Consider the following 44,023-nt stretch of genomic DNA (forward strand, 5'->3'; position numbering starts at 1 on the left):
CACCACAAGCCAGTAAATACATCCTTTTCACTGACTTTTGCGTAATGGATAGCTTTGAAAGGGAGGTGCCGAAGGCGGAGGGATTCTTCGCTAAAATGCCAGCAACGAACGAAAATGTGTGGCGAACGATGTCGACAACAGAAGCTCTAAAACTCATCGAACAAGCAGCAGCGGAAGAATGGACAGAGCTTGATTTATCGGGAATGGATCTGGAAGAGTTGCCACCAGAAATCAGAAAGCTAGACAAACTTGAAACCCTAATCCTTTACAACGAACAAGTGTCCTCAAACCGGAATGGGCAACCGGAGGTATTTATGAACTCCTGAGCGACGATCGCCTAAAAACCAAATCCAAGGGAATTTTCAGTTGCGATGACCTTACCCGTATCCTTGATGCAGCCCGCTACCCCAAAGAACGCCATCAGTACCTCATCGAGCTGATGAAAGAGTTTGAACTATCCTTTGCCCTCGACTGCAATCCACCTCGCTTTCTCATTCCCGGCATTCTCCCGAAAGACGAACCAGAAGACACTGACTTAGAAGGCGATACCCTCGAATTTCAGTACCATTACCGCGTTTTGCCTAACAGCATCATTTCGCGATTTATCGTTAAAACTCACGAGAAAATCCATAACGAAACCTATTGGCGTAGTGGTGTGATGCTGGCTTACAAAGAAAGTGACGAAACATGCAATGTTGCCCTTATAAAATCCGATCCAGAAGACAACAAAATCTTTATCGCCATTAGCGGCAAATGCGAAACCCGCCGCACATTTTTAGGTTTAATTCGCGATGTATTCAACAAACTCCATAGAAGCTTCGGCAATCTCGAAATCTCTGAATGGGTTCCAGTTCCTGACCATCCCAAACATCCGCCTCTCGATTACCAAGAACTTTTGGGGTTAGAAGCCATGGGCGAAACCCAAGTCACTATCGGCAAACTGCGCCTAAAACTTGAACTCCGCAAACTCCTTGATGGCTACGAACCCCTCCAACAACGACAGAGACAAACGGGTGACTATATTGAAAACCAAACAAATTATTACCAATATGGCAATGGCGATAACGTTGGACGCGACAAACGTCTATGAAGCTCCCCAATTTCCAAAATGCTTTTATTGATATTCAGAAACTGCGAGACTATAGCCTCAACCAAAATCATTCTCGTGGCAAGCACAAAGCCAGATTATTTGCCGCTATCCTAGATTTACAGAGTGCAGATGCAGACATCTTGGAAGAAATAATTAGAAACGCAATCAACCAAGAAGAAGCGATTCTCGGAATGCAAGACCAATATGGGCAGCGCTATACCGTCGATTTTGAGATTACCCGCAACCAAAACACAGCACCTGTCCGCACCACGTGGATTATTCGACCCGATGAGGACTTTCCTCGACTAACTAGTTGCTTCATTGTGAGGAAACGATAATGCTGACATTGACCGAACTTGAACTTTTAGATGTTGTAGCTTTGCGCGAATCTCTTCCAGAACAGAACCTGTTTGCGGGGCAAGTGGGCACAATTGTTGAAGATCTTGCACCAGATGTTTTTGAGGTGGAGTTTAGTGATGATGAAGGGCAAACCTACGCCATGCTCCCTTTAAAAGCAGAACAATTAATCAAACTCCATTACAACTCTCTTGAACCTGAAACTATGACTACAAATATCAATCAATTTGGCTCTGGTGATAACGTCGCAGGCGACAAAATCGTTCAAAGTGGCGGCAATTTTGGTATTGGCGTGATGAAAGGCGGCACAGTCGAACAAGGAGCTATTGTTGCAGGTCAATATCATGAATCTGGTGTTGATATGCAAGAAGTTCTGAAACTGATTGCTTCACTAAAGGAGACCGTACAGTTCTTTCCACAGGCACAACAGGAAGCTGTCACCATCGAAATCGAGGATCTTGAAACCGAAATCGCAAAGCCAGAAGAGCAACGCAAACTTGCAAGAGTCAAAAAGTATCTTGCAGCTTTAGCTACTGCCGGAACTGTGGCGATCGCCTCCCTTACTGCTGCCAATGAAGGGTTCGAGCAGATTGAGACTTTTGTCGATAACGCTAATACCCTTGCCAATAAATTTGATGTTGAGCTTGCCATTCCACCAGCCCAACAGCCCTAAGAAAATATCAGGGCGGCGATCGCCAAACCCTGCCCTAAAATAAGAACGACCCACTACATCTAGACTCGGTGAGCTTTTATGTCCTTTGTTGGTCTGCATATTCATAGCGATTATTCTCTGCTCGATGGCGCGTCCCAAATTAAGCCCCTAGTACAACGTGCCCAAGAGCTGAATATGCCGGCGATCGCCTTGACAGATCATGGCGTGATGTATGGCGCAATTGAGCTGCTGAAGACTTGCCGTGGCAAAGGCATTAAGCCCATTATCGGTAACGAGATGTATGTGATCAACGCAGACATCCAAGACAAATTGCAGAGCAACGGTAAATTAAAACGCCACAAAAAATATCATCAAGTTGTTCTCGCAAAAAATACCCAAGGCTACAAAAATCTCGTTAAACTCACCACCATTTCCCACCTTGAGGGCTACCAAGGGAGAGGCATTTTCGCCCGTCCCTGCATTAATAAAGAACTCATCGAAAAGCACCATGAAGGTCTAATCATGACCAGTGCTTGCCTTGGTGGCGAAGTTCCCCAGTGTATCCTTAAGGGCGATTACCAACGCGCCTACGATGTGGCGAAATGGTATCAAGATCTGCTGGGAGATGATTATTATCTCGAAATCCAAGACCATGGCTCCCAAGAAGACCGCATCGTCAATGTGGCGATCGTCAAAATTGCCCGTAAACTCGGCATTAAAATCATTGCGACCAATGACTCCCACTACATTTCTTGCTACGACGTTGAAGCCCACGATGCCCTACTCTGTATCCAAACCTCTAAGCTAATCACAGAGGATAAACGTCTCCGGTATAGCGGCACAGAATACATGAAGTCCGCCGATGAGATGCGCATGCTTTTTCAAGATCACCTCGACCCCGAAGTCATCGAAGAGGCGATCGCCAACACCCTAGAAGTCGCCGAAAAAGTCCAGCCTTACAAAATTCTTGGGGAACCCCGCATTCCCGATTACCCGATTCCCAGTGGTCACACCGCCGATAGCTACCTCGAAGAGGTGACTTGGGAAGGACTCAAGGAGCGCATGAAATGTAAGACCCGTGGCGAAGTTGACCCCACCTACAAGGAGCGCCTTGAATACGAACTAAAAATGATGCAACGGATGGGATTCTCTACCTATTTCCTCGTGGTGTGGGATTACATTAAATACGCTCGCGACCATGACATTCCCGTGGGTCCCGGACGAGGTTCTGCTGCGGGTTCCCTTGTCGCCTACGCCCTCGGTATTACCAATATTGACCCCATTCACCACACCCTACTATTCGAACGTTTCCTCAATCCTGAACGAAAATCAATGCCTGATGTGGACACCGATTTTTGCATTGAGCGGCGACAGGAAATGATCGAATACGTCACCAAAAAATATGGCAAAGAACGGGTGGCGCAGATTATTACCTTTAATAAAATGACCTCAAAAGCCGTCCTCAAGGATGTAGCGCGGGTGCTAGATATTCCCTACGCCGAGTCCGATGAAATGGCGAAAATGATTCCCGTCGCCCGAGGGAAACCGACAAAACTAAAAGTGATGATTTCCGACGATACACCGGAACCAGAATTTAAGCGGCGCTACGATACAGATCCGGCTGTGCGACGGTGGCTAGACATGGCGATCCGCATCGAGGGAACCAACAAAACCTTTGGGGTTCACGCTGCTGGCGTAGTCATTTCCTCCGACCCCCTCGACGAAGCTGTTCCCCTACAGCGCAACAATGAAGGGGCGGTGATCACGCAATACTACATGGAAGATGTGGAGGCGATGGGTCTCCTGAAAATGGACTTTTTAGGACTGCGGAATCTCACCACCATTAAAAAAACGGCTGACCTTGTTAAAGAGCACCGCAATGTTGAATTAGACCTCGATCAGCTGCCCCTTGATGAACGGCGCGCTCTAGAAATTTTGGCGAAGGGTACAGCAAAAAAATTACCTCCAGATATTAAAAATACCCACGGTTTGTTTGAAGAGGGTCAGCTGGCCGGGATTTTCCAGCTGGAATCCGACGGCATGAAAAAGATTGTGCAGGATTTGAAACCGTCAGGTATTGAGGATATTTCATCAATTTTGGCGCTCTATCGTCCGGGGCCATTGGACGCGGGATTAATCCCTATTTTCATTGACCGTAAACATGGCCGCGAAGAAATCCGTTATCAACACGAACTGTTGCAGCCGATTTTGAATGAAACTTACGGTGTGCTGGTTTACCAAGAGCAAATCATGAAAATGGCGCAGGATTTGGCGGGTTATTCCCTTGGTGAGGCGGATCTATTGCGGCGGGCGATGGGTAAAAAGAAAATTGCTGAGATGAAAAAGCACGAGGTTAAATTCATTGACGGCGCGGCAAAAAATGGTGTGCCTCAGGAAGTCTCGAAAGATCTCTTTGACCAGATGGTGAAATTTGCGGAGTACTGTCTTGCTGGCGATACGCCCCTAGTGACGGTGGAGTACGGGGTTTTGCCAATTCAAGAAATTGTTGAGCGCGAACTAATGTGCCATGTTTATAGCGTTGACCAAAATGGCTTGGTTTACACCCAACCAATTGAACAGTGGCATCAGCGGGGCGATCGCCTGATGTTTGAATACGAACTAGAAAATGGCAGCATTATCCGCGCAACACCAGACCATAAATTCTTAACCGCAGACGGGCAAATGGTGGCAATTGACGAAATTTTCCAGCGAAGTTTGGAATTAGCCGATTACTCAAATTTGGCTGTCCCTAAACTGATATCCGCGGCCTAAATCATTAAGCATGCTCGGAAGTGCGACGCGGTGAATGGGAGAGCGAGAGATAGGGAGATGTTTCTATGCAAACAATCCTGGCTTTCAAAAAATGCAAATTGTCGTTGCTTCCCCGTGTCTCTCCCTCTCCGTGTCTCCTTTTCTCTAAAGAATTTNTGGCTACATTCTTATCCATAACTGACGTTAAATTATTAAACCAACGCCAGTTCTCCAACAACATCGAGACGCTTATAGGGACTGAGGGATAAAAATTGCTCAGAAAGTGTATCGGAAACCGCTGGCGAAATCCAACCGAGACGAGTAAGGAGGTATAACGCCACGGCGTACTTTGCCCGCTTCGCGCCGTCTTGAACCTTAATGGCTAAGCCTAAACCTTCGCCCACGCGACCGATACATTGAATACCCTCTGCACCGGATTTACTAACGATTTCCCCCTCAGACAGGCGCATTAGCTCCGTATCAAAGCCCCCTTTGCCAGCGACCATTGTGGGGTGATAGGTCATCGCTCTCACGACCCGTTCTACATCAAGGCGATCGCCGGATGCGAGGTGAGCATAAAGCGTTGCCATCTGGCGCAGCTGCATCAGATAAGTGGGCACACCACAGTCATCCTTCGCCGCAATAAACTCTTGGGGCGGCATTTTCAAAAGTTCCGCCACCTTATTCAAAATCAACTCTTGCACCGGATGATTTTTTTCCATGTAGCTACTCAAGCTCCAATTGCAATGCTTACAAGTGAGCAACATCCCGGCGTGCTTACCAGAACAGTTGTGTTCTAGGGCGCTATCTTTGCCGTGGGGAATCGGACACTGTAAAACCTGAGATTCGAGATCCGCTTGCCATAAAATGCGAAAAACTTGGCGAGCATGCTCCTTTGTACCCTTGTGAGAACTGCAAATCACGGCCAAGTCCTTATCGGTTAGCTTGTAATGCTCGATACTCCCTGTGCCAACCACTGCAAGGGCTTGGAATGGTTTAAGGGCAGAGCGGATAAAGGCAGAGCTTTCGCCATCACCTGCGACTGAGAGCACGCGACCCTTCGTATCACACACCACCGCTTCGGCAAGGTGTGTCGATTCCTTGAGACCCTCCCGTAGCAGACTGATTTCAAGTTTCGGAGATTTTATGCGATTGCCTCTGGACATAATGTTTTGGGATGTGAGGTGAACTGAAAAACGATAGGGAGAAGTGAAATTAGAGTAAAAATAACGCCGTTAAACAAGCCGCTGCGATCGCCAGAACAATTAGACTCGTTTGCAAAATCCGCTGGAGAATGGGCGCAATCTCGTAGGACACAATCAAGCGATCCCGTTGTAGAACCGAAGCTGGTTTCCGCCAAATTTGGCCGTCGTACCAGCCAGACTCTTCATAGAAAAGATTTTCCGTGTGGAGGCGATCGCGAATATAACGCCAACCCAAGTATAAACGTACTAATACCAAGCCAAGTAAAAACATACCACCGAGGCTGGCACTAAGAACGAGCTTCGTTGGATAACGATCTAGGGGAAAACTTGCCCAAGCAATAGGAGTCACAATTAAAGTCGCCCACAGCCAAATCCAAGCAACCTTACGAATATAGATCAACATTTCGCTTGTGCCCCAGCTAAAAAACCAAGACTCCTTCAGTTGGCTATATTCATTTAGAGGCTGTTGCTCATCGGGAACAGGGCAAAAAGTTGTTTGAAAATCGTTCATGGATGGCGGCGCTGAAAAGAAAAACCTTTTTGTGACAGTGTAACTTTTTTTATACTTGTGGGGGATTACAGAGCATTAAGTCAAAAAAAATCTGAGGCGATCGCCACCATGGCAGTTTTTTGGCATTTCATTTAACCCCATCAACACCGGCTTTATCGTTAGTGGTAAAGCGATTTTTAGGCAACATAGCCAGAAATTCAGAGTCACACCCAAACTTTTTCTTAAGAAAAGCAAGAAATTTTACGATTTTCTTAAGTAGGCTACCCTCAAATTATCTAGATTTGTTAAACTGCTACAAATGCAATTGCATAGGCGTAAATGGAGAATTACCGAACTAATCAGTCGATAATTCCCTATACCTTTACACCCTGCGGATGAGGAGAATCAGTCCATGAACATGGAGACATTAGAATTCATCATCTACCCCGACGGTCGAGTCAAAGAGAAAGTCACGGGTATCGTCGGCGCTTCGTGTCAAGAGGTTACTGCTGCAATTGAAAAAGAGTTGGGCATCGTAATGTCCACCGAAAAAACATCTGACTATTATGCCCAGTCGGTTGAACAGTCCGCTGAAACAACCAATTCTGTGCAAAGTAGTTGGTAATTTTTTTTATTTCAACAATAAAAAATAATCTTTAACTCAAATCAACCCGTAAAAAGCCTATGTCTCACTTCAGCAACATCAAAACCAAAATCCGTAATCTGTCTTCCCTAAAAGCAGCTCTTAAGGGCATGGACATTGACTGGAAAGAAGGCCCAACACCCGTCCGCGGTTACCAGGGACAAACCCAAACCGCTGAAGTGGTCATCGAGCAAGACAATGCCTATGACATCGGCTTTAGCTGGAATGGCAGCGAGTACGAGCTCGTCGCTGATTTACAGTACTGGCAACAGCCCCTTACGGTAGATGGTTTTCTCAATCGCCTCACCCAAGGCTATGCTCTGCACACCATTCTCGATGAAACCAATAAGCAAGGCTTTCAAGTGAGCGAGCAACAGAAAAACGAAGATGGCTCTATTCGTCTTGTGGTTCAGCGTTGGAGCTAGGTTATGACCTTTGATCCTGCCCCCCAGCGTTCTGGTCAAGAGCCAGAGTTGGGGGGATTTCTGAGAAATAATGATGAGCGGTCTGGTTTTGAGCCAGAGCTTGGTGGTTTTTTACGCCAAAAAGGTGTTTATGTTGATGAAACAACCTGCATTGGCTGTAAGCATTGTGCCCATACGGCTCCTAATACTTTCTATATAGAGGAAGAGCATGGTCGGGCTAGGGTTTTTCGTCAAGATGGTGATGCTGAGGATATCATCCAAGAAGCTGCGGACACTTGTCCGGTAGATTGTATCCATTGGCTGGATTACACCGTCGTGCAAGAGAAAGAGACGGCAAGGAAGTATCAGGTTGTGCGTCCCCTAGGATTGCCTCAGGAAGGGGCAAGTCAGGGTAGTTTGCATAATCAGTCATCGACGAAATTTCCTTAGGATCTGAAGGCGAATGCAGCTAATGGTGTGATATTGGTTGCAAAGTTGTTGGGGGTTAATGAGGGGCGATCGCCGCCTGATTTTTTAGATTAATTGTCTAGGGGGCTGATGGCAGTTCCTTCTCTTTGTCTTGACAATAGTTATTTAGGGATTCACCCGTGGTTTTCTCAAGTTGTCCGGCTGTTTGGGCGCGTGCTTGGGCGGCCATGGCTTTTTCTAGATCTTTTTTTTGCCAAGCTTCAACCATGGTGTAGGTGGCTTGGGCTTGTTCGTTATAGATATCGCTCACTTGGGTCTGGTAATTTTGAAGTATGGAATCATCGATATTGACGTTGGCGATCGCCTCGGAGCCTTTACTAAGGATGTCAGCTGCTTGGAGCCAGATATCTAGATTTGGTTCTTCGCCCTCGGCCATTTGTTCTGATTGAGTAATGGTTTGGGCTTCGATGACAACGTTATTGATAGTTTCGAGTAGCTCCTGGCATTCATAGACGACAGGGTCAATCCTTTGGCAAGCCATAAGGGCGAATAGGCTAAAGGTAGAGCAGCAGGAAAGGGAAAGGTGGCGTAGGGTCACAGAAATAATTCGGCAAAGGAGTCTTGGGTAGTGTACAAAATTGACAGCGCTCTTTGTGTTTGGACATAAGCTCATGGCAATTGTACGTATTTTAGAACCGGAAGTGATGGATGATCCTGCCGAGGCGATCGCCTACGATGCGATGGATTTTTCCGATGTTAACCAAGATTTTGCCAACCTCGTTGTGCAGACCTATGGTGGCGAAACGGCAAAGGTTTTAGATTTAGGGACAGGCACTGCAAGAATTCCGATTTTTGTGGCTCAGCAGCGCCCCCAGTGGCAAATTATTGCAACTGATTTAGCGCCATCAATGTTAGCGGTCGGCCAAAAAAATATTGAAGCGGCTAATGTCACCGGGCAAATTCAGCTACAGCTTGCAGACTCGAAGCAGTTACCGTTCGGCGATCGCACCTTTGACGTGATTATGTCCAATAGCTTAATTCATCATTTGCCAGATCCGCTGCCCTGTTTTCAGGAAATGCGACGATTATTAAAACCCCAAGGCGTTATTATTTTGCGGGATTTATTTCGTCCCACCAGTGTCGCCAAAATTGATGACATTATCGCCGGCGTTGACGACGCAGATTTTGATCCACACCAACTAAAGTTATTTCGAGACTCGTTATTTGCCGCCTTTACCGTTGAAGAAATTCAGGCGATCGCCGACCAAACAGGGTTAGCCACAGCCAAAGTCGAACAAACCTCTGAGCGCCATTGGACATTAGTGTTTGTAGATTAATTGGGTGAAGTTTAAATGCGCGAGAGTAATTCCGCCTTTTTTGTTTGAAACTCTTCCTCTGTGAGAACGCCCTGTTCCTTGAGCTGGCCTAGTTTTTCAAGGGTTTGGTAAATATCTGCCGCCTTGTCACCCTCTTCCTTTTCGAGGTCTGAAACATAGCCTTTTCCTTTTTCGAAAGCACTATCATAGGCTGATTTTACTTTTTCTTCGACAAAATCAGAGAGGGAACCGCCCGTCTCAAAATGATTAATCACCACTTGCCCCACCGCGTAGGTGGAAGCACCAGAGGTGATGGACATGGACGCACCGCCGATCACCGACCCAATTCCCGGAATCGCCTTAATAAAACTAGCGCCTAAACGAGCTAAGGTCGTCCCCGTTAGCGCTGAGACAAAGGTTTTGCCCATACTGCGCGAGTAGTTAACACCATAGAGTTGGGCGAGCTGCTGGATCATTTCTAATTGAATGGCTGTTACAGCCGCAAAATCTACTAGGGGAATGGGAATCAGACCACCGCCCATCGCCCAGATAACGTGGGATTTAATGATGGCCGTTGCCTCGGTTTTGTTACTCATGGCTAGATCTCTACTCGTGCTTAAGGGTCTTTAGTTCCATGGTAGTCAGCAAAAAATTGCTTTTAGAAAAGTCTTAATTTTTGGTTGTATTTATATCTGTTTGAATATCTGTTCGAATATCTGTTTGCCCAATAAAGGCGATCGCCCTACCCTCCTAACAGAGTGTTCAAGCCGAATGGCTTATTGAAGAAAATCAAATAAAGGCGATCGCCCTAGGGTGATGGTTCGGTTGTCTACATTGCAGAATGCTTTTAAATATGCCTAGGATAAAAAGGCGTAACATTAAAATCTTTACCTGTATTTAGTGATGACTAAGGCACAAACAAAGCAATCACAATCCCAGCAATCTGAAGAACAAGAAAAAATCCTCTGCCCCCATTGCAAGCGCACGGCAACAAATGGCATTAAATGCAAGGGCATCTGTGTTGCAGATGATGATTACTAATAGAAATTATTGATGCTAGTTGTGCCTAACTAGTGCACTTTTTGTTTGGATATTTTCGATTTACTTAGACAAAAAAGAGGGCAATATTAAGCATAATCAAGACCCCTAATAAGGTCAGGTTAATTTGAATTTCCCTGCGACTTTCCGTGATTTTATTCCCTAATATTTTTTTCGTTTTATCTTTGAGATAGCGTTGAAGAAAAAAAGGTAGCCGATCAAAGTACTTTTTGTACTTTAAAATCGAAACCACCACATTGAAAACATTAAATAAAGTAATGCCAAGCATTGCCCAGCGGTACAGGCTATAAAAATTTAGATTGCCATCAAAAGATAATAGAATCTGTGGAAAAAAATTGGTGATTTCAATAGAGGTTGGCATTTCCATCAATGTTGACTTTCTGTGGTACTAAAGCAGATCTCAATCAATGATCAATTAACAAATCGCGTGAACCCGCACCTATTTAGGTTCGGTTCTACAGGTTCTTTTTTTTGCGGAATGCACTTATTATCAACCTAGCTTGGTCGAGAAAACAGTTTTATGAATGCAAATTTTGAACTAGATCAGTTAGAAATCAGTAAGACGATTAGTTCTGTGCTGCGGCATGCAAATGAAGATTGTGATGACCAGCCAATTTCGGTAAATCAGCGTCGTCGCCAGTGGCGTGGGGCGATCGCCGCCCTAGAGAGATTATTACAAGATCAAGATCCCCAAAAACATTCAGCTGGCATGGTGCTCTCAAGTCCTAGCCCAATGTTCTGCGATCGCCAAATTTCGGAGCATTATCAGCAGGTTGTCTTTGCCCCCAAAAGTCTCCAAGAAGTTGCCATTAGTACGCTACAGCTAACGGGCATTGTGGAAGATTGTCCAAGTACTGCGACCCATAGCTTTTTAGAATTTCCCATTTTTGCTAACGATCCGCTGCATCAAGAACGGTTTTGTCTCGTGCTCACGCCGCAGTTTAGTTTTGCCATGGTCTCCGCCGATGAGGGGGGCTTCCAATTTTCCTTTGACCCGGCAGTATTTAATGAATTGTGGCAAATGTTGCGCTGGCGTATGGCGCTTACACAACCCTTTCAATTTCAAACCATTCAGCAATTGTGGCGACAGTTTGCACCCGTTGCGCCGGATTATCGCTTGGTGTCACGTTTTAGTCAGTTGATGCTGCGATCGCTCCCGGATATGAATCTCGTTACGGCCACACCGAAAACCAAACCCGTTAAAGAAAAAGTATCGGTCTCCCGGGATATTCAACCTGAGTTGGAATTGTTGCAAGCCCTGACCCACGAGATTCGGACACCCCTGACAACGATTCGCACCATGACCAAGCTATTACTAAAAAAGAAAAAGCATTTAACAGGAGATATCGTCAAGCGCATTGAAACCATTGAGCAAGAATGCAACGAGCAGATTCGTCGTATGGAGTTAATTTTCCGAGCCGCCGAACTGGAAACGCCTTCCCACTGTCGCGAAGTTCAGCTCATTCCGACTTCCCTCGAGCAAATTTTTTACAATGGTATTCCTCTGTGGCAGAAGCAAGCCCAGCGTCGCAATGTTGATTTGCAAGTGATTTTGCCCCAAACGCTTCCCCATGTGGTGAGTGACCCTGCGATGCTCGACCAAGTGCTTTCTGGCCTGATTGAAACCTTTACTCGACGCTTGCCTTCTGGTTCTGAGGTGCAGATTCATGTGTCGACTGCTGGTAATCAGTTAAAGCTAGAGGTTCAATCCCAAGGGATTGGGCAAAAATGTCTCGAAAAGGCGATCGGACAGTTATTGATTTTCCAGCCTGAAACGGGTAGCCTGAGCCTAAATTTTAATGTTACAAAAAATCTTTTCCATGCCCTAGGTGGTAAGCTGCGCATTCGCCAGCGCCCTTCTGGGGATGATGTTTTTACGATCTTTTTACCCCTCGGCAATAATATTTCTTTAACGGTTTAAGTCTGGCAAGCTCTAGAAAATATTGAGTTGTTTGGGTTCGCTGGCTGCTGCAATAATGCGATCGCAGCCGGAGTCTGGGTGCGCCCAACGGTAATGGCATTCTTTGGGATTTCCCCAACATAGGGCAAGGTAAACTTCGTCGCGTCCGATATCAATTTCTGCCCATTCGGCCAGCTGGGCTGCAAGGTGAATTTTATCGATGGTTAGGGGATAGGTTTCGTGATTTTTTAGCTCCCAAAACTTTAGTCCAGAGGTGATTTGCCACCAAAATTGTAGAACTTCTGCTTTGGCGTTCTGCAAAATGATTTTGTCGGATTCAATGGCAATGAGCTGTTGGTGAATTTCTGGCAGCCGGAGGTGATGTTCTCCGACAATGAGTTCGCGCCAGATAATGCCTGACACCCCTTGTTCTAGTTGGTATTTATGGATTTGTTGGGTGAAATCTTTGCAGGCAAAGACTTTGCCCGCTTGCTCTAGATCTAGAGCCATGCTGACAATGGGGACTCCTACACGATCTTCCGAAGATAATAATAGGCGATCGCCCCGCCATGCGGCTTTAAGTTCTTGGTCGAGAATCCGAATGAGATCTTGGGTACTGTAGGTCATGACTTCCGAGCTAGTCAATGTATTTCTAACGATACCCTGCCCAAGGACTGACTTCCACTACACCATTTGGTCTGAAAACAACATTTACTTGGGTTAAAGGCTCTTGGGGAATAATACTTTGACCCGGAATAATGCCTGCTGCATCGGGCTGTATCAATTCTGGTAAGGGCGTTTCATTGACTGCAGTCTCCGCCGCACCATTTCCTGAAACATAGAAGGCGATCGCCCCGTCGTCAGTCACCCCAATGCTATAGCGAAGCGCCGTATCAGTGGCAACGGTTCTACCATCTAAAGCACTGGTAATATCACGACGCACACTAGCTATCAAATCGCGCAGTGCATCACCGCGAACGGCACTTGTATCAAAGGCAATTTCGCGGTCATAACCGTTCCAAGGGCTGACTTCTAAAACCTTGTCGTTAAAGACAACTTTAAATTGACCCACTTCTTCTGAGTTGGCGATCGCCTCATCCACCGAAGAATAAGCCAACTGCGGTAATGGCGTTGAATTAACCAAATCCTCCGGTGTATTCTCAATCGGTTGATAACCAACAATCGCGCCATCCGTTGCCATCGATAGACGATAGGCCGCCATTTGATTGTCTGGACGATCAGTCCAAGCCTCATTCAGCGTCTGGTAAAGATAAGTTTGCATCATCGCTAAACTTAAACCATCATCAATTTCCGGTACCGCCGTCAGTAGCTGGTCTAATTCCTCATCAGAAACCACAGCCTCTTCCGGTACTGTTGCGTTCGGGTCATTTTCCGCCAAGCCCGGTGGCGTTGCACCATCCGTTGAATTTTCCGCTGTTTGTTCAATATTTTCTGTACCACCATCATTGGCTGCCTCCTCCACAGGGCGAGTTGCTTCGGGTATCGGCGCAAAAAAGAGCGCAAAAGCAGTAAGGGCAAAACCACTAACACCAATTAGAGGGGGCGTGACGCGCTCCGCTAAAGATTGTTCAGGAATGCTATAACGACGACTGAGGGGCTGTAACGATAGACCAAAATTCGGCAAGGTGAGACCGTCCGCTAAAAATTGGTCGATCGCCTCAGTGAGATCAAACAATTCCGCCGTAGTGAGGTGAACTTCATTATGAGCTTGATCCGTCGCGCCGACATCGCCCTGTTGCCAGACAACACGGTGAATATTACTCGGTGCAATGGTTTCGATCATTACTTGACCATCCCCAGTCGTCCCCTCTGGATCAATGGGGTGCTGCATCCCACTTAATAAACCCTGGGCATATTCACTCACTGCCCGCACAAGATGGTCAAAAAAGACTTTGCCGCCATTAAGCACCTGCCGAGAAGTGACAAAGCGACATTCCACATTAGACAAGACAGCAAGGGTTTGTAGAGTGTCTCCCGTACCATCATCAAAACCTTCGAGGATCAAAGTGCAATTGGGGAGACTATATTGTCTGAGAATATTCATCGTTTACTTAACTAACTTCTCCATCAAATAAACTCACCCATAGTCGCTGGGTGCCAACGGTTCCAGTACAAAAAAGTAATTTCTGGAGTAAATCAAGGGCCAGTTCGTTGAGGTCTTGCTTGGACTGGTTGTAAAGCATCACCCGCACACGACGGGAGTTCATGCGACTTTTGAAATGGGCGCGAAATCGCTCTAAATATTCAGATAAACGGAAATGGCTATCAAAGGGCAGCTGTCGGCTCCGAACTTGCTGTTCTGCCAAAAGCAGCTGGCGTAACAATGCTGTAAGCTGCTTCGCGCGATCGCCGACAATAAGCACTAAAGCCTTTGCTTGGGTGGGGGTCAAATCCCGGTGGGTGTGCGATCGCCGCCAAGGATTACTACACCGCAACCGCCAGAGAGCGACTCGATTGGTGATGATACTATCCAGCTCAAGACGTTTTGCCGAAGCAAGCATCAATTCTGAGCCACCTAGTTCGAGGGCTTCGAGAGCAAGCAGCAATAAATCAATTTGCTGTTGGGCACGTCGCGGAAAAGCCTTACCTTCCGGCAAAATATCCGGTAAATTGCGCAGCAGATACGGTTGCTCCGATGTCGATAATTGAGATGGACTAGGGTTGGGCATTACGCTCACAGGATCATTCATGCTTACGGGCAAAAGTGCACGGTTACGATATTGTTCGTCACTTCAGAAGACTAATCCGAAGAAAATCAGACGGTGACACCGTTCAAATCATAGATGACGACGTACTGATCGACGCAAATATTAGCGGATCTGTTCGATCAGTGTAGCGCATGGTGCAAAGAAAATTTTATGGCTCAGATGAAGATAAAAAGCGGGTCTAGCCATCGGTCACTTCGCCAGTCACAAGCACAAAAGGCTGCACAATTAAAGTTGAGAATTTACGTCCTGCGACTCGACTCCAAGCCGTTAATTCTTCTGTCATGGGTTTACGCACCAAAGTGCCCTCCATCCACTGGCTGACCAGCGCGGTGTTATCCGTGGCGATCGCCTCACCAACCATCAACAAATCAAGGGAAGGATGAACGACAATAATCGCATCACGAGCCGCATGGGGAGCAAGATCCTGCCATTCACTTTCCCCAAAACCCGTCTTTAATTGTTCGCGCAGATCTGACATAAAACTATTGAGAGCAACTGTAAAGATGTACTGGATTTTCGAACTTTTGACAATAAAACCTGCTGATAACCGGAGTTCCCTCAACATGCCAAAACTTTTTTGCGTTATTTCTTGACAATCCAATTTTGTCTGGATATATTAGTTAAGGCTTAAATAAATACGTTTAACGCTTTGGGGTATCGCCAAGCGGTAAGGCAGCGGTTTTTGGTACCGCCATTCCTAGGTTCGAATCCTAGTACCCCAGTTTTCAGACAAGACGAATTTACTCCTTCAGTTTTACAGCCGTCCCCGTTGCTGTGATCAGAAGTAGTACCCCCTTTTCGTCGACATTAACAGTCCCTGTATCCACACTGATACCAATGACAGCATTAGCGCCTTGCTTATGGGCACGCTGCTCCAATTCTTTGAGAGCATCTTGGTGTCCCTTTTGGAAAACCTTTTCATAGCTGCCTGTTCTGCCGCCGATCATGTCACGAATCCCCGCGAAAAAATCCCGTAGTGCGTTGGTTCCATAGACCACCTCTGCGGTGACAATACCTTGGTAGGATTCGATGGTTTTACCTTGGATATCCGTTGTGGTTGTCAAAATCAAAATATTTTCCTCTGTTTTTATTTAGTATAAGCGGCTGATTTGTGAAGCAAAGAAAGCTGAAATCCCACGTTTTGGATAACGTTAATCGAGACAGTCCAACGCGCCAGACCAAAAATATTCTTCTTATTTTTCTAGAAAAATGATTGGGTGTCTTGCCCCACATACTGGGTCTGGGTATTCACAGGTGATGGCAAATCTTTAGTAGAGCAAAAAATCAATATTTTGACCCTAGCAAATCCATGCTTTCACCCTTACGGATCGATAAAATAGTACAACTTCCAGATAAGGTTAAGTCTTGTGTCGCTTGCTCTTCGGCACTTTGGCTGAGGTCAGACTGTTATTAAAAAATTACGATCAAGATATGTAATTTCAGCGCTCATTTATGGTTAACACGATGTTTAGGGATTGCTGCTTTGTTTCTTTAAACATTGGCAAGCAAGTTGTCTGAAGTGTGGCCGTAATTTTTTGACACAGGGTGTTGTAGGGATACCAACGAAGAAAAGGCTTGGAATCAAAAGGAAAATGTAACACGATGAGAGCGATAGCAAACTCACCACTGGCGAATACCTATCCTGTCCCAGACAACGAATCGCAACGTCTAGAAGCTTTGCGTGACTATGGTATTTTAGACTCTTTGCCGGAACAAAGTTTTGATGATTTGACGGCGATCGCCGCCCAGATTTGTGGCACTCCCATTGCATTAATCAGCCTCATAGATGATGAGCGTCAATGGTTTAAATCTCACCTTGGTCTCAACAGTACAGAAACCCCGCGAGAACAAGCCTTTTGTGCCCATGCCATCATGCAGTCAGAACCAGTAATGGTCGTTCCAAATGCTTTAGAAGATAAGCGTTTTGCCGAAAATCCTTTAGTAACCGACGATCCCAACATTCGTTTCTACGCAGGAGCGCCATTGGTAAACTCCGATGGTTATGCCCTCGGCACCTTGTGTGTCATTGATCAGCAGCCGCGCGAGTTGGATGTCTCCCAGAAGAACGCTCTAGCGGCCTTAGGTCGTCAAGTCATCGCTCAGCTAGAGCTGTCTAAGCAAACCCGACTTTTAAATCAAGAATTAGCAATATCAGATCAAAAACAAAATGAGCTGGCCAGTACTTTAAGACAGTTAAAACAAACCCAAACAAGCTTGATCAATGCCGAAAAGATGTCTACTCTTGGGCATTTAGTCAGAGGCATTGCCCATGAAATCAATAATCCGATCAACTTTATTTACGGAAATATTCAAAGTCTAAAAACCTATACAAAAGAGTTACTAGAACTAATTGACTTGTATCAAAAAGAAGTCAAAGAACCATCATTAGAATTAACTACATTCAGCAAAGAAATTGACTTGGATTACCTGATCAATGATCTACCGCATTTATTTCGGTCGATGCAGAGTGGCGCTGAGCGTATTGAAAATATTGTAAAATCTCTTCGATTACTAGCTCATTTAGGCGAAAAAGGCCGGAAAAGTATTAATGTCAACACTAATTTAGAAGCTATTCTTGACTTATTGCAAGCTCAAATAGATGAACAAAAATTAGAGATTGAACTTGTGAAGGATTATGATGAAAAACTGCCCAATATCACTTGTGATGCTGGTGCTGTGAACCATGCTGTGATGCTGATACTTCATAATGCTATCGATGCTTTAAAGGAAGGGGTGGGAATCGAGCATTCAGAAGATGCGAAACCAAGAATTTCTGTATCTAGCCGGATAATTAATCCGGGTAAAATTTGTATTTCTATTGCAGACAATGCAATGGGAATTGAGCTTTCAAAACAGGAGAAGATTTTTGAACCGTTTTTTAGCACAAAGCCGATTGGGCAAGGTACAGGGCTTGGTCTAGCAATTTGTCGACAAACAATTGACCAGCATAATGGTGAATTATGTTGTTACTCTAGGGTGAATTTTGGAACCACTTTTGACATCGTTTTACCTGTCAACAAAAGGTGATTTTAATTTAGTGGTTAATGTTAGATTTTTTTTGCTGTGATGTCTGTAAAAAATAGATATTTAATTGTTGAAAAAGTCTTGGGTTAAGGTCTCAATATTATGGGTTTTCTGTTTGGAGTGGTAGGACTCGGAATGTTTTACTTTGCAGAATAGGGTAGGTTTTGCCAACGGCTTCGTCAAAGGCTTTTTCTGCTGCTTGAATGGTGGCTTGGGTAATGGTTTGTTTATGTTGTATGCCTTGCCAGTGGTTGATCATGATTAGTTGGTTTGGCTGTCGGCTATCTTGCCAAATTTCTTTGCCTCGGTATTCTGGCGATCGCCGATTGATGGGATCCCAAATTTCGGTTTCTTTGGCGATAAATAATGCCTGTTCTTCTTGGGGAACTTCAAATTGTAACCACTCAATGATGTCCGTATCCTGTGATGCGGCAACGGGAGCTGCCCAATATAGGGCGACACCACCGAGGAAAATTAAGTAGCTAAGGCAACAGGCTACAAAGCTGCGTATTTTTTGTTGGGTTTTATGGGTTTTATGGGTTTTTAAATTATTCATCACCAATAATGCGTAGACGAACACTGGTTTCCCCTGATTCATCAAGGTCAACTTCAATGACTTCACCACTAAGAATTTCTAGGGAACCGAGGAGTGATCGCAGATAGGGATTACTTGCGCCAGTATCGACATAGAGGCGATCGGCGAGTTTACCCATGCGCTTCCACGTAGTAAAGAGTTTAACAACAGCCTGCTCCATTTGGGTCGCTTGTTTGACAAGGTCTGCGGCAGTGCCGAGACAATCTAAACGTAACGCTTCTTCTAGGGCCATTTCGAGGTCGATATTGGCTTTGCGCAAGGTTTGAACCTGGGAAGCGGAGTCCATATATTTCGCGAGACTTTTTGCCTCTGTGGTGACGCTTTTAACAGTGTCGGAGTCTGGTTTTTCGCGGATTTCTTCCTGAATTGCTGTGACGTGACTTTCCGGCAGTTTCTCCATTTCCTTGACGAGGGGCGAAAGAAAACGACTGGGTAATGCACCACTCGCAGCTTGTTCTTTGACTTCATCGGGCAGCAAATCGGAGTTCATGGTTGTCCATTCATCGGAGAGTTGCTTCACTTCTCGGCGGGTAATGCGATCGCCCTTTTGAGCTGCTTCGGAGATCAATTGCTGAATTTCGGGGGAGGATTTTGCGGTTTCAACGAAGGCATTTTTACTGAAATTATTAATGCTCGTTGCGTCTAGCTGGCCATCGGCGAGTAATGTGTCGGCACTATTGGCCAGTTCGATCAAATTGTAGGCTTGGCTTTTGGTGATTTCCCGCTGTTTTAGCCAGTTTAGAAATCCTGCACCGCGACCTTCGCCGCCTTTCTTTTCGCGATCGCGCACCGCCCGCATAATTCTGCCGCGCCAAATATCGGTCTGGAGATCAAAGCGATCGCAGACTTGCCATGCCCGCTCAATCTGACTTTCAAACTCTGCCTCATGGAGCTTATCGTCCTCTGGATCTGGTAGCTCAAATCCAAACTCGTTGCTGGTCATTGCTGCTGCCGAAAGGTCTTCTGGTGCGATCTCAGTGAAGCTAGTCATAAATATCCGATATTTTTCCCGTAAGCCTCAATAATCTTAGAAGCGTAGACCCAATTCCGACAAGAAATTTGTTGAGATTAGCCTAATTGTCACTGGTAGGTTTAGATCCCCGACTTCTTGAAAATTTCTGCGACAGGCTAGGGTTACTGCGTCAGAAATCAGGGATCTTGGCGATTATCTCCCGGAAAGTTTACGGATGGCTTGATCGGTTGATCTATAGAAATAGGCATATGGGATTGTATTTTTTATAGGCGATCGCCATGTTGTCGCTAAAAGACCTTACGGCGAATTTCACCAATAATATTTAGGCCGCCCCTAGTATCGCTACAGGATTTGGCGAAACTGATCTGGTAACGGCGATCGCCGTGGAAAATAGCCTTAATATGTTTTCCTTTATCAGAAACAAGAAAACCAATTTTGGTAAGTTGCTTTTTATCTTGGGAACTAAAACTTTTAATACCTTTAAAGATATTTTCCAGCTCACTTAGAAGATCACTTTTATGATCAACTTTTTGATTATGCTTGAGGAGATCCACCAGCAGGTCATACCGTCTACTGCCTTCTATCGTTTTATGAACCTGTTCCTCTAGGATTTCTAAAACTAAATCATGCTTTTCATGGTCATAATAATCGATTTCTGAAGATTTTAAAATTAGATCCGTTGTGCGTACAACCTGATGAAATTGCCCTTGGGCCGTAATATCTTCCGTTAGAGTTTTTAGCTGAAATTGCAATAGTTTACTTTGCTCTGCGATCTGATTCTTCTCTTGTTTTAAATGTTCAATAACCCGTTGTGTATCTGCTTGTTCGCTACGCAGAATATTATTTTGAGCCTGTAATTTTTTGCGCTCACTGTCGAGATCGAAGTCAAGCATAAACTGCTGTAACTCTTTCTCGCTCTTCTCTAGTTTTTCTTGTAACTCTTGATTGTCCGAGGCAAGTTGCTGATTCGCTGCCCGTAAACCTTGTATTTCAGCCCGTAGCTCATCTATGTGCCCTGTCTCGCTAATCGGTGAACCTTTAGAAATATCCTGAGTCTGTGTTCTAGTTTGAGCTTCGGTCTCTTGTAAATCAGGATGTGCAATAGCCATAGGTTTAGGTGCTATGGCAGACCGTCGAAATGTCTGTCGTATAACCGGTCCGATTAAGAGGCCAACAGCCATACCGAGCAAAACAGGAATGAGTGATTTCAACATAATTAGTCAGCACACAAGAGACCAAGCTGCAACATAGTAGATAGGTCTATGCTACAAAAAAAATCACAAAGTTGGTTTGCTACACACTATCTCGACGAAAAAAGTTTATGGGGAGAGCAAGATAATATGATTTTTTGATCGTCGGATAAAAAGGGTTTGCTTAATATTTTTGGTTAGGTTATTTTGCTCAATTTTATTGACTATCGCCTAGTATTTTTGCAAGGTTAGATTCGAGTGAACATCGTTATTTTTAGAGAGAATATTCACCTAAGAATTTTTGAAATATCGTGTTTTGATCTACTTTGTCAAAATATGGGTAATGTCCAAGTAAGTGATTTTTTTCTAGCTATGCCATACCTTTATTGAAAATATCGATATAGGGGCGATCGCCTTACCTCATAGTGGTAATTTTGGTGCGACTTTTAAGTTCATAGTCACTCTACGATTTATCTGAACTTTAAGGGAAGTATTTATGCAACAAAATAAAGACAGATACCACTCACTAGCCAAATATAAGCGGTGATCGCAAGATAGAACAAAATCCTTTCGACAACACTGCGTTCTCCATGATGATGACCACTCATGTGATCCGCTGAGGTTTTGAGCCAGAAAAAGACACTAGTGATGGCAAGAAAAATAATATTGAGAAAAAATGTGTAATCAATTTGAAAGCGCTCGCCTGTAGCCCCTCGCGTCATTACCTGCTCTGGCAAAATATCTAGTGAAGCAAAACTATAATGAAGCACTAAAGATGTTGCAATCAGGGAGCCAAAGAGCAATGCCAAGATATACAAAGCCATTTTCCAGCCATAATATTTCGCATTGACTCTAATAACAGGAAAGACGACTAAATCACTAAAAATAAACGCCATCACACCGCCAAAACTTACGCCATTGTTATATAAAATTGCAGCCAAAGGAATATTTCCCATGGAACCAATGAATGTAAAAAAAGCAGCAATCGGCCCAACAATAACATTGGCAAGTACGGCAAAAAAACTTGGATTAGATTGACCTGAACCGATGAACAAGGTTTCAAAAAATACTGTTGGAACAAACACTGCAATGATACCGGCTACAGTAAACCCAATCGTGACATCTTTCCAAACCATTCCCCATTCCATAAAGTATTTTTGTGCCACCATTTGCCAAGTCTGTAATTGCATCATCTTCTGATACAATAACTGTTTTTTTTTATCAGCGCTATGATGACTGATTTGTTCGTTCTGAAGGCGATTGCGAGTATTCCGAATTAACCTTTTGAGGGGTTTTATGCGGTAAAGAACCCACACAAAGAAAATCAATAAAACACCACCAAGATATTCTCCAATGACAAATTCCCAACCTAAGAAAATAAAAATAATTACCCCTAGCTCAACAACTAGATTCGTTGATGCTAAAAGGAATGCCATTGTAGGAATAAAACCTGCGCCTTTTTGAAATAAAGACTTTGTCGTTGCTAATGCAGCAAAGCTACAGGAACTAGAGATAAAACCGAAAAATGTTCCTAAGACTACGCTACTTCGACCCGCGTTTCCCATTGCACCTTGGAGTTGATCTTCGGTAACAAATACTTGAATTAAGCCACTAATAATATAGCCTAGGATAAATGCCCAAAGGGCTTTCCAAAAAAAGCCTAGGGATGTTAGGGCGGCATCACTACATAAACTCCAAAAATTGGCATCTAGCATTAATAATTAGTTCTTTAGTTCTGAGAATGATCATAACGGAGATCTTGTCTTACTTAGATTGGGCATCAGTAAGATATTTATCTATATCAGAAGTAAGACTTTTTTGGGATTTCCATATCGATTGTGTTTAATAGATGTGAACTTTCCTAATTAAACTAAGTGCCAATTAAAGAGATAGCGATACATCTCGGTATTTTTCGCTTTCATTGCTATTGCTGCATTGATTATGGTAGTGACTTGGGAGATAGTGATTGCCGCTGGATGATGCCGTAATATGTAGCTTAAAAATTTACTCATCACGACCAAATCTAACTGCATGGCGATCGCCTTTTCACCGGGGAAAACACAAACTTTTGTAAGTTGAAAATTACAATAATCGCAGATTAAAAGGATAGCGATACATTTCGCCATTTTTTGCTTTCATCGCTGCATTAATCACTACAATGACTTGGAAGATGGCGATCGCCAGCATCAGACCAACAGCCAAGATAAAGCCAAAGCCCGTAACAAAGCTAAGTAGAACGGCGAAGAAATTACCTTCTGTTGCACCGACGATTAAAAGAAAAAAGATAAAAATACCAATCAGCACCATAAAAGCGATGCCCGCAACAACACCATAAATCGCCATTGAAATTTGAAAATTAGTAGACTCTTTGCCATGCTCATCAATGAGCTTAGACTCGTCTTTTTTGAGATACCAAATGACCGCTGGGGCGATGATATTGAGAAATGGAATAGCACCAATCCCAATTAGCGACAATGGAATCCATGCCAAGCTCGCCGCATGACAGGCGATCGCCCAATTTTTTTCCTGTTTTACGTCCATCATGGGTATTTTGCCAACTCAACTTTCCAAGTCTAGGATAAATAAAAAATCTCTCCATCCCCAATTCGGACAGAGAGACGCAATATTATTTAGTGAATTGAACGAATTTTATGGGCTACTGCACAAGAGAGGGCGATCGCCCAAACTGAACCCCCTAATATTCCTAATATTCAATATATTTGTGAGACGACTGAAAAACTCAAGTCCCCCCCACAAAAGAAGATTTAGGAGAGCTTATACCCCAGACAAAATTGAACAAGCTATCGTTACTAAGCCGCAAACTTAATCTTGAGATAATCCTCTTCGATCTTCGCACCAGAAGGATTAAGCGCCGCTAGCGCCTGGGGCAAAACAAGATTGCGACGGTGATTACCAATGCGAATATTGAGTTCATCACCAGTCTTATTTAGCTGAATCTGCTCCTTCGGAATCCCCGGCAAATAAAGCTCAAGACTATAGCTCTGATCATGTTGGATCATCCGCATCGTATCTTCCTTGTAATAAACTTGGGTCGGATCTTCATCCGCATAGAGAGTATGCTTCAACCGCTCCAGCGCCTCTAGGCCGCATAGCTCCTCTTGATATAACGGCACTTCCTTCACAGGTAAAGGCAAGAAATTATCATGGATTTCCTGCTTATACGTTTGTTGATTTTCCTTCCACTGCTTAAAAAACGGGTCTTCAACAGTGTCTGGAATAATCCGGTTTGCCACAACCATATCCGTCGCAACGTTATACAAACTTAAATAGGCATGGGCGCGTAAAGACTCCTTAATCACCATCCGCTCAGGATTCGTCACCAGACGCACAGAGGTGACAGTGTTGTCCGTTAGCACCTTTTCAAGAGCTTCAATCTGCTCATAAAATTCGTAGGGCGCATCCATCACTTCTTTATCAGGCAAAGAAAAACCCACCAAAGGCTTCCAAATAGGTTCCACAAGGGGACGTAATGCCACAGACATACCCTGAAGCGGCTTATAAAAACGGCGCATATACCAGCCCCCAACTTCCGGCAAACTGAGGAGGCGTAGCGCTGTGCCAGTGGGGGCAGAGTCAATAATGAGAACGTCGTAAGTGCCTTCGTCATAGTGACGCTTCATGCGGACGAGGCCAAAAATTTCGTCCATACCGGGTAGGATCGCGAGTTCTTCTGCCTGCACACCATCTAAACCCCTAGCCTGTAGGACTTCAGTAATGTAGCGCTTTACCGCGCCCCAGTTTCCTTCGAGTTCGCGGAGAGCATCAAGTTCTGCTCCCCAAAGATTTTCTTTGACTTTGATGGGATCATGACCGAGCTCTATATCAAAGCTATCGGCAAGGGAGTGAGCTGGATCGGTACTCAGAACAAGGGTTTTGTAGCCAAGCTCGGCACAGCGTAAACCAGTGGCTGCTGCGACAGAGGTTTTACCAACACCTCCTTTTCCAGTCATTAAGATTACGCGCATAGTGCGTTTTTCCATTAGATGAGAGTTTTTTACATTTCTTCATTAATTATCTCTTACATGCTTGACTTTGCGCTATGGGTATAGGGATAAAGAGGCTTGATTTTACTTTGATTCACCCTTGTTCTCGGTAAAGTCAGTAAAATTAACGACAGAATTCGTAACTAAGATTTCGCTGAAGTGAGATGGTTGGTGGCGAAAAGAAGGGTATTCCTGAATAGAGGGATCAGCATGAATTTTGTCAGTGTAAGGATCAGCCAAACTTAAATGAAGCGATCGCCCCTATTGCGTAAGCTTAGGTTTTTCCTGCGTCGTCTTGTTGCCGAGCAAATTGTTCTGGTTTTGACGCTGTTATTTTGTGTTGGCGCAACGCTAACCGTTGTGAGTGTATGGCAATTATCGGAGCAGTTGATCCAATCCCAAGCGCAGCAAAATGCGGCAACCTCCGTGCAAAATCTGCAAATGGCGCGCACTCTCTACAGCGACAGCGTTGTGGGTCGTATTCGAGAACAAGCAGGCATTACGGCCACCCATGACTATCGAAATATTGCTGGAGGCATTCCGTTACCAGCGACTTATTTTATTGAGCTAGGGGAGCAAATTAGTTCAAATCAAGCGGGTGTTGGGGTGCGGTTATACAGTAACTATCCTTTTCCTTGGCGAAAGGAAACGGGTGGTGCGAGGGATCAGTTTGAGCGGGAGGCGATCGCCTTCCTAGAGCAACACCCTGAGCAAACCTTTGCCAATGTTGAAACCTTTGCTAACCGTTTATCTCTACGTTATGCCGCAGCAGATGTGATGAAGCCGAGCTGCATTGCTTGCCATAATAGCCATCCAGATTCTCCGCGCAGAAATTGGCAAGTAGGCGATGTGCGAGGCGTTGTCGAAGTGATTCAGCCCCTTGATAGCTTGGTGCAAAAGACCCAGTGGAATTTAGTGGGTTTGTTGGGTTTATTGTTAACGCTATTTATTTTGGGTTTATCGGGATTGGTGATTGCCATTCGTCGCCTCAACAATATTTCTCAAAATTTAGAGCTAGAAGTGATTGAGCGTACCGCTGATCTTGTTAATGCCAACCAAGAACTGCTTTTTGAACAGGAAAAATCCAATAGTTTATTACTCAATATTTTGCCGCCAAAAATTGCGCGACAGCTAAAGGACGGTAGTAAACCCGTTGCTGATGGTTTTGGTAATGTCACTATTTTATTCGCCGATATTGTGGGGTTTACTAAGTTATCGGAAAGCTATCCACCGCGCGAATTAGTTGATTTATTAAATGAAATTTTTTCTGCTTTTGATAATCTCTGTGAAAGTCTGCGTCTAGAGAAAATTAAAACCATTGGTGATGCCTATATGGTTGCGGCTGGCCTACCAGAACCCCGCGAAGACCATGCCGCGGCGATCGCCGAAATGGCATTAGCAATGCAACGAGAATTAATGAAAATTAATGTCGCCAAAAACATCAATATTACGTTGCGTATCGGGATTAATAGCGGCCCCGTTGTCGCAGGTGTGATTGGTAAGAAAAAGTTCATCTATGACCTTTGGGGCGATGCCGTCAATACAGCAAGTCGCATGGAATCCCACGGGCTACCCGGACAAATTCAAGTCACAGAATCAACCTACGAACTCCTAAAAAATCAATATCACTTTGAACCAAGAGGTGCGATTGAAATTAAAGGAAAAGGAAAAATGCAGACCTATTTTCTTCAATAATCTTTTGATCTGTTAATCAACAGCGGCAGCGAGGACATTTTGTGGAAGAAGATATTGCCCTTGAGGAAAGTCGTCGAAAGACTTTGTTCGATAGTGGCGGAAATTTATCATCTTACACCGATGAGAGTTGGCCTCCCAAGCATGGCGCGGCGATCGCCCCCGTGGTTGAGCCAGACCAAACACTCTAAGATCCGTATTTTTCCAACCTCCATAGCCCAGGCTAGCAAGATTAGTACAAAGGCCTTGGAATTCAAAAATCGGAGATTTTCAAAAGGTTTGACTTACTTCGCTAAAATTTCACACATCCCTAACTTTGCCCTTCTAAACCCATGGGCTTTGACTCTATTTTTCACGGCGATCGCCGCAGCCTTGCCAATCCCAACCAAATTATTCTTGACTTATTCCTAAATAAGAATTATTCTAGCCTTTGGAAAGTAGCAAACTTTCGACTGTTATCAAACCATTAACGAGGTCAACATGGCTAAGGTACCCGACGTAGTTTTTAAAACCCGCGTACGCGACGAATCAGTAGGCGGACCAAACCCTTACCGCTGGGAAGACAAAACTACTGCTGACATTTTTGGCGGCAAAAAAGTTGTTATTTTCTCCCTTCCCGGTGCTTTTACACCCACCTGCTCCTCCAACCACCTTCCCCGTTACGAAGAGCTCTATAGCGAATTTGCAGCCCAAGGCGTTGACGAAATTATTTGTATCTCCGTAAACGATGCCTTCGTGATGTTCAAGTGGGGCAAAGAAATCGGCGCTGACAAAGTCTTCCTGCTCCCCGACGGTAACGGTGAGTTCACTCGTAAAATGGGTATGCTTGTCGACAAATCTAACCTCGGCTTCGGTATGCGCTCTTGGCGTTATTCCATGCTCGTCAACGACGGCGAAATCGAGAAAATGTTTGTTGAGCCAGACTTCGCTGACAACTGCCCCACAGATCCTTTCGAGGTTTCTGATGCAGATACAATGCTTGCCTATATTAAAGGCGAGTCCGCTCCCGGCGTTTCTGACCCCGTCAAAGAATTTGTTGGCTAGTTTTCCACACTAACAGCCATTGATGAAATGTTACTAGACTAGAAGCAGGGGCTGCACAAAGGCTTCCTGCTTTTTTGTCCATATCGATTGAGTTTGGTTTAGGCTTATTGGTGTTGATGCAGCACTCGATTATTTAGTTATTTTTGTTTATTTCGTGGGGGAATATAGACGATGAAGCTCTCCAGTAAAAATCTCGAATCACGTCTAGATACGATTTATGACGCAATTGTCGTCGGTGGCGGTATGGGAGGTTTATCGGCGGCTATTTATCTCGCGCGATACGGTTTGAAGTGTCTCATCGTTGAAAAGGGGCGTGGGCGATCGCTGTGGATGCAAGAAGTCCGAAATTACGTTGGGTTAGATCCAGAAACCCCCGGTCGCGATGTGCTAAATCAAAGTACCAAACAAGCGATTGAATGGGGGGCAGACCACCTCAGAGCCTACGTGGAAGACGTTACCGATGAAGGTGAAACCTTTGCCGTTAAAGTAAAAGTTGGTCGCAAAGATAGTACCTACTACACCTTTCGCAGTAAATATGTAGTAGCAGCATCGGGCATTATGGACAATCTGCCTAAAACTGACGACATGCAAAATGTCTATGACTACGCAGGCTATACGCTCCATGTCTGCATGATCTGCGATGGCTATGACATGTGGGATCAAAAGGCGGTTGTCATCGCTGGCACAGAGGGTCAAATCAATGCAGCCTTTGTTTTAAATTGGTTTACGCCTTATCTTTCTGTTTTGACCCATGGTCTTGTGGATGTGAGTGACGAAATGAAGGCAAAGCTTGCTGACTATGGCTACCCACTATATGAGCAAAAGATCGTTAAATTCCACGGTGAAAATCACAAAATGAGTGGTGTGGAGCTTGAAGACGGCACTATTGTCGAAGCAACGACTGGCCTCATTAATATGGGATCTATTTATCACAACCACTATCTCAAAGGCATTGAAGGCTTAGAGTGGAATGGCGAAAATCTTGTCACTAATGATATGTGTCAAACCAGCCATGAACGTATCTTTGCTTTGGGGGATCTCAAGCAGGGTTTAAATCAGGTGTCTGTGGCCGTTTCTGATGGGACTTTAGCTGCTACCCAGATTTGGCGCAATATCCGTCGTGCGGCAGCGCCTCGTAAGTGGGAAGAAAATATTTCTGCTTAGATTAGATTCGAAGGGTTTAGTTAGAGGTTTGGGGCGATGCTCTCTCTGACTATTTTTGGTGATATTAAGTAAACCTTTCCCCGGCTGGGAGAGGTTTTTTTGTGATGACAAAATTTTGTGGTGACGCAGGGGATTTTGGAGAGGACGATCGCCGCGGAGCTGAGGGGAAGACCTAAAATTTGGCATTAAAAAGCCCCAAAAACCTAAATAATAGAGACATTGGGACTTGAGCAACAATTTCTTTCTCATTGGTAAATTTATCGGATTTCCCTAAGATTCACCACGGTGATAATACGTATAAATGAATTACAAAATGATCATAGACTGATGTTTATCCAAATGATTGGAGTTTTTAGGTCTTAAATGAGGGTGTTTAAAAAGCTGTCATCTAGCTCGTAGCCTAACATCTGGGCGATCGCCTTAACGCGAGACTGGGGCTGAATCCCCAATTGGGGTAGAGAGTTGCTTAGGGCAAAAACTTTACTCATTACAAAAATTTCGAGGGCTTCGGGATTAAATTGGATACCTTCGGTGCGATGAAACTGGTGGGGAACTAACATCGCGGTATAACGGGCGAGTTCTCCGGCTTTCCAGTCGAGCAAAAATAAAAACCAGGGAAATAGGGCATCGAGGCGCACAAACCACAGACGTATTTCTGGAATTTCTGAGAGTTCGCGGGGGTCATTTTCGTCTAGGGGAAAGTCGATAAGTAGGCGATACTTTTGTTCAGAATCGGCCAGTTGCTCCTCGACTAAAATTGATTGCACTAGGGTTTGAATGGGCTCAAGGTTGAGGGCGAGGATATCTTTTTGGGGGATTCTAATGTCTGCCATGTCCGCTTTGGTCAACAGTGTTCATATTGTACGCTTGGAGATGGGTGCTTAGCTCACCGAGGCTCTGAAATTTTAGGGGGCGATCGCCGCAGTTCAGGATCCACAAGTCAGGATTGCTACGCACTTCGAGCACTAAATCCGTTGCTTCTGTCGTGATTTCGTAGCCTAATCTGGTCAAGGCTCTAGCTGTCCAAGTGGTGACTAATCCTTCACCCTGGAGCTGAATGGGCGATCGCCGCTGATAATTCAATTGAAACTGCCCACTGACTCGGTCAAATTCAAACCGATCACTGCCAAAAGTGGCACCAAGAGCACCCTGTAAAACCAACTCTTCCGGTGTGCCCATCACCAGATCCCTCGAGGCCGTAACCAGCCACAGCTGATCGGCACTACGCAGAGCTAAATCTAGATCATGGGTCGACATCAAAACAGATCTATTTTCTGTATGGGCAAGGGAACGCAATAGTTGCATCACTTCCACTCGTCGTGGCAAATCTAAATAGGCCGTGGGCTCATCCAAAATCATTAATTCTGTCTGTTGGGCTAGGGCGCGGGCAATCATCGCCTTTTGCCGTTCCCCATCACTGATCTGGGTAATCGATTTTTGTCGAAGTTCCGTTAAACCCACGGCGGCGATCGCCCGTCGCACAATATCACGATCCCCTGCCCCTAAACGCCCCTGCCAGTCCGTGTAGGGATGCCGTCCTAAACTCACCAACTCCTCAACCGACAACCAATCCAACTCAAGGCGATCCGTCAGTACCATACTTAGGTGCTTTGCCCGCTGCTCCGGTGGCAGTTGATGGAGATTTTGTTCCCGAAAAAAAACCCTGCCAGCTAAAGGCTTTTGTAATCCCGCGAGGGTTTTGAGCAAGGTTGACTTGCCCGCACCATTCGCACCGATCAAACAGACAAAGGCCTTTGATCGTAGACATAGAGATAAAGACCCAAACAGTAAACGCTGACCGTAACCAACCGTTAAATTTTTAGTAATGAGCAGTGGCACTCCCACTACAAGCTATCCTGTGCCTTAACCCTTGAACAAACCCAATCGTGGGGCAAGGCCGAAGGCCAACCCATCAGTCGCGCTTCTGGACAAATGGTGGTGATCGTTAACTGACAATCAATGAGCTCAAAGCCCTGTTGCTGACATTGTTCAATGCTGTGCTTATTAATCGAAACATCTTCAAATTCTAAAGTCTTATTACATTGCACACAGACGAGGTGATGGTGATGTTCTTGGGACTGATTAAGTTCGTAGTGTTTGTGACCTTCAGCCAACTCTAGCTCCCGCAAAATGCCCATACGAGTCATGAGTTTGACGCTACGGTACACCGTCGACAGGCTGATTTTTTCGCCTTGCTCCAAAAGCTTCATATGCAAATCCTCTGCACTGAGGTGATGGCCTTGGGTCAAGTGCAAAAATGTATTAAGGATTTTTTCCCGTTGGGGGGTGAGCCGCCATCCTTTAGCATTTAGCTCAGCTTTTAGCGCACTAACATCGTAGGAAGGTACAAGCATAGATTTTCAACAAGTTCTGCTTATTGACAATGATACTCGCAGATATTTATTTTGGCAATAAACTGCCCTTATTGAGAATCATTCCTTTCAGCTTGGCTGCATAATAATTTTTTTTATTGGATAATTTTTGGGGATCAGTTTGTCGAATAAAACGATTGAGATGATTGGATGATGTCAAGGCGATCGCCCCCATTGCAACACGTTAAATTTCGGCTTCATCAGAGATGGTGTGAGCTAGGATGCGAGAAATCTTGTTTTTGGGGATTAGCCCAGACCCTTTGTGCATCACCTCAGAACCGGCGAAAACTTATTTTGGGTGTCTATTTGAATATAACTATGTTAGGTAACTGTACGCTGCCCCGGCCGAAAAAATAGAGCGCCTACGCGATCAAAAAAAACGTTAGTCTTAAAATATTCCTCCTAAATCCACGCGCATGAAAAATTAGAAAAAGCACCTATAGAGAAGCTATTTGGTGTTATTTAGTGACAATGCTGGGTTGGTGGCGATCGCCGCTATACAATCAGTGATATAACCGATAAAACCGACGCATATAGAATCAGGAAAGCCCATGGCAACCCAACGTCCCGTCCTCCGTCGTGGAAGTGGCATTGAAAACAGAGAAGAACGTGATGACGTAAAGTATCTCCAGTCTTTTCTGAAAGAAGCAGGCTTTTTACCCTCCACAGCGAAAGTTGACGGCCTGTTTGGGATGATCACCGAGTCAGCCGTAAAAGCATTTCAGCTTTCAAATAAACTCACCAACGACGGCATCGTCGGTGCGGTAAGTTGGGAGGCGATCGAAACCTATCGTCGCCTATTCCTCGACCAGAAACCCACTTTGCGGTCTGGTGACGGCTTTGGTTCCGTTGCCCTGCGCGATGATGTCAAGGTTCTACAAACACTCCTTGTTAAGGGCAAATTTTTGCCCCCTGAGACGGCGATCGATGGCTTTTTCGGGTTACAAACAGAACGCGCCGTTGAAGCATTTCAAAAGGAAAAAAAATTACTGGTCGATGGCATTGTCGGCTCAAAAACTTGGAACGCCCTAGAAGACTACGTTCAGCAATCCTCCCAAAATCCTCAGTCAGCTCCGACCAAAGATCCGAGCTTTGTGATTAAACCACCAGCCCCAGCCCCGACCCCTATCCCAACACCCAGTCCAACGCCAACACCAACGCCAGCGCCCATTCCTAGCCCCCCACTCCCACCAACTCCTGCCCCTGTTGCTAGCAGCAACCAAAATCCTGTTTTACGCCTTGGTGATGGCATGAATTCTCCAGAGAAGCGACCAGCGGTAAAGCGATTACAAATCCTTTTGCAAAAGGCTCGCTATTATTCCCGTAACGCAGAGGTTGATGGCAAATTTGACGGCAGCGTGGATGCTTCAGTGAAAGCCTTTCAGCGAGATACAGCGCTATTCGTGGATGGCATTGTCGGGCCAAACACATGGCGGGAACTAGAAGAACTAGTTTTGGATATGGGTGAAACCTTACCCCCTGCCACAATTACGACACCAACGCCAACGCCAACACCAATTCCCACCCCAGCTCCTAACAGTAATTATCCTGTGCTGAAATATGGTGATGGAGTAAACAGTTCTGACAAAAAAGAAGATGTGCGCCGTTTGCAAATTCTTTTACAAGAGGCACGGTTTCTATCGGTAAAAGCGACGGTGGATGGGGAGTTTGATCAAAGTGTGAGAACTTCAGTGCTGGCCCTACAGAACTTTATGGACCAAGAAGCCGACGGGATTGTTGGTGCTGAAACTTGGCAAATTTTGGAGCAGTTGGCTGCGGAGGAGAAGCGTAAGCAGCCTGTGTTACAGTACCGCGATGGTATTGATTCCCAAGAGTATCTTGGGGAGGTCAAACAGCTCCAAAGGTTATTGATCCAAGCGAGATATCTGCCTGCCAATAGTGTGGTTGATGGATTATTTGGGAAAGGCACTGAAGCGGCAGTGAAGGCTGTGCAGCGGGAGTATGGTTTGTTAGCGACTGGTGTGGTTGATGAATCAACTTGGAAAGCGATTCGTAAGGCGATCGCCGCCACAGACAATGCCCCTGTGGTCAGCCCCACGCCGACCCCTTCACCCACGCCGACCCCTGCGCCATCTCCTGCCCCAGTCACACAGATTAACCCCAATATTCCCAAGCCATTGTTGAGACGGGGAGCAGGCATCGAAACTCCCCAACTCCGCGAAACGGTGAGCTATCTGCAAACCTTGCTCCAGCGTGGTTTATTTATTCCAGAAAAAGCCGTGATCGATGGGCAATTTGGGCGGCAAACTGAAAATGGGGTGAAATTTTTCCAAGTGCGCCAAAAACTGGTGGCCGACGGGATTGTTGGGCCTTCAACTTGGCGTTCCCTTGAGACGTTTATTACCCAAGTAGAAGCTGCGGCAACCCAATGGTCAGTTACGGTGCCTCCGAATACACCCGTCAGTATTCCGAGTAATCCCAGTAGCCGCAGTTATCCCAGCCTCCAAAAGGGCGATGGTATCTCTGCCCCCAACCTCCGACAGGACGTTAAATTATTGCAGTTGCTCTTAAAACGAGATGGTCTCTTATCATCGACCGCATCCGTTGATGGTCTGTTTGGCTCCGGTACAGAACAAGCGGTTCGGTCATTGCAGGAACGGCGAAATTTAATTGTTGACGGTTTAGTGGGGCAACAAACTTGGATGAGCTTATTCCAGCAGTGGGTCAGTGTTTACCAACCGCCGCGTCCTTTGCTTTTTTATAGCGATCGCCTCGTTGCTTCCTTGCCCGATGGTGGGATGCGCCGCTATGCCGCTTCGTCTATTCCCCTCATTCTGGAAGAGTGCCAGCGGGATGGTGTTGTGGATTTAGGGCAAATCGCCTATATTTTGGCCACCGCACGCCATGAATCACGTCTGGGGCAATGGATGTTGGAATTTGCCAGTGGTGCAGCCTATGAAGGACGTTCGGATCTCGGCAATACCCAACCCGGTGACGGCGTTCGTTATAAAGGCCGTGGCTTTGTGCAAATTACTGGACGACTAAATTACACCCGTTGGAGTGATCGTGCTGGCCTTGATCTTCTTGGCAATCCTGAGCTTACCCAAGAGTATAATATCGCTGCTATAATCTTGGTTCTAGGTATGCGGGACGGTTCCTTTACGGGACATAAGCTCGACGATTATATTTCCGGCGATCGCCGAGATTTCGTCAATGCCCGCCGTATTGTGAACGGCATGGATAAAGCCCAGCTGATTGCCGGATATGCCAGAGATTTCCTAAAGGTGATGTATTGAGACAGTTATTAAATCTTCTTTTACCCCCCAAAAAAGAACAAACAGGCTTACCCCGTCGCCGCAAAAAAAGCAAAGTTAAGATTAAAACGGCCGAGGAAATCGCCATTATGCGCCAATCCTCACGGATTGTGGCAACCGTTCTCAAGGAAGTCGGCGAAATAATGAAGCCCGGCATGACAACGATGGATGTTGATCACTATGCCGAGCAGCGCATTCGGGAAATGGGTGCAATCCCTAGCTTTAAAGGGTACTACGGCTTCCCTGCCTCGGTGTGTATCTCAGTCAATGACGAAGTAGTTCACGGCATTCCCCGCAAAGATAAACGCATTCACCAAGGGGACATCGTAAAAGTTGACACAGGCGCATTTTTCGAAGGCTACCACGGCGATTCTTGCATTACTGTTGGTGTGGGCAAAAAAATAAAACCTGCCGCCAAGCGACTGATGAAAGCCGCAGAAGAAGCACTTTACCAAGGCATTGAACAGGTTAAGCCGGGCAACTCTTTATTAGATATTGCTGGGGCTGTAGAAGACCATGTAATGAGCTATGGTTACTACGTTGTGGAAGATTTTACTGGCCACGGTGTCGGGCAAGATCTCCATGAGGAACCCTCTGTGTTTAACTTTAGGACTCGCCAGCTTCCCAATGTAATTTTGCAACCGGGTATGGTTTTGGCGATCGAGCCTATTGTGAATGCCACGACAAAGGAAACGATTACCCTTGATGATCAGTGGACTGTCATTACCCCAGACAAGTCTTTATCTGCACAATATGAGCATACGGTGCTTGTGACTGATGATGGTTATGATATTTTGACTGACCGTACCCTAGTTTAGGGTTCTCATTACTCAAGAAAATTTGTTTATCCTGTGAATAGGTAGTTTTCAGGATAAAGCATATGGCGATCGCCCCTCCGAATATACAGATTATTGATGCAGGACAAGCAACAACAGCAGAAGCCCTCGCATTATTCGACAGCCTTGCACCTGTAAGCCTCGATTTTATGTGGGGACGTTGGCGCGGCGAGGGGATTGATACAGGTCACCTGATGGACGGCATGTTGGAAATGTCCAATTGGTACGGCAAAGAATTTATCGATACAGAGACAGTTCATCCCCTACTATTTGCCAACAGACGCGGTGAAATTTTTAAAGTTGCTCCCCTTGCCTCTGCGATGGATATGGTATTAAAACTGCCAATGCCCAACAATCCTTCTTTCAAACCATTACTCATTGCCCTCACTTCTCTATTCAACACAGATAAAAGTCAAGCACGCTTACGCATGATGGAAAATCGCGGCAAAGTGACCGCAACGATGATTTACGATTACTTGCCCATCAACGACTCCTTTAGAAAGCTAGATGAAAATCGAGTTTTTGGCATTATGGATTTCAAAAAAATTCAGCAGCCCTTTTTCTTCGTTTTAACGCGTGATCAAGTCAAACCCTAACTGGCTGTCTAAAACTACTTGAGAGGAGGAAGATTCTGATAGGGCTGATATTTCGCTTGGTTACGACCTTCAGCTTTGGCTAAATATAAAGCGCGATCAGCACTAGCAATGAGCTCAACAGGACTAAGTTGGGGGTGGGCTTGAACGCTGGAAACGCCACAGCTCACCGTCACAAAAGAAGATGTCAAAGATTTTTCATGTGCGACTTTAAGGTCTACAACTTTATCGCAAATACGCTCGGCAACGTGGCTTGCTCCAGCTTCATCGGTATTCGGCAGGACGATAATAAATTCTTCACCACCATAACGTGCCACAAGGTCACTATCCCGTAAGCTTTGCTGGATACTGGCAACGACTTGTTGTAGGCAGCGATCGCCCACTTGGTGACCATAAAAATCGTTATACAGTTTAAAATGGTCAATATCACACATTATCAAAGAGAGAGGTTTGCCATCGCGCTCGCACTTCCACCATGTTTGGTATAAATATTCTTCAAAATAACGGCGATTTGCCACTTGGGTGAGAGCATCTAAAGTTGCCATTTTTTGCAACTCATGGCTGTAGTAACTTCCCATAATTAAAGATGCCGTCACAAAGCCGCAGACAGCGGGGATTGCGGGCATCCACCATCCCAGTAGAAAAGCACCATAGGAACAACTCACAATAATTGCCGTGCCCACACCCAGATAACCCACTAAAAGCAAATTGTGGATCGCCATGCGTCGCGGTAAGCCGCGCACATTTAGCATTAACCAACGACCACTAGCCCCGGCGATCGCCCAAACAAATACCAACAACCATTCTCCCTGTTGCGGCATCATCTTAAACAAAGCCCGACCGTTCACCGCCCCTTGAACCAACTGACTCACAATATGAGCATGAATAAACACACCCGGTGTTGAAGACGTTTGTTGATGCGAGACATTTAGCTGATTGCCCTGCGCACGATTATAAGGTGTCAATAATTGAGCACCATTACTATCACTCGTAATCCCAATAATAACGATTCGATTCTTGAGAGGCAGCTTATCGACACTTTCCACCAATTCCGCTGGAATATCCCCAGCCATCAGATCCCGCATCGAAACCGTATAAAAATGTTGAGGACCACCACCACGATAATTCAGCATCACTTGATAGCCACCATTGTCGACTCGAACATAGCCGCCATCATTACTTTCAAGTAACCGAAATTGCGTTTTGCCTAAACGAGCATATTCTTTATTGATGGGATTGCCGAGTAATGGCAGCGTAAATTTTGGTTGCTCAAGTTCAATGGAAATACCTTCTTGTTCCAGATAGTTCAGAGCCACTTGAAGTGCAAAACTACCTTCCACCTCTTGACCTTCCCCAGATCGCACCGACAATAACGCCCGTCGTGCCACACCATCAGCATCCACAATAATGTCAGAAAAGCCAACCTGGTCTTTTTTTTCGAGAACTTCTGGTGCCGCAACTTTCGTCCCAATGGTTTTGTTCGTACCAATTAAATTAGGAATAGTTCGAAAAGCTTCATTAAGTGCGGTTTCCCCTTCGCCGACGGGAAGATTGCGAAATAAATTAAGACCAATAACTTTCGGTTCTTGCTGGTCAATGATTTGCAGTAGTTCAGCTAAAGCTAAATCTGAGAGAGGCCATGTTCCTGACGCTGTTGCCTCGGCCTCATCGATAGTCACCACGACAATCTCAGGATCTTTAACCTCGTAGGAACGCCAAATAAAATACCGATCCCACAGTGACCATTCTGCACCTTGAAAAATCCCAGTTAAGGTTGCTAAGACTGTAAAAATAGACGTACCAATGGCAACCTTCGCAACTTTAAGGATTCCTAGCTTGGAATGAAATGTATGCACTTGATTCGAGGCCATAAAACCAACAAATAACTATAGTTAGGCACAACGAGGTGATTGATGAAGACAAAAGAAGTGCCTAATAATATTATTGAATGCCTCCGAAGGTTAACTAACGAAGTAAAAATATTTTAGCTCTGTTTTTTTTGTTGGTACTGCCTCATGAAAGGCCTAGATGTGCTGAAAAACTGCGCGAGTGTTTTCTGGCTTGGGTGTACCATTTCCCGGGGGGGGATCGAGCACTAATTTTTTAGCGGATATTAGGTCTGTAGCTAAAGGTTGCTGTAACGATGGGGAGGATAGTTGGCTAACTGTTGCAGTTTTGGCAGAGGCTACTGTTCCCGTAGCGCAGACCCCAACAAAAGCGACAAATAAGAGAGTTGTTTTAGTAGCGGTAGATTGAAATCCCTTCATGCTTAAGTCACCCTAGATAGCACACATTACAAATCATTTACATCTATTTTAGGGATTCTAAAAGTACTTGAAAACAGCTGTTTTACTGAATTCTGGGTTTTTCTAGACCTAAGGATTCTCAGTGAAAATACCGAGTTTGTGTGATTGTTTTGTGTTGCGATCTATCTTTTCAATGTTGTTTGTTCTGTTGAAAAGGTGGGGGTTGCCAGAAGAATCGTTCAATGGGCACTATGTAAACGCTTGGTAAAGTTTTACTCGTTGAGGGGGTTTAACTAAGGTTCTGCATATTAATTTGTAATCCAGAACGTGTTGTACCGCTCATGGTGCTGTCGGGCTCTCCTTTTTCACCGGGGTTTAAAGGAACGCTGGCGATCGCCGCCGTTGGTGAAGACAGTGTAGAAGTGGAAAATGTTGTCAGACGTACAGCAAAAGATGTGTTGCCTAAACAAACAGCTGTGAGTAAGAGAAAGAATGTTTGACGGATAAACATAGTGATGTCCTTAATAGGGCAATACCAAAAATGACTGCCGAGATGTACTAAATCCGACCGCAATAAAATTTGCAGATCGTGTTTTTTAGACGTACTTCGCCCGTCTTGATATTTGTATCTTCTCAAGCCTCAAATGGCTTTCGGGAGAAAATCCAAACTTTTATTGATAATGGGTGAATTGTTGGGAGAGTTAGACGTAAGCCGGGTTCTGTTCTTGGGCAATGCCAAGGGCAGTTATCTATCTGGGATGGCTGTTACCAGTCACCTCTAGCGGTTCTCCATCACTGGGTAGGGAAAAGACCAACCTTGTCCCACCGACCTTGCTCCCCACCGGGGTTTACCAAGCCAGTACCTCTCGATACTGCTGGTGCGCTCTTACCGTCACCTTTGCACCCTTACCTTTTCAGGTTTCAGTTATCAGTTATCAGTTATCAGTTATCAATGTTTGTCCCACTGGATTTCCACTGTTCACTGTCCCCTGTTCACTGTTCACTGTTCACTGTTACGGCGGTATGTTTCTGTGGCACTATCCTCACGCTCACGCGCACTGGGGGTTACCCAGCAAGTTTGGTCTTTTGGGAGCCCGGACTTTCCTCGGAGATAGATCCAAATTGCTTTGGTCTATTCTGCAACTGCCGCGCTAACTCTCCTATCTTTTAGTTTAGGGAATTATCTGGAAAATGTTGAGGGTATTCTTGGAATTGGTTGGCGATCGCCGCCCGAACTTTTTCGGCATGGTTGCGTCAGTAGTGCTACTCTCTTCTGCGCTGGCGACTTTGTCCTGAAGCTACTTCTCTAACGTAGGATGTTGAGTTCACTATTTTTCTTTTTAGTAAAAGGTCACGACTGTGATGATCCGCGCAAAGTTGCTTTTTTTCTTTCTTCTCGCGATGGGTTTGACTATTATTCTAAACTCTCCTTTATTTTTTCAAGATGTTCCAGCTGCCAATGCGATGACAAGTCCTGAAACTCATCAGGTGAGGCCGGAGATGCAGCCGGCGGCGGAAAATGCTGCGCTCATGGCTCAGTTTGGGTTGGGTGATATTTTTAAGATTGAGGAGACTATTGATAATCGCATTGACCGATTTGAGTCGAGTATCCGCAGTCGTGTGCCCAATATTTTGCAGCCTTTGCTCCCTGATGATTTGTTGTCTTTGGAAAATCAGCGAATTTTTGAGTTTTCTAATTATTTTGATAAAGAGTTACCGGAGTTTGAGCGGCAGCCGGAGGATATCCAAGACATTTTAGAGCGAATTACGCATGCGACTGGGCAGCGCCATGGGATGGTCTATGTATCTTATCCAGAGGAAGGGGAAGGGTTGAATTTTTTGCTGTTTGCGCCGAATACGCCTCCCCAGACGCTCTATACGGAGGAACGTGGTCACAAGGAAATTACAGCGCTTGTTGACAAGTTTCGGGCAGATTTAGTGATGTCGCTCCGCAGAAAAAATGTGGATTATAAAAAGACTAGCCGCGAACTTTACGATATTGTGATCGCGCCCATTGTGCCCTATCTACAGGCGAGTCAGATTGATAGCCTCATTTTTTCTTTGGATGAAGGTCTCCGGAGTTTGCCGATTGCGGCGCTCTATGATGGCGATCGCTACCTTATTGAAAAGTATAGTTTGGCGGTCGTTCCCAGTTTTTACAACATTAATAGCAGCTACATGTCCTTAAAAAAATCGCCGGTTTTAGCGATGGGGGCGGATAGTTTTAAGGAGCTTGATCCATTGCCGGGTGTCGAAGTGGAAGTTGGGGCGATCGCCAACCTTACCCAAGGCCAGAGCTTTCTCAATGAAACCTTTACGGTAGAAAATCTCAAACAAACTCGTCAAAGCCAGAGATTTCCGATTGTCCATCTGGCAACCCATGCACAATTTAATTCTGGCAAGCCGAAAAAATCTTCGATTTATCTCTGGAATGATGAGCTACGCCTCAGTGAATTAGATAAACTCAATCTCGATAATCCCCCCTTAGATTTACTGGTACTCTCTGCTTGCCAAACGGCCCTGGGTAGTCGCGATGCAGAGCTAGGATTTTCTGGCCTGACCATTGCCTCTGGTGCCACCTCTGCTTTGGGGAGTCTCTGGTCTGTGAGCGATGCCGGTACTTTAGTTCTAATGCAAAATTTTTACCAAAAACTCCAAACAGAACCGACAAAAGCGGCAGCTCTACGCCGTGCCCAGTTGGAAATGTTGCATGGGGATTTACAAATCGTTAACGGACAAGTGCGTTTAGCGTCTGGTCTCTCTGCAAATATCCAAATCTCTGAAAAAGTGGAAGCGGTCACCACGAATGACCTCATGCATCCCTATTATTGGTCTGGTTTTACCCTTGTGGGGCGACCTTGGTAACGGTTCTTTTCGCTTTGTCTTTTTATTGTTTCGTTTCGTCACATCATTTTAAGGGCGATCGCCAAATCTTGTGTACTAGACAGCATGATCCAGAGGTTTCTCCCTAAAAGTGGTGTTAAAATCTATAGCCATAGCTAGGGGTGTCTGTCGCAAGAAATCAGACTGAGATAGTCCCTTAGAACCTGAGACTGGGTAATACCAGCGTAGGGAAGCTGTTTATTAAGGACAATAAGAATATGAGAGCTGATTGGGTTGCCAAACGGCAAGGTCAAGGTAATGTTTCGCAGATGCACTACGCACGCAAAGGCATCATTACCGAAGAAATGGATTATGTTGCAAAGCGGGAAAATCTTCCCGTTGAGTTAATCCGCGATGAAGTCGCCCGTGGACGGATGATTATTCCCGCGAATATCAACCACACCAATCTCGAACCAATGGCGATCGGCATTGCCTCTAAGTGCAAAGTCAACGCCAATATCGGTGCATCCCCCAACTCTTCTGACATCAACGAAGAACTAGAAAAGATGCACCTCGCCGTGAAATATGGCGCAGATACCATCATGGATCTCTCCACTGGTGGCGGGAACCTCGATGAAATTCGTACAGCCATTATTAATGCTTCGCCTGTGCCCATCGGTACTGTGCCGATTTATCAGGCTCTCGAAAGCGTCCATGGCGAAATGTCAAACCTCACCGCCCAGGATTTTCTCCACATCATCGAGAAACATGCCCAGCAAGGTGTGGATTACATGACCATCCACGCGGGTATTCTCATCGAGCACCTGCCCCTCGTGAAAGACCGGATTACTGGCATCGTCTCCCGTGGTGGCGGCATTCTCGCCCGTTGGATGATGCACCACCATAAGCAAAATCCCCTCTATACCCACTACAACGACATCATCGAAATCTTCAAACGCTACGATGTGTCCTTCAGTTTGGGAGATTCCCTGCGTCCCGGTTGTACCCACGATGCCTCTGACGATGCCCAGCTCGCAGAACTCAAAACCCTTGGTCAACTGACTCGCCGCGCTTGGGAACATGATGTTCAAGTGATGGTGGAAGGCCCCGGTCACGTTCCTATGGATCAGATCGAGTTTAATGTCCGCAAGCAAATGGAAGAGTGTTCCGAAGCGCCTTTCTATGTTCTGGGCCCCTTGGTGACTGATATTGCGCCCGGCTATGACCACATCACGTCGGCGATCGGTGCGGCAATGGCTGGTTGGTATGGCACTGCGATGCTTTGCTATGTCACGCCAAAGGAACACCTCGGCCTGCCGAATGCGGAAGATGTCCGCAATGGTTTAATCGCTTACAAGATTGCAGCCCACGCGGCGGATATTGCCCGTCATCGTCCCGGTGCGCGCGACCGCGATGATGAACTGTCGGCAGCTCGTTATAACTTCGATTGGGAGAAGCAGTTTGATCTGTCCCTCGATCCGGAGCGTGCCCGTGAGTACCATGATGAAACTCTACCCGCAGACATCTACAAAACAGCGGAATTCTGTTCGATGTGTGGGCCGAAGTTCTGTCCGATGCAGACCAAAGTTGACGCTGAGATGTTGACTGAACTCGAAAAATTCCTTGCTAGTGATTCTGCGAAAGAAGAACTCGCAAAAGCTTAATCTTCATAAATTGATAGAGGTCATTACATGGTTAATGCCCTCTATTTTTTTACACAATTATGATCATTAAGAAGAAAGGAAAAAGATTGATTGGATAAAATAGCGATCTCTAGAAATGGGGTAAGCATTCGTCTGCCACATGAGCGTTGGCAACATATCATAGAGAGACATGGGGGATTAGATGATAAACAAGATTTTCTCCTAGAGGCGATCGCCAATCCAGACAAAATCATCACGGGAAATGATGGTGCTTTGATGGCAATTAAAGAGTTAGAAGTCGGTAAAGTTTTAGTGGCTGTGTATAAAGAAGAAACGGCAGAAGATGGTTTTGTCATTACAGCATTTCCAACGCGTCGTCTTAACTCGCTAAATCGGAGGATTCAAATATGGCCGTAGTTGAAGAAAGTCTGGACTATCTCAAGTTTGTACCGTTATTGCAAGACTTACCAAAGCGTCCTTTTTTGTTGCTTTACGATGCTGAAGCGGATGTTCTTTATATTGATTTCCATAATCCGCCTATCTCCAGTGATGATACAGAACTCACCGATGATGATGTGGTGATTCGGTATGGCGAAAATGATGAAGTCGTTGGTTTAACTGTTCTCCATGCAGGCGATCGCCCTCTACCCAAACTGGCTTAAGGGATGAAAATTCGGTATTTTCAGGATACAAATACTATCTACCTAGAATTTAATCAGAATCCGATTGAAGAAACTAAAGATGTCAATGAAAATATGTTGGTTGATTTAGATCGAGGTGGAAAAGTTTATGCAATAACTATTGAATATACCCAAACTCCAAGCAACTTATACCAAATCGAAAAAAGACAACGATAAATTTAAATTTTTGCGCTCATTGCCTCCCTTTAAAGAGAGGTGGCGAAGCCAGAGGGATCTCCATATGTTGCTGTAATAAATTGACTCGGTATTAAATGTTTTTTCTTTTCAAGTACATTCTTAGATAGAACTAATGCTTGGTAGAATTTTAAGCAAAGAAGAATTAGTACAAATTCAATCTTAACCTAGAGAGTATTAGAGGTTGTCTGAAAAGGGTCTTGATGTAACTTTTGTCGCCTTGAGCCGAACGAGAAGATAAGGCTTGCAGGCTACTAGAACTGTGAAAAAACCTAGAGATGCATCAATAAAATAGACTTTTTAAACATCCTCTTAGCTAAGTGATACGTATTTCACGAATAAAAAGTGTAGTATTTTTCATTAATTCTGCCCACGGCTTGAACTCATAAAAATCATGTTATTCATAGTTTAACTTTATAAGAATCACCTTTTCATTCGTCAACATATGACTTCGTTAAACCAGTGATTTTTTTGACTCTAGATTGATGTCTTGATAGTTTCAAATGGGTATGTTATTAAAAACTTAGTTGATTTATGAGCAGGGTAATCGCATCAAAAAAAGAGGTCAAAATATGCCCGAATCAGCAAGGATCTGGCTCTCCGGGATTGACTATGCAGCGTTGGTAGGAAAATGCCAACAAATGAGACA

Annotated in this window: 45 protein-coding genes, 1 tRNA gene, 1 other RNA gene and 1 riboswitch; of the genes, 25 read left to right on the plus strand and 22 right to left on the minus strand. The window is 45.2% G+C overall.

What is annotated here, in order from left to right:
* From NIES208_RS12845 to NIES208_RS12865, 5 genes are all read left to right on the plus strand, one after another.
* Positions 1-326, plus strand: a 326-nt coding sequence (locus tag NIES208_RS12845; RefSeq protein ID WP_216349405.1) for a hypothetical protein, incomplete at its 5' end; no start/stop codon positions are given.
* Positions 323-1,090, plus strand: a complete 768-nt coding sequence (locus tag NIES208_RS12850; protein WP_235641390.1) for a COR domain-containing protein — start codon at positions 323-325, stop codon at positions 1,088-1,090. The genes NIES208_RS12845 and NIES208_RS12850, both read left to right, overlap by 4 nt.
* Positions 1,087-1,428, plus strand: a complete 342-nt coding sequence (locus NIES208_RS12855; protein WP_075893383.1) for a DUF6883 domain-containing protein — start codon at positions 1,087-1,089, stop codon at positions 1,426-1,428. Before NIES208_RS12850 ends, NIES208_RS12855 begins: the two co-directional genes overlap by 4 nt.
* Entirely contained in the window at positions 1,428-2,120 is a 693-nt protein-coding gene (locus NIES208_RS19520) for a DUF4926 domain-containing protein (protein WP_084176626.1), read from the plus strand. The genes NIES208_RS12855 and NIES208_RS19520 overlap by 1 nt, the downstream gene beginning before the upstream one ends.
* A 78-nt stretch (positions 2,121-2,198) precedes the next feature.
* Positions 2,199-4,871, plus strand: coding sequence for a DNA polymerase III subunit alpha (locus tag NIES208_RS12865; protein ID WP_075893385.1), 2,673 nt, complete (start codon positions 2,199-2,201; stop codon positions 4,869-4,871).
* Positions 4,872-5,062: 191 nt separating this feature from the next.
* Here NIES208_RS12865 and NIES208_RS12870 read toward each other — a convergent pair whose 3' ends face one another.
* Positions 5,063-6,016, minus strand: a complete 954-nt coding sequence (locus NIES208_RS12870; RefSeq protein WP_075893387.1) for an asparaginase — start codon at positions 6,014-6,016, stop codon at positions 5,063-5,065.
* A gap of 49 nt (positions 6,017-6,065) precedes the next feature.
* Complete coding sequence (locus NIES208_RS12875; protein ID WP_075893389.1) at positions 6,066-6,566, minus strand: CGLD27 family protein; 501 nt, start codon at positions 6,564-6,566, stop codon at positions 6,066-6,068.
* Positions 6,567-6,957: 391 nt separating this feature from the next.
* On the opposite strand from NIES208_RS12875, the gene NIES208_RS12880 reads away from it, so the two are divergent.
* Genes NIES208_RS12880 through NIES208_RS12890 form a run of 3 tightly spaced genes read left to right on the plus strand, consistent with a single transcriptional unit; the run spans position 6,958 to position 8,042 of the window.
* Positions 6,958-7,170, plus strand: a complete 213-nt coding sequence (locus tag NIES208_RS12880) for a DUF2997 domain-containing protein (RefSeq protein WP_075893391.1) — start codon at positions 6,958-6,960, stop codon at positions 7,168-7,170.
* A gap of 59 nt (positions 7,171-7,229) precedes the next feature.
* Positions 7,230-7,613: a DUF1257 domain-containing protein gene (locus tag NIES208_RS12885; protein WP_075893393.1), complete on the plus strand. Its 384-nt coding sequence runs from the start codon at positions 7,230-7,232 to the stop codon at positions 7,611-7,613.
* Positions 7,614-7,616: 3 nt separating this feature from the next.
* Positions 7,617-8,042, plus strand: a complete 426-nt coding sequence (locus NIES208_RS12890; RefSeq protein WP_075893395.1) for a ferredoxin — start codon at positions 7,617-7,619, stop codon at positions 8,040-8,042.
* A 97-nt stretch (positions 8,043-8,139) separates the two neighbouring features.
* Here the strand turns inward: NIES208_RS12890 and NIES208_RS19015 are convergent, their stop codons facing one another.
* Positions 8,140-8,619: a hypothetical protein gene (locus NIES208_RS19015; RefSeq protein WP_216349406.1), complete on the minus strand. Its 480-nt coding sequence runs from the start codon at positions 8,617-8,619 to the stop codon at positions 8,140-8,142.
* Between the two features lie 79 nt (positions 8,620-8,698).
* Between NIES208_RS19015 and NIES208_RS12900 the strand changes: the two genes are divergently transcribed.
* Positions 8,699-9,358 carry a class I SAM-dependent methyltransferase gene (locus NIES208_RS12900; RefSeq protein ID WP_315861640.1) on the plus strand — a complete coding sequence of 220 codons (660 nt, stop codon included), beginning with the start codon at positions 8,699-8,701 and terminating at the stop codon, positions 9,356-9,358.
* Between the two features lie 11 nt (positions 9,359-9,369).
* On the opposite strand, the gene NIES208_RS12905 is transcribed toward NIES208_RS12900, so the two are convergent.
* Together NIES208_RS12905 and NIES208_RS12910 are read right to left on the minus strand one after the other, a co-directional pair.
* Positions 9,370-9,933, minus strand: a complete 564-nt coding sequence (locus tag NIES208_RS12905; protein WP_075893398.1) for a DUF697 domain-containing protein — start codon at positions 9,931-9,933, stop codon at positions 9,370-9,372.
* A 509-nt stretch (positions 9,934-10,442) separates the two neighbouring features.
* Entirely contained in the window at positions 10,443-10,763 is a 321-nt protein-coding gene (locus NIES208_RS12910; protein WP_075893399.1) for a hypothetical protein, read from the minus strand.
* A gap of 153 nt (positions 10,764-10,916) precedes the next feature.
* Between NIES208_RS12910 and NIES208_RS12915 the strand changes: the two genes are divergently transcribed.
* On the plus strand, positions 10,917-12,317 hold the full coding sequence (locus tag NIES208_RS12915; RefSeq protein ID WP_075893400.1) for a sensor histidine kinase: 1,401 nt from the start codon (positions 10,917-10,919) through the stop codon (positions 12,315-12,317).
* A gap of 12 nt (positions 12,318-12,329) precedes the next feature.
* Here NIES208_RS12915 and NIES208_RS12920 read toward each other — a convergent pair whose 3' ends face one another.
* From NIES208_RS12920 to NIES208_RS12935, 4 genes are all read right to left on the minus strand, one after another.
* Positions 12,330-12,923 carry a hypothetical protein gene (locus tag NIES208_RS12920; protein WP_075893401.1) on the minus strand — a complete coding sequence of 198 codons (594 nt, stop codon included), beginning with the start codon at positions 12,921-12,923 and terminating at the stop codon, positions 12,330-12,332.
* 25 nt (positions 12,924-12,948) lie between these two features.
* Positions 12,949-14,361 (minus strand): DUF4335 domain-containing protein, encoded by a 1,413-nt coding sequence (locus NIES208_RS12925; RefSeq protein ID WP_075893402.1) that lies wholly within the window; start codon positions 14,359-14,361, stop codon positions 12,949-12,951.
* 7 nt (positions 14,362-14,368) lie between these two features.
* The gene (locus NIES208_RS12930) at positions 14,369-15,007 is read right to left on the minus strand and encodes a DUF3038 domain-containing protein (protein ID WP_139325056.1); all 639 of its coding nucleotides are present in this window, start codon (positions 15,005-15,007) and stop codon (positions 14,369-14,371) included.
* 196 nt (positions 15,008-15,203) lie between these two features.
* A complete protein-coding gene (locus NIES208_RS12935; protein ID WP_075893428.1) occupies positions 15,204-15,503 on the minus strand; it encodes a DUF2288 domain-containing protein in 300 nt (99 codons plus the stop codon).
* A 172-nt stretch (positions 15,504-15,675) separates the two neighbouring features.
* Between NIES208_RS12935 and NIES208_RS12940 the strand changes: the two genes are divergently transcribed.
* A tRNA-Gln gene (locus NIES208_RS12940) sits at positions 15,676-15,747 on the plus strand.
* A gap of 18 nt (positions 15,748-15,765) precedes the next feature.
* Here NIES208_RS12940 and NIES208_RS12945 read toward each other — a convergent pair.
* Positions 15,766-16,095, minus strand: coding sequence for a YbjQ family protein (locus NIES208_RS12945; RefSeq protein WP_075893403.1), 330 nt, complete (start codon positions 16,093-16,095; stop codon positions 15,766-15,768).
* A gap of 505 nt (positions 16,096-16,600) precedes the next feature.
* Between NIES208_RS12945 and NIES208_RS12950 the strand changes: the two genes are divergently transcribed.
* Positions 16,601-18,052 (plus strand): ATP-binding protein, encoded by a 1,452-nt coding sequence (locus tag NIES208_RS12950; protein WP_139325057.1) that lies wholly within the window; start codon positions 16,601-16,603, stop codon positions 18,050-18,052.
* 97 nt (positions 18,053-18,149) lie between these two features.
* Here NIES208_RS12950 and NIES208_RS12955 read toward each other — a convergent pair whose 3' ends face one another.
* The 6 genes from NIES208_RS12955 to NIES208_RS12985 form a co-directional block, all read right to left on the minus strand.
* Entirely contained in the window at positions 18,150-18,605 is a 456-nt protein-coding gene (locus NIES208_RS12955) for a TIGR03792 family protein (RefSeq protein ID WP_075893405.1), read from the minus strand.
* Positions 18,598-19,635 (minus strand): hypothetical protein, encoded by a 1,038-nt coding sequence (locus tag NIES208_RS12960; protein WP_075893406.1) that lies wholly within the window; start codon positions 19,633-19,635, stop codon positions 18,598-18,600. The genes NIES208_RS12955 and NIES208_RS12960 overlap by 8 nt, the downstream gene beginning before the upstream one ends.
* A gap of 269 nt (positions 19,636-19,904) precedes the next feature.
* A complete protein-coding gene (locus tag NIES208_RS12965) occupies positions 19,905-20,726 on the minus strand; it encodes a hypothetical protein (protein ID WP_075893407.1) in 822 nt (273 codons plus the stop codon).
* A gap of 575 nt (positions 20,727-21,301) precedes the next feature.
* A complete protein-coding gene (locus NIES208_RS12970; protein ID WP_075893408.1) occupies positions 21,302-22,522 on the minus strand; it encodes a permease in 1,221 nt (406 codons plus the stop codon).
* 367 nt (positions 22,523-22,889) lie between these two features.
* Complete coding sequence (locus NIES208_RS12975) at positions 22,890-23,351, minus strand: DUF4870 domain-containing protein (RefSeq protein ID WP_075893409.1); 462 nt, start codon at positions 23,349-23,351, stop codon at positions 22,890-22,892.
* A gap of 266 nt (positions 23,352-23,617) precedes the next feature.
* Complete coding sequence (locus tag NIES208_RS12985) at positions 23,618-24,793, minus strand: TRC40/GET3/ArsA family transport-energizing ATPase (protein ID WP_075893429.1); 1,176 nt, start codon at positions 24,791-24,793, stop codon at positions 23,618-23,620.
* 264 nt (positions 24,794-25,057) lie between these two features.
* Here NIES208_RS12985 and NIES208_RS12990 point away from each other — a divergent pair, with 264 nt between their 5' ends.
* From NIES208_RS12990 to NIES208_RS13000, 5 genes are all read left to right on the plus strand, one after another.
* Positions 25,058-26,506 (plus strand): adenylate/guanylate cyclase domain-containing protein, encoded by a 1,449-nt coding sequence (locus NIES208_RS12990; protein WP_075893411.1) that lies wholly within the window; start codon positions 25,058-25,060, stop codon positions 26,504-26,506.
* Positions 26,507-26,547: 41 nt separating this feature from the next.
* Positions 26,548-26,694, plus strand: a complete 147-nt coding sequence (locus tag NIES208_RS19025; RefSeq protein WP_171971768.1) for a hypothetical protein — start codon at positions 26,548-26,550, stop codon at positions 26,692-26,694.
* 141 nt (positions 26,695-26,835) lie between these two features.
* Positions 26,836-26,973, plus strand: a complete 138-nt coding sequence (locus tag NIES208_RS19030; RefSeq protein ID WP_171971769.1) for a hypothetical protein — start codon at positions 26,836-26,838, stop codon at positions 26,971-26,973.
* A gap of 10 nt (positions 26,974-26,983) precedes the next feature.
* Positions 26,984-27,547: a peroxiredoxin gene (locus tag NIES208_RS12995; protein WP_075893412.1), complete on the plus strand. Its 564-nt coding sequence runs from the start codon at positions 26,984-26,986 to the stop codon at positions 27,545-27,547.
* 171 nt (positions 27,548-27,718) lie between these two features.
* Positions 27,719-28,711 carry an NAD(P)/FAD-dependent oxidoreductase gene (locus NIES208_RS13000; RefSeq protein ID WP_075893413.1) on the plus strand — a complete coding sequence of 331 codons (993 nt, stop codon included), beginning with the start codon at positions 27,719-27,721 and terminating at the stop codon, positions 28,709-28,711.
* A 359-nt stretch (positions 28,712-29,070) separates the two neighbouring features.
* Here the strand turns inward: NIES208_RS13000 and NIES208_RS13005 are convergent, their stop codons facing one another.
* Genes NIES208_RS13005 through NIES208_RS13015 form a run of 3 tightly spaced genes read right to left on the minus strand, consistent with a single transcriptional unit; the run spans position 29,071 to position 31,065 of the window.
* Positions 29,071-29,544, minus strand: a complete 474-nt coding sequence (locus NIES208_RS13005) for a CRR6 family NdhI maturation factor (protein WP_075893414.1) — start codon at positions 29,542-29,544, stop codon at positions 29,071-29,073.
* A complete protein-coding gene (locus NIES208_RS13010; RefSeq protein ID WP_075893415.1) occupies positions 29,531-30,556 on the minus strand; it encodes an ABC transporter ATP-binding protein in 1,026 nt (341 codons plus the stop codon). The genes NIES208_RS13005 and NIES208_RS13010 overlap by 14 nt, the downstream gene beginning before the upstream one ends.
* Positions 30,556-31,065 (minus strand): Fur family transcriptional regulator, encoded by a 510-nt coding sequence (locus NIES208_RS13015; RefSeq protein WP_075893416.1) that lies wholly within the window; start codon positions 31,063-31,065, stop codon positions 30,556-30,558. The genes NIES208_RS13010 and NIES208_RS13015 overlap by 1 nt, the downstream gene beginning before the upstream one ends.
* A gap of 569 nt (positions 31,066-31,634) precedes the next feature.
* Between NIES208_RS13015 and NIES208_RS13020 the strand changes: the two genes are divergently transcribed.
* From NIES208_RS13020 to NIES208_RS13030, 3 genes are all read left to right on the plus strand, one after another.
* Positions 31,635-34,340: a peptidoglycan-binding protein gene (locus tag NIES208_RS13020; RefSeq protein ID WP_075893417.1), complete on the plus strand. Its 2,706-nt coding sequence runs from the start codon at positions 31,635-31,637 to the stop codon at positions 34,338-34,340.
* On the plus strand, positions 34,337-35,176 hold the full coding sequence (gene map / locus NIES208_RS13025) for a type I methionyl aminopeptidase (protein WP_075893418.1): 840 nt from the start codon (positions 34,337-34,339) through the stop codon (positions 35,174-35,176). Before NIES208_RS13020 ends, map begins: the two co-directional genes overlap by 4 nt.
* A 62-nt stretch (positions 35,177-35,238) precedes the next feature.
* Entirely contained in the window at positions 35,239-35,790 is a 552-nt protein-coding gene (locus NIES208_RS13030) for a DUF4334 domain-containing protein (protein ID WP_075893419.1), read from the plus strand.
* Positions 35,791-35,804: 14 nt separating this feature from the next.
* On the opposite strand, the gene NIES208_RS13035 is transcribed toward NIES208_RS13030, so the two are convergent.
* From NIES208_RS13035 to rnpB, 3 genes are all read right to left on the minus strand, one after another.
* On the minus strand, positions 35,805-37,658 hold the full coding sequence (locus NIES208_RS13035; protein WP_075893420.1) for a CHASE2 domain-containing protein: 1,854 nt from the start codon (positions 37,656-37,658) through the stop codon (positions 35,805-35,807).
* Positions 37,659-38,322: 664 nt separating this feature from the next.
* Positions 38,323-38,544 (minus strand): hypothetical protein, encoded by a 222-nt coding sequence (locus tag NIES208_RS18645; protein ID WP_139325058.1) that lies wholly within the window; start codon positions 38,542-38,544, stop codon positions 38,323-38,325.
* 181 nt (positions 38,545-38,725) lie between these two features.
* An RNA gene (gene rnpB, locus NIES208_RS13040) (RNase P RNA component class A) lies at positions 38,726-39,193 on the minus strand.
* A 304-nt stretch (positions 39,194-39,497) separates the two neighbouring features.
* On the opposite strand from rnpB, the gene NIES208_RS13045 reads away from it, so the two are divergent.
* From NIES208_RS13045 to NIES208_RS19800, 5 genes are all read left to right on the plus strand, one after another.
* Positions 39,498-40,898 carry a CHAT domain-containing protein gene (locus NIES208_RS13045; RefSeq protein WP_171971770.1) on the plus strand — a complete coding sequence of 467 codons (1,401 nt, stop codon included), beginning with the start codon at positions 39,498-39,500 and terminating at the stop codon, positions 40,896-40,898.
* A 126-nt stretch (positions 40,899-41,024) separates the two neighbouring features.
* A riboswitch (TPP riboswitch) is annotated at positions 41,025-41,125 on the plus strand.
* A 9-nt stretch (positions 41,126-41,134) separates the two neighbouring features.
* Positions 41,135-42,520 (plus strand): phosphomethylpyrimidine synthase, encoded by a 1,386-nt coding sequence (gene thiC / locus NIES208_RS13050; RefSeq protein WP_075893422.1) that lies wholly within the window; start codon positions 41,135-41,137, stop codon positions 42,518-42,520.
* 90 nt (positions 42,521-42,610) lie between these two features.
* Positions 42,611-42,916 carry a hypothetical protein gene (locus tag NIES208_RS13055; protein ID WP_075893423.1) on the plus strand — a complete coding sequence of 102 codons (306 nt, stop codon included), beginning with the start codon at positions 42,611-42,613 and terminating at the stop codon, positions 42,914-42,916.
* A complete protein-coding gene (locus NIES208_RS13060) occupies positions 42,907-43,161 on the plus strand; it encodes a DUF2283 domain-containing protein (RefSeq protein WP_075893424.1) in 255 nt (84 codons plus the stop codon). Before NIES208_RS13055 ends, NIES208_RS13060 begins: the two co-directional genes overlap by 10 nt.
* A gap of 3 nt (positions 43,162-43,164) precedes the next feature.
* On the plus strand, positions 43,165-43,356 hold the full coding sequence (locus NIES208_RS19800) for a DUF2283 domain-containing protein (protein ID WP_075893425.1): 192 nt from the start codon (positions 43,165-43,167) through the stop codon (positions 43,354-43,356).
* Positions 43,357-44,023: the final 667 nt, after the last annotated feature.

The organism is [Limnothrix rosea] IAM M-220 (assembly GCF_001904615.1).
Taxonomy (GTDB): Bacteria; Cyanobacteriota; Cyanobacteriia; order Cyanobacteriales; family MRBY01; genus MRBY01.

What these genes read in the sequence shown, in the direction of transcription:
- NIES208_RS12855 (WP_075893383.1), top strand. Translation starts at nt 1,087, where the DNA reads ATGAAGCTCCCCAATTTCCAAAATGCTTTTATTGATATTCAGAAACTG.
- NIES208_RS19520 (WP_084176626.1), top strand. Translation starts at nt 1,428, where the DNA reads ATGCTGACATTGACCGAACTTGAACTTTTAGATGTTGTAGCTTTGCGC.
- NIES208_RS12865 (WP_075893385.1), top strand. Translation starts at nt 2,199, where the DNA reads ATGTCCTTTGTTGGTCTGCATATTCATAGCGATTATTCTCTGCTCGAT.
- NIES208_RS12870 (WP_075893387.1), bottom strand. Translation starts at nt 6,016, where the DNA reads ATGTCCAGAGGCAATCGCATAAAATCTCCGAAACTTGAAATCAGTCTG.
- NIES208_RS12875 (WP_075893389.1), bottom strand. Translation starts at nt 6,566, where the DNA reads ATGAACGATTTTCAAACAACTTTTTGCCCTGTTCCCGATGAGCAACAG.
- NIES208_RS12880 (WP_075893391.1), top strand. Translation starts at nt 6,958, where the DNA reads ATGAACATGGAGACATTAGAATTCATCATCTACCCCGACGGTCGAGTC.
- NIES208_RS12885 (WP_075893393.1), top strand. Translation starts at nt 7,230, where the DNA reads ATGTCTCACTTCAGCAACATCAAAACCAAAATCCGTAATCTGTCTTCC.
- NIES208_RS12890 (WP_075893395.1), top strand. Translation starts at nt 7,617, where the DNA reads ATGACCTTTGATCCTGCCCCCCAGCGTTCTGGTCAAGAGCCAGAGTTG.
- NIES208_RS12905 (WP_075893398.1), bottom strand. Translation starts at nt 9,933, where the DNA reads ATGAGTAACAAAACCGAGGCAACGGCCATCATTAAATCCCACGTTATC.
- NIES208_RS12910 (WP_075893399.1), bottom strand. Translation starts at nt 10,763, where the DNA reads ATGGAAATGCCAACCTCTATTGAAATCACCAATTTTTTTCCACAGATT.
- NIES208_RS12915 (WP_075893400.1), top strand. Translation starts at nt 10,917, where the DNA reads ATGAATGCAAATTTTGAACTAGATCAGTTAGAAATCAGTAAGACGATT.
- NIES208_RS12920 (WP_075893401.1), bottom strand. Translation starts at nt 12,923, where the DNA reads ATGACCTACAGTACCCAAGATCTCATTCGGATTCTCGACCAAGAACTT.
- NIES208_RS12925 (WP_075893402.1), bottom strand. Translation starts at nt 14,361, where the DNA reads ATGAATATTCTCAGACAATATAGTCTCCCCAATTGCACTTTGATCCTC.
- NIES208_RS12930 (WP_139325056.1), bottom strand. Translation starts at nt 15,007, where the DNA reads ATGAATGATCCTGTGAGCGTAATGCCCAACCCTAGTCCATCTCAATTA.
- NIES208_RS12935 (WP_075893428.1), bottom strand. Translation starts at nt 15,503, where the DNA reads ATGTCAGATCTGCGCGAACAATTAAAGACGGGTTTTGGGGAAAGTGAA.
- NIES208_RS12955 (WP_075893405.1), bottom strand. Translation starts at nt 18,605, where the DNA reads ATGAATAATTTAAAAACCCATAAAACCCATAAAACCCAACAAAAAATA.
- NIES208_RS12960 (WP_075893406.1), bottom strand. Translation starts at nt 19,635, where the DNA reads ATGACTAGCTTCACTGAGATCGCACCAGAAGACCTTTCGGCAGCAGCA.
- NIES208_RS12965 (WP_075893407.1), bottom strand. Translation starts at nt 20,726, where the DNA reads ATGGCTATTGCACATCCTGATTTACAAGAGACCGAAGCTCAAACTAGA.
- NIES208_RS12970 (WP_075893408.1), bottom strand. Translation starts at nt 22,522, where the DNA reads ATGCTAGATGCCAATTTTTGGAGTTTATGTAGTGATGCCGCCCTAACA.
- NIES208_RS12975 (WP_075893409.1), bottom strand. Translation starts at nt 23,351, where the DNA reads ATGATGGACGTAAAACAGGAAAAAAATTGGGCGATCGCCTGTCATGCG.
- NIES208_RS12985 (WP_075893429.1), bottom strand. Translation starts at nt 24,793, where the DNA reads ATGCGCGTAATCTTAATGACTGGAAAAGGAGGTGTTGGTAAAACCTCT.
- NIES208_RS12990 (WP_075893411.1), top strand. Translation starts at nt 25,058, where the DNA reads ATGAAGCGATCGCCCCTATTGCGTAAGCTTAGGTTTTTCCTGCGTCGT.
- NIES208_RS19030 (WP_171971769.1), top strand. Translation starts at nt 26,836, where the DNA reads ATGGGCTTTGACTCTATTTTTCACGGCGATCGCCGCAGCCTTGCCAAT.
- NIES208_RS12995 (WP_075893412.1), top strand. Translation starts at nt 26,984, where the DNA reads ATGGCTAAGGTACCCGACGTAGTTTTTAAAACCCGCGTACGCGACGAA.
- NIES208_RS13000 (WP_075893413.1), top strand. Translation starts at nt 27,719, where the DNA reads ATGAAGCTCTCCAGTAAAAATCTCGAATCACGTCTAGATACGATTTAT.
- NIES208_RS13005 (WP_075893414.1), bottom strand. Translation starts at nt 29,544, where the DNA reads ATGGCAGACATTAGAATCCCCCAAAAAGATATCCTCGCCCTCAACCTT.
- NIES208_RS13015 (WP_075893416.1), bottom strand. Translation starts at nt 31,065, where the DNA reads ATGCTTGTACCTTCCTACGATGTTAGTGCGCTAAAAGCTGAGCTAAAT.
- NIES208_RS13020 (WP_075893417.1), top strand. Translation starts at nt 31,635, where the DNA reads ATGGCAACCCAACGTCCCGTCCTCCGTCGTGGAAGTGGCATTGAAAAC.
- NIES208_RS13030 (WP_075893419.1), top strand. Translation starts at nt 35,239, where the DNA reads ATGGCGATCGCCCCTCCGAATATACAGATTATTGATGCAGGACAAGCA.
- NIES208_RS13035 (WP_075893420.1), bottom strand. Translation starts at nt 37,658, where the DNA reads ATGGCCTCGAATCAAGTGCATACATTTCATTCCAAGCTAGGAATCCTT.
- NIES208_RS18645 (WP_139325058.1), bottom strand. Translation starts at nt 38,544, where the DNA reads ATGTTTATCCGTCAAACATTCTTTCTCTTACTCACAGCTGTTTGTTTA.
- NIES208_RS13045 (WP_171971770.1), top strand. Translation starts at nt 39,498, where the DNA reads ATGACAAGTCCTGAAACTCATCAGGTGAGGCCGGAGATGCAGCCGGCG.
- thiC (WP_075893422.1), top strand. Translation starts at nt 41,135, where the DNA reads ATGAGAGCTGATTGGGTTGCCAAACGGCAAGGTCAAGGTAATGTTTCG.
- NIES208_RS13060 (WP_075893424.1), top strand. Translation starts at nt 42,907, where the DNA reads ATGGCCGTAGTTGAAGAAAGTCTGGACTATCTCAAGTTTGTACCGTTA.
- NIES208_RS19800 (WP_075893425.1), top strand. Translation starts at nt 43,165, where the DNA reads ATGAAAATTCGGTATTTTCAGGATACAAATACTATCTACCTAGAATTT.